The following is a 56287-nucleotide window of genomic DNA, read 5'->3' as shown; positions in this document are numbered from 1 at the left end:
ACTCGAAGCCGACCGGCATCGTGCCGCGGTAACCGGGGCCTAGATCGGCAATCGCCGCGCCACCGCAATCGAGCATCTGGGAGCTGCGGACAAAGTTCGGGTCCGGATAGTAGGCGTAGACGAGATTGCCTTCCTTGAGGGTGTCGATCATCTGATTGGCGACATCGCGTGCCACGGCCGGGCACCCCCAGCTGCGACCAATACGGCCCTGGGTGTTGATTAGCATCGGATTGACGTAATCGGCACCGTGTATGACGATCGCGCGGTCGCGGGCGTTGTCGTTGATGCCGGGCTCGAGGCCATCCATCCGCAGCGAGTACCCGTTGGCGCCGAAATAGGTCTCGGCAGTACTGAACAGCCCCAGCGAACTCTGATGCGAATCGTTGGTGTTGGAGAAGTGCGTCGCCATGTTGTCGCCACTGCCGGCGCCGTGGGCCACATACTCATCGAACAGGAGACGTTGCTGCGCCAGATCAAACACCCACAGACGTTTTTGGCTGGAGGGGCGCGAGTAATCGATCACCGCCAGTCGCTGGCTGTCCGAGCGGACGTGGCCGTTGCGGATGGCACATTGGCGCGCCTGCAGGGCCATGGACAGGACCTCAGGATCGGCATCAGGGGCCACGCGAGTCAGGCCGGCAAATAGACGGCTCAGTTCGCCGGGCTTTTGATGCACGGGCGGGCGGTGGGCAGCGGTGACGGGGCCCGAGGGCCGCTCAATCGGCGCCGGAGTACAACCCGCCACCAAAATCACCAATGGAATCAGATACTTAAGACGCATAGCCCTGCAAAAATACCACCTTTTGCTGCGCCAAATGTTCAAATTGAGCTAAGGTGTCAGGATTCGGTCACGGTTGTGAATGTCGTCAGGGGTCCTTTGTATGCGGAAGTTCTTATTGGTTCTGCTGGTTGCGCTGGCTGCGGCCTTCATCTATCAGATGGGACATCGGGCAGGTCAATCCATCGCCGAGCAGCAGGGTTTGCCCGGCTCCAAGCCGGCAGTGTCCGCCTCGGCGTCCACAACTTCATCGCGGTCGACGGCTTCGGCGACGGCGTCCTCCAGATCGTCCACAAGGTCGTCCCCGGCCGACTCCGCGAGCTCGGGTCTGAGCACGGTCGATGTCGTCTCACTCCCGCGGGAGGCGCGCAAGGTGCTGGACGATATCCGCGCCGGCGGTCCCTTCGACTATCCGCGTGATGGCGTGACGTTTCAGAATCGGGAGCGGGTGTTGCCGATTCAGTCGCGTGGGTATTACCGCGAGTACACGGTTCGGACGCCCGGTGAAAATGACCGTGGTGCGCGTCGGATCGTGACCGGTGGCAAACCGGCGTCGGAGTTCTACTACACTGATGATCACTACCGCAGCTTTAAACGCATCCGCGACGTGCCATGAATTCCAGCGCCGAACTTCAATCCATCCTGTTAGATCCGGCGCAGTCCGGTGCGTATTTCTTTGCCGAGGACGACACGGCCGCGCTGCTCGCGGCGGCGCAGGCAATCGAGTTCCGGGTTGCAGACATCTCGCTGCAGGGGGCAACGGATAAAGTCGAGCTCATGGAGCGGCTCGCGGCCGGCTTGCAGATTCCGTCGTGGTTTGGCGGCAACTGGGATGGCCTGGCCGATGTCCTGCGCGATCTGTCGTGGCTGCCGGCGGCACCCGGTTACCTGATTTGCCTTCGCCATGCGTCGGGCTTGCGGGTGGCGGAGCCGAACGAGTTCGACACCCTGCTCGATGTGCTCAATGAGGCGGCGTTTCTGTGGGCCGATGACGGCAAGCCGTTCTGGGCGATCCTGCCCTTGCCGGCCGACGAGTTGCCGGACACCGACGACGATTGAAATGGGGACGGAGGCAATTAATTTTTCTTAACAATTGAAAGCGTAGGGTTAAGGCCGGCGCCACGCGCCGCGGCCACCCCGCCAATTGTTAAGAAAAATTAATTGCCTCCGTCCCCATTTCCATACAGCGCCTTGCGCGGGGCCCCGGTGATTTCGGCGGCGAGCTTGGCGGCCGCGCTAGGCGGCAGATGCGCCTTCAGCAGCGCCTGCACACGGAGCCCCTCGCGCAATTGGGCGGCTGAACCGTCGTCGTCCGCCGCGCCCTCGACCAGCACCACGAACTCACCGCGCTGCGCATTCGCATCCGCGCGCGTGAGCGCCACCAGCGCCTCCAGCGGCGCGGTACTCACGGTCTCAAACAGCTTGGTCAACTCGCGCGCCACACAAGCCCGACGCGAAGGACCGAACGCCGCGGCCATATCCTCGAGCGATTCGACAATGCGGTGCGTGGACTCGTAGAAAATCAGCGTCCGCGACTCCGAAGCCAGCGACGCCAAGCGCTCCCGCCGCGCCTTCGACTTGGCCGGCAAAAAACCCTCGAACGCGAACCGATCACTGGCCAACCCGGCGACCGACAAGGCCGCAATGGCAGCGCATGCACCCGGCACCGGAATCACCGACAGACCCGCCTCTTTGGCCGCCCGCACCAGCCGATAGCCCGGATCACTCATCAGGGGCGTGCCCGCGTCGGACACCAGAGCCACAATCTCGCCCGCAGCGACCCGCGCCAACAGGGGAGCGGACTGCTGTTCCTCGTTGTGCTGATGCAGAGGAGTCAGAGTCGCCTTGATGCCGTACTGCGCCAACAGCGCCCGCGTGTGCGTGGGATTCTCGGCGGCAACAACGTCGGCGGCCTGCAAGACCTGCCGCGCCCGCACAGTCAGATCGTCGAGATTGCCGATTGGCGTGGCGACGACATATAACCCGGCGGTGAAATTGCTCATCAAACGAACCGATCCATTCAGCGTCTATGCTAACCGTTCACGCGGAATTTGGCACCTTACGTCAGCCCCGCGACCGTTTATGCGTAGCGGCAACCCCATCGCCAGCAAGCTGACGCCATGCCGACCACCACCACGACGCAAATAGGTACCGCCCTCGAAGGCCGTGCCGCCGACTTCCTGCAAGCCAAGGGCCTGACCCTGCTCGGCCGTCAGATCCGCGTGCACCGCGGCGAGATTGACCTGCTGATGGCCGACCAAGACGCCATCGTCTTTGTCGAAGTGCGCTACCGCCGCCACACCAAACTGGGCGACGGCGCCGAAACCGTCGACTGGACCAAACGCGCCCGCCTCAAACGGGCAGCCGCCACCCTACTGGCGCAGCGCCCTGAACTGGCCGCCAAGCCCTGCCGTTTCGATGTGATTTCCGGCCACGGACCCGCCGAGTCCCCGCACTGGACCTGGTACCGCGACGCCTTCAGTCTGCAGTAGCGGCGAAGTGATCCCAGCCCGCCCGCGGCGGCACCGGCACCTCACGCCCCATCGGATCGAGCACGTGCACGCCAGGCTCCCCGCCCAGCGCCCGACCGATCCGTGTCACCGCCACGCCTGTCTCCTCGCCCGCCGCCAGCACTTGCTCACGCGCCGACGCGGCCGCCGTAAAGGCCAGCTCATAGTCATCGCCGCCGGTCAGCGCCAACATCAGGCCGTCGGATACCGACCGCACGTCCATGCCCATGGGGATCCGATCCGCATCCAGCTCGATGCGCACGCCACTGGCCATCGCGATATGCCCCAGATCGGCCAACAGGCCATCGGACACGTCACAGCAGCCGCCGATATCCGGCACTAGCCGTAACGCCGAGCCCAACGCCAACCGCGGAATCGGACGATCCAGACGGAGGCGCAGATCGGCGGGGGCCGCTTCGCCCAGACGTAAAGCCAGCGCCGCGCCACCGAGTTCACCCGACACCCACACGTCGTCGCCCGCCAGTGCATTGGCACGCCGCAACCCGCCATTACCGGCAGCCGCGTCCGAGGGCAGCAGACCCATTGCCGTTACGCCAAACGTGGCAAACGGCGCCCGCGTGGTGTCGCCGCCAATCAGCGTGATGCCACCAAGTTGCGCAGCGGCGAGAAAGCCATCGAGCCAGGACTCCATCCATGCCGGATCAAGCGAAGGCAGCCCCACTGTCAGCGTGCACGCCCACGGCTCCGCACCCATGGCGGCCAGATCGGACAGATTGACCGCCAAGGTCTTGTAACCAATGTCGTAAGGCGCCGTGCAATGCGGGAAGTGCACCCCGGCGTTCAAGGTATCGGCGGTAACGACCAGCCGATGATCCGGCGGCGGCGACAGGATCGCGGCATCGTCACCGATGCCTACATCAATTCCCGCGTTGAACGGCTGCTCGGCGAGTCGTTGCTGCAGACGGCCGATGAAATCGAACTCGCCCATTGCGACTCAGTCCCGATGCCGTGAGATGGCCGCCTGGACCTCGACAGCGCGCAGGCTAGCGGCGGCCTGGTCCAGCACACCGTTCACAAACGTGTGACCGTGCTCGGTACCGAACTTTTTAACGATTTCGATTGCCTCGTTGATGACCACCGCGTACGGCACGTCGAGACGATGCACCAGCTCGTAGGTGGCCTGACGCAGCGCGGCGCGCTCGATCGGATCGACCTCGTCGACTTCGCGATCGAGGAACGGGCGCAACGCCTTATCCAGCGAGGCCTGCTCACGGATCACACCGAACACGATGTCTTCGAAATAGGCCAGATCGGCTTGCTCGCGCGCCTGCTCGTGCGCAAACTGCGCGACGGCCTCACGGGCCGTGCAGCCACTCATTTGCCAAGCGTACAGTGCCTGCAGCGCGCGGCGGCGGGCTCGAGCACGAGCCACGCGATCAATGCCGCCGTTGGCGCGGGGATGTTGCGATTTCTCAGTCATGACGGACATTATCACCGATGCGGGCTGCCAGATTGGCCATTTCGATGGCAACAAGGGCCGCTTCTTCGCCCTTATTGCCGTGCGAACCGCCGGCGCGGGCCTGAGCGTCTTCGAAGGTTTCGACGGCCAGCACGCCATTGGCCACCGGCACGCCGCGATCCAGCGACAGGCGCATCAGCGCGTCCGAGGTGCCATCGGCCACTTGTTCGTAGTGGCGGGTATCGCCACGGACCACGCAGCCCAGCGCCACAATCGCAGCGTAAGTACCGGCCGTGCGCGTCAGCAGCTCGATCGCCTGCGGAATCTCCCACGCACCGGGTACGCGCAACACGTCGACCTGCGCCTCGGCCACGCCGTTGTACAGAAACGCCTTGCGGGCGCCGGCCACGATCGCGTCGGTGATCTTGGAATTCCAGCGGCTCGCGACAATCGCAAATCGCGCGTTCTGTGGGGTTCGGATGTCGCCTTCGATCAGCATGCTGTTGCTCTCAATTGTTTAATTCGGATGCCTGTTAGAAGGCACTTACACGTATTCAAGGATCTGCAGACCGAAGCCGCCGGTGCCGATCTGCTTGCGCGGCGTACCGATGACCCGGATCTGACCGGCACCCAGAGCCGACAGAATCTGCGAACCCACACCGGTGCTGCGCCACTCATGGAAGGGCGAATTGCTCGCGGCCGGTGCATCACCGCGGATGCGGGTCAGCAGCTCATCGGTCGAGTGCTCGTCGGCCAGCAACACCAGAATCCCGGCAGGTGCAGCGGCCAGACGCGGCAGTAATGCAGTTATCGGCGTGCCGAAATCACTGCGGTTCCAATGCAAAACATCGCTCAGCGTGTTCTGCATCTGCACGCGGACCAAGGTCGGCGCATCGTGATGGATCGTGCCGTGGCTCAGCGCGTAATGCAGCTGGTTGCACAGACGGTCTTTGAACACATGCAGTTCGAACTGGCCGTAGGGCGTCTCGATAATGCGGTTCTCGACGCGATCCACGGTGTGCTCGGTGCTCAAGCGGTACTGAATCAGCTGTTCGATCGAACCGATTTTGAGGCCGTGTTTCTCGGCAAATTTTTCGAGTTCGGGACGACGGGCCATCGAACCGTCTTCGTTGAGAATCTCAACCAGGACACCTGCAGGTTCCAGTCCGGCCATCAGAGCCAGGTCGCTAGCGGCCTCGGTATGACCGGCGCGCGTCAGCACGCCACCGGGCTGCGCAGTCAGCGGAAAGATATGGCCGGGCTGGCTCAAGTCTTCGGGCGCTGCATTGGGTCGCACGGCGGTACGGATCGTGTGAGCACGATCGTAGGCACTGATGCCCGTGGTCACGCCTTCGGCCGCTTCGATACTCACCGTAAAGTTCGTATGATGCTGCGAAGTATTGTCCTGCACCATCGGCGGCAGCCCGAGCTGGCGGCAACGCTCGCGCGTCAGCGACAGGCACACCAGTCCGCGCGCATGGGTCACCATAAAATTAATGTCCTGCGGCGTCACCAGTTCGGCGGCCATGATCAGATCGCCTTCGTTTTCGCGGTCTTCATCGTCCACGATCACGACCATGCGGCCGTTGCGGATTTCTTCGAGAATTTCTTCAATTGGCGCAAAGGCCATTATGGTGCTCCGTTAAATTGCAGCAGTCGCTCGACATAGCGGGCGACGGTATCGATTTCGAGATTGACCGGACTGCCCGCAGACAGCGAGCCAAAGGTGGTGTTTGCAACCGTGTGCGGAATCAGCGCCACCGCAAAGCCGTGCGCATCCACCGCATTGACCGTCAGGCTAACTCCGTTGATGGCGACCGAGCCCTTGACCGCGATGTAGCGCAGCAGACTGTCCGGGGCCTCGAACCACCAGACCAGGGCACGGCCTTCGGGCGTGATCGAACGCACGGCACCGAGACCGTCGACGTGACCGGACACGAGATGCCCACCCAGACGTTGGGTCGGCAGCAAGGCACGTTCGAGATTGACGGGCGCGCCTTCGGCCAGGGTGCCCAAGGTGGTCAGGCGCAGGGTTTCAGGCGATACGTCGCAGTCAAAGCTGTCGTGATCGAATGCAATGACGGTCAAGCAGCAACCGTTCACGGCAATGCTTTCGCCGAGTTCGACGCGCTCAAACGGCAGCGTTCCCACGGCAACGGTCAGGCGCAGATCGCCGCCGACGGGTTCCAGACGGCGGACCGAACCGACCCCCTCGATAATTCCGGTGAACATAGTTATGCGATGCTTTCCTGTGGTCGGTACGTGATGCGCAGGTCTTCACCGAGGACGCGGACATCGGTGCGGTGCAATGTGATGCGCTCGGCCATGGTGGTGATATTGACGTTGTCGAACAGTGGCCGTGCACCACTACCGAGCAATACCGGCGACTGGTACAGCACCAGCTCATCGACGAGCTTGGCGTTGAGAAACGCACCGGCCAGCGTGGCCCCGGTTTCGACGAGCACCTCGTTGACTTGCCGGGCGGCCAGCATGTGCAGTACCGACAGCAAGTTGAAGTGATTGCCGTTGACCGGTGCCGAAACGAGCTCGGCCTTGAGATCACGCGGCACTTTGGCATTCGGGGCGTGCACGTATAGTGTCGGCGCATCGCCCTCGCGGATCTTGCCGCGCCCCACCGTAGCCAGGCCCGGATCGAGCACGACACGCAGTGGCTGGACGACATCTACATTGCCCTGCAGACGCGCGGTGAGCTGCGGATCATCCTGCAGCACGGTGCCGGCGCCGGTGACTATGGCGCCTACACGAGCGCGGTAGTGATGCACATCGCGACGCGAGGCATCGGAACTGATCCATTTGGATTCGCCGCTGGCCAATGCGGTATGACCATCCATGGAGCTGGCGAGTTTGAGCGTCACCCACGGGCGGCCACGACTCAGGCGCGAGTAAAAACCGCGGTTGAGTTCGCGCGCTTCGGCTTCGAGCAGACCGACATCCACTTGAATGCCGGCATCGCGCAGCCGTTGCGCACCTTGGCCGTTCACTTGCGGAAACGGATCGAGCGACGCAATCACCACGCGGGCCAGACCGGCTGCAATCAGCGCATCCGCACAAGGCGGTGTGCGACCGAAATGCGCACAGGGCTCCAGCGTGACGTAACCAGTAGCGCCGCGAACATTCTCGCCGGCCGATGCAATCGCCAGCACCTCGGCGTGCGGCTCACCGGCCCGCACGTGATAACCCTCACCGATGATCACGTCGTCGCGAGTGATCACACAGCCCACCATGGGGTTGGGCTTGGTGGTGTACGCACCCCGTTCGGCCAGACGCAGTGCACGCGTCATGGCAACATGATCGAAAGTTGAAAAAACCACTTATTTACCGCCTTTGCGTCGGCTCGGTGTATCGGCATCGTCACTCAGCAGCGACAACTGTGCCTCGGCCGCGGTGCGATGATCGCGTTCCAGTCGATCCAACTCTTCACGAAAGTCGGCCACGTCTTCGAACGAACGATAGACCGATGCAAACCGCACATAGCCGACCTGATCGACCTTGCGCAGTTCGGCCATCACCAGCTCGCCAATTTGGCGCGAAGGCAATTCGCGCTCACCGGTCTGCCTCACGCGGGAAATCACGTGGCGCACGGCGGCCTCGACTTGTTCCTCGGACACCGGGCGCTTTTGCAGCGCCCGATCAAACGACAGGCGCAGCTTGTGCGCACTGAAGGGCTCGCGGCGACTGTCACTCTTGATCACCACCGGCAGTTTCAGCTCAAAGCTTTCGACCGTGGAGAAGCGCTCGCCGCAGGCCTCGCACACCCGTCGCCGACGGATCATGACGCCGTCTTCGGAGACCCGCGAATCGATCACGCGCGTGTCGGTGTGCTGGCAGTACGGGCAATGCATCGCCTAGGCAGTCCGCGTCTTAACCGTAAACCGGGAAGTCTGCGCACTGCTTGGCGACGTTCTCACGCACGCCCTTGATGACCTCTTCGTTCTTGAGATCATCGAGCACATCGCACATCCAATGCGTCAGCGCCACGACATCGGGCTCTTTGTAACCCCGCGTAGTGATTGCCGGCGTACCGACGCGCAGACCCGACGTCACGAACGGCTTTTGCGGATCGTTCGGCACGGCATTTTTATTGACGGTGATATGCGCCTTGCCCAGTGCGGCCTCGGCATCTTTACCGGTGATGCCCTTGTCGACCAGGTCAACCAGCATCAGGTGATTTTCGGTACCGCCCGAAACAATCTTGTAACCGCGCGCGGTCAGCGTTTCGGCCATGGCCTTGGCGTTCTTGACCACTTGCTGCTGATATTGCTTGAACGAAGGATCCAGCGCCTCCTTAAAGGCGACGGCCTTGGCCGCGATCACGTGCATCAGCGGACCGCCTTGCAGCGCCGGGAACACTATGGATTGCAGCTTTTTGGTCAGTTCCTCGGACGGGTCCTTGGCGACGATGATGCCACCGCGCGGCCCGCGCAGGGTCTTGTGCGTGGTCGAAGTCACCACGTGCGCATGCGGCAGCGGCGACGGATAAACACCGGCAGCCACCAGACCGGCGATATGCGCCATGTCCACAAACAGATAAGCACCGACCTTGTCGGCAATGGCACGCATGCGCGCCCAGTCCACGATTTGGCTGTAGGCACTGAAACCGGCCACCACCATCTTGGGCTGATGCTCAACCGCCAGACGTTCTACTTCGTCATAGTCGATGAGACCCTGATCGTTGACACCGTACTGCACGGCATTAAACAGCTTGCCCGACAGGTTCACCGAGGCACCGTGGGTCAAGTGACCGCCGTGCGCCAGCGACATGCCCAGAATGGTGTCGCCCGGTTGCAGCAGCGCAAAGTAGACGGCCTGATTGGCCTGCGAACCCGAATGCGGCTGGACGTTGGCGTAGTCGGCACCGTACAGCTGCTTGACGCGATCAATCGCCAACTGCTCGGCCACGTCCACGTACTCGCAGCCGCCGTAGTAGCGCTTGCCCGGATACCCTTCGGCGTACTTATTGGTCAGTTGCGAACCCTGGGCCTCCATCACGGCGGGGCTGGTGTAGTTCTCCGATGCGATCAGTTCGACGTGATCTTCCTGACGACGGGTCTCTGCCAGGATGGCCGCCGATAGTTCCGGATCGAAAGCAGCAATAGTCACGTCACGCTTGAACATCGGGTCTCCTTAGCAGAAAAGTAGCGATAATCCCCAATTTTAGCACCCCTGAACGACCTTCCCGCCGCTGGCCAACAACGCGGTGTTGCTATAATTGCGACATTCTCAGACCCCTGTTGCGGCCGTTCGCAGCCGTAGGGTCCCGTGCGCAACCGGAGTTCCCATGTCGCAATTCATTTACACCATGCAGGGCGTGTCCAAGACCGTCCCGCCCAAGCGCCAGATCATCAAAGACATCAGCCTCTCGTTCTTCCCGGGCGCCAAGATCGGCCTGCTGGGCCTGAACGGTGCCGGCAAGTCCACGGTGCTCAAGATCATGGCCGGCGTGGATACGGATTACTCGGGCGAAGCGCGCGCCCAGCCCGGCATCAAGGTCGGCTACCTGGCGCAGGAGCCGCAGCTCGATCCGGAACAGACCGTCCGCGAGGCGGTCGAAGAAGGCGTAGGCGAAATCCTGCAGGCCCAGGCCGCACTGGACAAGGTCTACGACGCCTACGCCGAGCCCGATGCCGACTTCGACAAGTTGGCTGCTGAGCAGCAGCGCCTCGAAGCGATTCTCGCCAGCGGTGACGCCCACATGCTGGAACAGCAGCTCGAAGTGGCCGCGGACGCCCTGCGCCTGCCGCCATGGGAGGCCAAGATCGGCAACCTGTCCGGCGGTGAAAAGCGCCGCGTGGCCCTGTGCCGCCTGCTGCTGAGCAAGCCCGACATGCTGCTGCTCGACGAACCGACCAACCACTTGGACGCCGAATCCGTCGAATGGCTCGAACAGTTCCTGGCCCGCTTCCCGGGCACCGTGGTGGCCGTCACCCACGATCGCTACTTCCTGGACAATGCGGCCGAATGGATTCTGGAACTCGACCGCGGTCGCGGTATTCCGTGGAAGGGCAACTACACCGACTGGCTGGTCCAGAAGGAAGATCGCCTGAAGCAGGAAGAAAACCAGGAAAAGGCGCGCCAGAAGGCCATCGCCAAGGAACTGGAATGGGCGCGTCAAAACGCAAAGGGTGGCCGCTCCAAGGGCAAGGCCCGTCTGGCCCGCATCGAAGAGCTGCAATCGGTCGACTATCAGAAGCGCAACGAAACCAATGAAATCTTTATTCCGCCGGGCGAGCGTCTGGGCAATAAGGTCATTGAGTTCAAGAACGTCAGCAAGACCTTTGCGGATCGCCTGCTGATTGATGATCTGTCATTCGTGGTGCCCGCCGGTGCCATCGTCGGCATCATCGGCCCGAACGGGGCCGGTAAGTCGACGCTGTTCAAGATGATCACCGGTCAGGAAAAGCCTGACAGCGGCACCATTGATGTCGGTCCGACCGTCAAGCTGGCCTACGTGGATCAGAGCCGTGACAAGCTCGAAGGCAACCACAACGTCTTCCAGGAGGTTGCGGGCGGACTCGACATCCTCAACATCAACGGCATCGAAATTCAGTCGCGCGCCTACATCGGCCGCTTCAACTTCAAGGGCACCGATCAGCAAAAGCTGGTGGGCTCGCTGTCCGGCGGTGAACGCGGCCGGCTTCACATGGCCAAGACGCTGCTGCAGGGCGGCAACGTGCTGCTGCTCGACGAACCCTCGAACGACCTGGACATCGAAACCCTGCGCGCGCTCGAAGATGCACTGCTCGAATTCCCCGGCAATGCCTTCGTGATTTCGCATGATCGCTGGTTCCTGGACCGTATCGCAACGCACATTCTGGCCTTCGAAGGCGACTCCCACGTTGAGTTCTTCCAAGGTAACTACCGTGAGTACGAGGAAGACAAGAAGCGCCGTCTGGGCGACCAGGCCGGTCCGCATCGTCTGCGCTTCAAGGCGCTCAAGTAAGCATTAGGGGCACGGCAGTGACGTTCAAGGATTTGCTCGAAGCACGCTGGCGCGACGCGGACACGATGGTGTGCGTCGGGCTCGATCCGGAACTCGTCAAATTTCCGGAGTCGCTGCGCGCCTTGCCGGCCCATGACGCACTGCTCGGCTTTTTTAAGCCGATCATTGATGCCACTGCCGAATTCGCCTGCGCGTTCAAGCCGCAGATTGCGCATTTTGCAGCGCTCGGCGCCGAAGCCGCGCTAGTCGAGCTGATTGCCTACATCCGTGAGCGGCATCCGGCAGTCCCGGTGATTCTGGACAGCAAGCGCGGCGACATAGGCTCTACCGCCGGCTACTACGCCGTCGAGGCCTTTGAACGCTTTAACGCCCACGCGGTGACGGTCAATCCGTATCTCGGGTCGGATGGCGTCGAGCCCTTTTTGGCCTATGCCGATCGAGGCGTCATTGTGTTGTGCCGCACCTCGAACCCGTCGGCCGGTGATTTTCAGGATCTGCAGGTCGAAGGCAAGCCACTCTACGCCCATGTCGCCGCCAAGGCTGCACGTGATTGGAACCATGGCGGCCAATGCGCGCTCGTGGTTGGCGCGACCTGGCCGCAGCAGCTGCGCGAAGTGCGCGAGCTGGTCGGTGATGCCGTGCCGCTGCTGGTGCCGGGCGTGGGCGCTCAAGGCGGCAATGCCGCCGATGTGGTCCACAATGCCGCCAGCACCAATGGCTATGGTCTGATCATCAACTCATCGCGCGCGATTTTGTACGCATCGAACGGTGAGGACTTTGCGTCGGCCGCCGGTCAGGCCGCCCGCACTCTGCGCGACGAGATCCGCGCCGCCCGCAACTCGCACGCATAAACGGTCGCGCCAAAACGAAAATGTGGGACGCAGCCGGCCGAAGCCTGAACTGCGCCCCACACCCCTAACAAGCGATTACGGCGTTGCCAGTTCAGTCGATGCATCGACCGTTGCAGTCAGCGTCTGGCCGGCGGGAACGGTGATATCCAGACCGCGCTTAAGCAGACCGATGGGGCCGAACAATACGGTTAGCGCGACGGCGGTGCCGATGCGGCCCTCACCCTCGGAGCCCTGCGACGACCGCAGGGGCACTCGCACACCATTGACCAGCACGTAGCTCAGGTTGATGTTGAGTTCACCGGACCTGCCCATGAAGCCCTTTTTCTTGGCCGATTGAACGACACCCATGGCACGTGCGCCGCCGGGAATGAGCGTGTTGCCGTTTTCGACGACATCGGAGACGACCTCGAACTCGATCTTTTCACCGGTTGTTGCCGTTGCAGAGGAAATACTCTGCAGGAAGCGCAGCTCGACCGGCGTCCATTATTTAATTGTGGTGCCGGCCATGGCCTGACCGGCCAGTAACAACCCACTCAACAACACCGCACGCAGCGGTCCCACCCATTGCTTAACCATATGCAGTTAACTCCTGTATCCGAAAAATGTTCCGGATCAGGGCGAAGCGGGTACGGGCCACGACAGAGAGAACATGACCCGCACCACCCCTACCACCCCAACCCCTAGTCGGGGATTGCTCGCCTTGGATACAGAGTGATTGGGGTCAGTCTCTATGGATGAGATGCGCCAGCTAGTACTTTCACTAACATGCTGCAGATGCTGCCGAAGGAATGCAGGCGCGCGGTGAGCGCTCGCGGCTCAGCCTCTGATCTCGCCGACAAACGCATCCCAACCGAGCGATGCAATCAGGATGGCAAACACCCCGACCAGAATCAACAGGATCACGAACATACCGTAATAGACGTAACCCAATGAAAAACGCAGGAACGTCTTCCAGCCCTTATAAGGGCGAAATAACTGCACGAACGTAAAAATCTGCGCGGCCATCATCGCCGTAAAATCCCACGAGGCGAACGCCGGCAGCAGTTGCCGCAACAGCAGAAAAATACCGTAAATGGCCAGCGCCTGCGCCGTTACAAAACAGGTGATCACCAGCCATTCGGGGAAATTGTATTCGCGTCGGAATTTACGGAACGCCATGCGCATGGACATGGCATAAAAAGGAATCAGCGCAATCAGCGTGATGGCCAGATGCTCATTCATCCATGACAGGGCTTCGCGAAAGTTCTTAACGATTTGCGCGTCGCGGCTGCCCGGTTCGAGCCCGCGGGCGCCCTCGTTGATCGTCAGCAGGCTGGTGGGGATCAGACCGCCGCTTTCCAGCAAGTACTTGGACAGCACGGTCACCACCGCGCCGAGAATCATGATCATCAGCACCGGCTTGAAATGCGGTACGCGACGGCCACGGATATATTCGCGGATGGTATGACCCGGACGCGTCAGCAGTTGGCGCAGTGAATAGATGATGCCGCCATCGACGTGGAAGATGCCGTGCTGCAGCTCATGCCCGAGGAAGTGCCAGTTGATCCGATGCACCGGAGTGCGCTGCCCGCAAACAGGGCAAAAGTTCTGCTCCGGCCCGTCAATGGGCCGCCCGCAGTTGGCGCAGTAGTCGGAATTCTGCATGGAACGGCTCCGCGTTCGTGAAGTCCACATTCTAGCCTCCCGGCATGACCTGCGGGCACACCGGCGCGCGTTTAAATGCAGCGAACGACTAGGACTTGAGCACGGCCCTTAGAACCATCAGCGGCAGGCGTAGCCAGATCATGGCGGAAACCGCGAACCGCTGCAGCACATGTAAGTTGCGGGCCTCCTCGGCTGCGAAATATCGCAACATGCCGCGGTGCTTGTTCCATTCTACAAAGAACGGTCGGCGCCGCGAGGAGACGCCACGCACATGCAGAACCTGCACGTCGTTACAGACCGCAACCAGTGCGCCGAGCTGACGCGCCCGACGACACAGATCAAGATCTTCAACGTGCAGACGATAGCTTTCGTCAAAGCCCTGCAAGGCCTTGAACAGACTCCGCGGCATCAGCATCACGGCGCCGGAGATTGCTTCGACTGCTTGCACCGCGCTGCGGTCACGCGCCACATACGGCGAATACGAACTCAGGCCAAACCGGCTGCGCAACAAAGGCCAGAAGCGCAAGTCGTTACGTCGCGACGCCGGATCCACGTGGCCCTCCGCGTCGACCAGTTCGGCACCCAGGACCATATCGCCATCGAGATGCGAACAAAGTGTTGCCAGCTCATCGGCTGACAGTTCGCAATCGGGATTGAGAATCAGCAGCTGCTCGGTCGAAGGCATAGCCGCCACCGCCTGATTCACGCCACGCCCGAAGCCGATATTGTCCTCGTTCGCAATAAAGCGAACTCGCGGATCCTTTGAGGCCAGACGACTCAGCAGATTGACGGTTTCGTCGTCGGAGGCATTGTCTACAACGCGAATCGCCGTAACCGCCGAAGCGTTGGATAAGGCCCGCAAACAGGCTTCAATGGTGGCGCCGTTGCGATGCGTGACAATGGCGACGCCGAGACTCATGCGGCGCGTTCATCACCGATGGCATCGAACAGATCGCGCTGCAAGTCAGGCGGCGTCAGTTCCTGCAGGCGCTGCGTCAACGCGTGGCGGTTGGAGCGCAAGGGGTCATTCAGTACAAAGTGCGCTTGCCGATCCTGCCATGCAGGCCAGCGCGCAAACAGAGCAGCGGCATCGCCTTCGTGCGCGTGCGACTCGAGAGTGCAGCCGACAAACGAAGACTCGCACAGCACATTACGCCAACCCAAACCGGCAAAGCGCATCGACCAGTCGACCAGGCCCGCGTACCAGGAGCTGAAACTGTCGGCATCCAGGCTACCAACAGCGGCACGCGCCTTGCCACGGACCAGCACGCAATGCGGCACGGCGGCAGGGATCTCCGGGAACAGTCGCGGCATATTCGCAGCTGCCTGCGCGATCGCCTGCGGATCGTCGGGCAAGGCATTCAACTCGCCCATCAGCGGCCACGACAGGATGTCGCCCAGGTTGGACCAGGGCGTGGCAGTCGCCACCGAGGGGTCCGCGGCCAGACACGCTTCGAGACGGGTGAGCCAGCCGCGCGTTGGCACCGCAAACGGCGATAGCACGCAGACATCGGCATCGCCTACGGCGCGAAAAATCTCGGCCATGTTGACGAGTTCGTCGGTGCGCGACTGACGCCGCGTGTAATCGGCCTTTAGCTTCGTCCGCGCAATCCAGGCTTTGATGATTTCAAAGCCGCGCGGGGTGACGGCAGCATTGTCCGGAATCCAGACGCGTGTGCCCGGCAGCGTGCCGGCATCGAGTGCAGCCAGACAGGCATCGAGCGCATTTTCATCGCTGCATGCCGGTATGACGACAACGCTGCCGCTCACTCAGTTCACCCACGCTCGGGCGTTACGGAACATGCGCAACCACGGCGACGCGTCGTGCGTGCGCCACTCAGTCGGAGCCCAGCTCATGTTGACCATGCGCGAAGTCCGTTCCGGGTGCGGCATCATGATTGTAACGCGACCATCGGTCGTGGTCAGCGCTGCAATTGCCTGTTCCGAACCGTTCGGATTGAACGGATACGAGGTCGCGGTTGTGCCATCGCCGTTGACATAGCGAGCGGCTACCACGGCATCAGACAGCGAGCCGGTGCGATCAAATGCGGCGCGGCCTTCGCCATGGGCGATCGCTACCGGAATGCGCGAACCTTGCATGCCGCTAAAGAACAGCGACGGCGATTCGGCCAGCTCAAGCTGCGAGTAGCGGGCCTCGAACTGTTCCGATGCGTTGCGCAGGAACTCGGGCCAGGCTTGCGCGCCGGGAATGATGTCCTTGAGCTGCGACATCATCTGGCAACCGTTGCAGACGCCCAGCGCAAAACGCGAGCTGTCATTGAAGAATGCAGTGAACGCATCGCGCATGGCTGCACGTTCAAGAATCGAGGTGGCCCAACCGCGGCCGGCACCCAGCACGTCACCGTACGAGAAGCCACCGCAAGCCACCACACCCTGGAAATCCGCCAACTGCACGCCACCGTTGATCAGGTCGCTCATGTGCACATCGAAGGCATCAAAGCCGGCCGCGGTAAACGCGCTGGCCATTTCGATCTGACCGTTGACGCCCTGCTCGCGCAGGACCGCAACCTTGGGTCGAACGCCGGTGTTGATCATCGGCGCGGCCACGTCTTCGTCGGGGTTAAAAGTCAGCTTGGGCTTGATGCCATGCGTGGCGAAACGCTTGGTCGCCTCGGCTTCCTGGTCGGCGCAGTCGGGGTTATCGCGCAGACGTTGCATGGCGTGCGTCGTGCTCCACCAGGCGTCCATCAGCTCATCCCACTTCCATTCGGCCAGGATTTCATCGTCAAAGCCGACCCGCAGATTCTGCGTGTGATTGGGACGGGCAATGCGTTGCGCGCAATCGATCAGACCATGTGCCGACACCAGGTCGGCAAACTCGGCGCGGTCCGCACTGCGGATCTGGACCAGCGCGCCCAACTCTTCATTGAACAAAGTGCGGAAGGGATCGCTGCCCCAATGACGCAAGTTGATGTCCAGACCCATGCGCGAGCAGAACGCCATTTCGGCCAATGCCGCGAAGGCACCGCCGTCGGAACGGTCATGGTATGCGCACAGCAACTCGGCATCGCGCGCGTCACGAATCAGTTCAAAGAACGCGCGCAGACGCTGCGGGTCATCAAGATCGGGTACACCGGTATCGCCACGATCAACACCATGGCCCGCAAATGCAGGCGCGTGCGCTTCGAGTCCGTCGGCGGGCATCGCTTCGGGATGGGTCTGCGCCAGAATCGAACCGCCCAGACGTTGCTTGCCGGCACCTAGGCCAATCAGCCACAGTTCGGTTTCGTCCTCGCGGACCATCAACGGAGTCAGTTGCTTGCGTACATCGGCAACCGGCGCAAAGGCGGTGATCACCAGCGACACCGGCGACACCGACTGATGCGTTTCGCCGTTGACTTGCCATTGCGCCTGCATCGACAGCGAGTCCTTGCCGACCGGCACGGACAGATCCAACGACGGGCAGATTTCCATGCCCACAGCCTTGACGGCATCGAACAGCAAGGCATCTTCGCCGGGGTAACCGGCTGCGGCCATCCAGTTAGCGGACAGCTTCACTTGCGATAGCGAATCGATCGGGGCAGCACACAGATTGGTAATGGCCTCACCAACGGTCATGCGCGCCGCCGCTGCGGCATCGAGGAGAGCCAATGGAGCCCGTTCGCCGATGGCCATCGCCTCGCCGGACACGCCTTCGAAATCGGTGAGCGTGATGGCGCAATCGGCCACCGGCAATTGCCACGGACCGACTAACTGATCGCGCGCCGTCAGGCCACCGACACTGCGATCGCCGATGGTGACGAGATATTGCTTGGCCGCAACCGTCGGATGCGACAGCACGCGCAGACCCGCAGCATGCAAGTCCAAGCCTTGCCACACCATCGGCGGGAACGGCGGTTCGTCCGGATACTCGGTCTTGCGATGCATCTTGGGCGGCTTGCCGAACAGCAAATCCATCGGCAAATCAATTGGCCACTCGCGCGAGCGATCGGCAACGGTTCCCGTGGTGGCGCCGTAACCGACGACCAGACGCTCTTCGGCCGTGGCAACACCCACGACTGCATACGGACAACGTTCGCGTTCGCAAATCGCCTCGAACACAGGCACCTGATCGGCCGGCATGCCGAGCACGTAACGCTCCTGCGATTCGTTACACCACAACTGCATCGGCGACAGCGAGGGATCATCGGTCGGCACCTTGGCCAGATCGATCACCCCGCCCAGGTTGGAATCGTGCAGCAGTTCCGGGATGGCATTGCTCAAACCGCCCGCGCCGACATCGTGCGCCGAGGCGATGGGATTGTCGGCACCCAGTGCGACGCAGCGATCCAGTACTTCCTGGCAGCGGCGTTCCATTTCCGGGTTGTCGCGCTGCACCGAGGCAAAATCGAGATCCTCGGACGATTCGCCGGACGCAACCGACGAGGCCGCACCACCACCCAGTCCGATCAGCATCGAAGGACCACCGAGCACGATCACCGCATAGCCGTCTTTCAGGCCCAGTTTTTCGACCTGATTGCGGTCAATCGCACCCAGACCGCCCGCCAGCATGATGGGCTTGTCGTAGGCACGCACCTTGTGATCGTGTTCGGTCTCGAGCTCAAAGCTGCGGAAATAACCCAGCAGATTCGGTCGGCCAAATTCATTGTTGAAGGCCGCGCCGCCGAGCGGTGCTTCCTGCATGATTTCAAATGCCGAGGCCATGCGCGGATTCAGAACACGCGGCATTTCCCACGGTTGCGGCGCACCCGGGATGCGCAAGTGCGACACGCTGAAACCGGTCAGGCCGGCCTTGGGCTTGCCACCGCGGCCCGTCGCGCCTTCGTCACGGATCTCGCCCCCGTTACCGGTGGACGCTCCGGGGAACGGCGCAATCGCGGTCGGGTGATTGTGCGTCTCGACTTTGATGGCGAAGGCGGATTCGACGGCTTCCTCGGAGCGGTACAGTCGCGTACCCGGTTGCGGACGGAAACGGTGGCCCGTATAGCCCTCGACCACGGCAGCATTGTCGCTATAGGCCGAAAGGGTGTTCTCGGGCGTCATCGCGTGCGTGTTCTTGATCATCTTGAACAAGGACAGCGGCTGGTCCATGCCCTCGATAGTCCACGACGCGTTAAAAATCTTGTGGCGGCAGTGCTCGGAGTTGGCCTGCGCGAACATCATCAGCTCGACATCGCTGGGCAGATGCGACAAGCCGGCATAACGCTCACGCAGATATGCGATTTCATCGTCAGCGAGCGCCAGACCCAGACGCTTGTTGGCGCCTTCGAGATCGTTCAGCGCAATGCGTTCGAGCTCGCCGCGCGGCGGCATATCAAACAGGGCGAAGCCGTCGTTGGCGCTGCGCAGCACCGATTGCGTCATCGGATCATGCAACACCTTGGCGAAGGCTTTGGCAGCCGCCGAATCCATGCCCGGCACATCGGCCAGATCGTAACGCCAGCCCCGCTCAACACGGTCGACCGGCAGGCCGGCGCCTTGCAGCAGTTCGGTGGCCTTGGAAGCCCACGGCGACAGCGTGCCGATGCGCGGCGAAACAAACAGCGAGTCGGCCCCATGCGGTTTATCGGCCGTCTGCGTCGAAGCCTGCAAAATGCGCTGCAAGGCCGCTAAATCGAGATGGGAATCGGCACCGGCCCGCAATTGCACCCAGTACACCGGATACGCAGCCAGCAGCCGCGCTGCGGGAGCAATGGCCTGAAGTTTTGATTGCAGTCGTTCGAAGCGGAACGGAGACAGGGCGGAACCGCCCTCAAGCACCAACATTTGACCAGCCATTCGGAGTCGTCAGGGACCCCGTATTATAAGCCAGCCGCGAGGCAAGCCCCGCCTTTAGCCCTTGGATTTAGTCGCTGCCCATGCATCCAGGCGCTGTTTCAGTACGGCCGGTGGCAGATATCCGCCAATCATCTGACCGTCTTGGGCCAGAATCATGGGCGTACCGGTCAGACCCGAACGCTGGCCCACCACGTACTGGGCAGCCACTGTGTTCTTGCAATCCTTAGCCGGCACCTTGCCGCCGGTCTTGGCGTTCGTCAGTGCGGCCTTGCGATCGGCAGCGCACCAGACCGAGATCATGTCCACATAGTCCTTGGAACCCAGGCCCTGACGCGGAAACGCCAAATACTCGACGGCGATGCCTTGCTTGTTGATTTCGGCCATCTCGCTGTGCAGCTTGCGGCAGAATCCGCACTCGATATCGGTAAAGACCGTAATGGTGTACTTGGGATTGGCCGGGCCGAAAACGATGCGATCCGACTGCGGGATGGTCTTGAGCAGGCGCACGCGCTCGGCAGCCAGAGCATCTTCGGACAGATTGGCTTGCGAGCCGGCATCGAACAGACCGCCGCCCTGACCCGCCAGAAACACGTACTTGCCGTCATCGCTGACGTACACGACCTGCCCGCCAATGATCATTTGGCGAAAGCCCGGCATCGGCGCGGCACTGATGTTTTCGACCACAATGCCCGGGTTGAAGCGCTTTACGGCGTCCAGCGCGCGCGCATCGGCGGTACCGGGGGCTACTTGGACATCACGGTTCGGCAAAGTGGTTTTGGCCACGGGCACTTGTGCCTTGGCATTGGAGCCGTCGGCCGGCGTCTGCTGCGCGCAGGCGGCCAGAGTGAAACCGCCAACCACCACGGTGAGCACCATTTTTTGGATTGCACGAATATTCAAGGACGTCACACCGCTTTTTTGCTCAGAGTTACCCATTATGGCACCGCACCAATGGCGCAGTCAGCCACGCGGGTGGTGCTTAGCGTGCAACTGTTTAAGTTGCTCGCGGGCGACCAGCGTATAAATCTGCGTGGTACTGAGCGAACTGTGTCCCAGCAACATCTGCAAGGCCCGCAGATCGGCTCCGTGATTGAGCAGGTGGGTGGCAAAACTGTGCCGCAATCCATGCGGCGACACCTTGTCGGGATCCACCCCGGCGAGCGCCGCATAGCGCTTGATGTCGCGCCAGAACTGCTGCCGATTCAACGCCTCGGCCTTGGCGGTCAGAAACAGCTCGGCCACCGGCTTCTTGCCGGCCAGCTGCGGACGCGCCTCGTTGAGATACCGCTGCAACCAGTGCTGCGCCTCATCGCCCAAGGGGACTAAGCGCTCCTTGCTGCCCTTGCCCATCACCCGCAACACACCTTGGCGCAAATTGACCGCCGTCGAAGGCAATCCCACCAGCTCACTCACCCGCAGTCCGGATGCATACATCAGCTCCAGCATGGCGCGATCGCGCAGCCCTTCGGGCCGACTCTCATCGGGCGCGGTGAGCAATGCGCTGACCTGGTTTTCACTGAGCGCCTTGGGCAAAGGTCGCGGCAATTTTGGGGGCTGCAACAATGCCGTCGGATCATCGGCACGATGGCCTTGCCGCAACAGCCAGCCGTAAAAGGCGCGCAGGGTCGTCAGCAACCGCGCATTGCTACGGGGCGAATACTGGTGCCCGGCCCGGAACGCCAGGTAATTAAACAAGGTGGCCTGATCGAACTGATGCAGGCCCTGCGACGTGACGCCGCCGGCATCCGACTGCCAGCGACTCAAGCCTTCTAAATCCGTGCGATAGGCCTGCAAGGAGGCGCGCGCCAGCCCCTGCTCAGCCCAGATCGCCTCGACGAACCGGGCAATCCACGTCGCATCATCGGCCGCAACCGCCGGCCGTTGCCGGGCCTGCTGGCGTCGATTGGCAATGCCTTGGGATTTGACGCTCATCAGCGCTTAATGAAGCGAGTGTGCGAGATCAGATCGTGAAGGGTTAGGCGATCCTTGCGGAAATACGCCACCCAAAAGCCAAGCGGCAAGGCAATCAGGCCTGCCAGAAACCGGACCCATAATTGCCGGTACGAAGCAAACTCACCGCGCTCATCGACCACGTAGCTGCGGAACGGCTTCATGCCAATGGTCTGCCCACCACGATGCCAGCTGACGGTGGCATACAACCCGGTGATGCCGAACAAGGCGCAGAACAGCACAAACGACTCCAAACCGCCGGGCAGAATCGCCGCATGCTGCTGCGCATAGGCTGCGCCCTGCGTTGCGCTCAAGCGCCAGTAATGCAAGGCCAGAAACAGCACCACGATCACAAACCACAGCGCCATCGCCGGGAATAGGTCATAAACCAGTCCGATGAGACGGCGGCCGATTCGAGCAGGCACAGCGGCAGGGAATTGCGTGCCTTGTTGCGGAAGCGCCTGCTCCCTCATCCGGACTTGCGCCGGAACAGGTAGTACGCAAACAGCAGCATCACCACCGTTGGCACGGCGTAACCCACGCGCAAATCCAGCTTGTAGACCTTGGCAAACTCGACAAAGGTCGATTGCAGCAGGAAGAACGCCAAGCCGAACACAATGCCGATAAACAGTCGCTTGCCCAAACCGCCCGAACGCAAGGTGCCGAAGGCGAATGGAATGGCCGCCAGGCACAAGGCCAGAATATTGATGGGATAGAACCAGCGGCCCCAGTAAAACTCTTCGAAATCGGAGGCTTTGAGCTTGTTGCGCTCACGGTATTCCATACCGGCCTTGAGTTGCTGCGCGCTCAAATAGCGCGGCCGATCAATGTCCGCACCGAGCGAGGTCGCATCGAGCTTGGATACCCAATGCATGCTGGCCAATTTGTCCTCTTTAATGGACCGCTCGGCGAACGTGGTCTTAGTGACTTGGCTTAGATCCCAGCCATCGCCGGTATGCACGCCGGTCTTGGCATGGGTAATGGTCTTGAGCTGCCCGTTGGGTGCGAACTCGAACAGACGCAAATCCTGCAGCTCCACCCAGCTGCGCTTGCCGTCATCTTTTTCCTGGCCGCCTTGCGCGTTGATGATGAACTCGCCCTCGCGCGCCCAAACGCCCGAGTAACGCGCCACGATCATGTCTTTAGAGGTCTTGGAGGCACGCAAGGCATCAGCCGCGCGCTCGCCCCAGGGGCCCAGCGTCTCACCGGAAATCACCATCAGCGCGGTCAGCAGAGCAATTGCTGCCGCCACCGACAGGCCCAGACGCCGACGCGACAGACCCAGGGCCCGCAGCGCCGTCAGCTCCGAAGAGGCGGCCAGATTACCGAGCGCCATCAGCGCACCGATCACCGCCGCGTAGGGGAACAGCTGATACAGGCGTCGTGGGACGGTGTACACCATGTACGTAATGGCCTGCAGCACGCCGTAGTTGCCCTTGCCGACGCGGTTGAATTCATCGGCAAAGCCCAGCGTCAGGTCCAGACCGAGCATGACGGCCCAAACGCCGACGACCATTAGCAGCACGGTACGACCAACGTACAAGTCGTGGATTTTCGGCACTAACCTCATGCAGCCCCCCCTTTACGGAGGATCGGCAGCGCAATCTTGGGGCTGGCCACACGGCCATCGCGCAGATACATATACACGCCTGCAATGAGTAAGGGCAGCGAGATCCACCACATGCCAAGACTGCCGGACAACTTGCCGTCTTCGATCCAGTTGCGCGAGAGCAGCATCAGGTCGAATGCGACCATGTACAGCAAAAACCCGAACATGACCCGCCCGTAGCGCGCCTGGCGCGGCATACTGCGAGCCAAGGGCACCGCCATCAGCGCAAAGGCCAAGGTCAGGAACAGCGGCGTCAGACGGTAGTGCAGCTGCGCCTGGGCCTGCGGATCGGAATCGCCAACCAGGCTCAGAAACGGCCTGAATTCCGGCGCGTTGGCGTCGTACTTGCGCTCGCCCTCGGGCATCAGCACATCGTTCTTTTTATAGCGCAGCAGGCGGTAATCCTTGCTGCCGTCGCGCGGGCCCTCGACCTCAAAGCCATCTTTTAACGAGATGAAGCGACGACCATTGTCATCAATCACCACGCTCGCGTTGGGCGCCGAGGTGATGTCCATGCGCCTTTCGTTTTGGCGATAGACAAAGATGTCGGAGAGGTCCGAGCCCTCGTCATTTGTAGATCCGACGAAGACCACACCGGCCCCGTTGGGCAACTCCGTGAACGAGCCCGGCGTCAGCCCGGCCACCACCAGATTGCGGTTGGCGGCCGAGATCATTTTGGCCGATTCGGCCTTGGCCGCCGGACCCAGCCAGATCGAGGCAATGCCCACGACCAGCAGAATCGGCACTACCACATACATCAGTGGCCGCAAAAAGCGCTTGGGGCCAACGCCGGCAGCGTGAATGACCGGCATTTCCGAATCGCGGTAGAGCCGACCTACGGCCAGCATGATTCCGAGCATGAGCGCCAAGGGCAGGATGATGGGCGTGGCGCCCACTAGCACCAGCCCCAGCTGCGACAACATCATGCCGGCCGGGACCTTGCCCTCGGCAATGTCGCGCAGCACATCGGTAAAAGCGGCGCCGACCGACACCACAAACAGCACAATGGCGGTGGCAAACGTGGCTCCGGCCAGTTCTTTGGTCAGATACGAATCGAGTTTGGCCATAGATCGGAGTGTACCGCCGTTGGGTGAGTAGCCCGCATGGGCTAAAATATACGGTTCATTTTAACGAGATTTACGGGACCCGCGATTAATGAGCTTGCAATACGATCTGACTCGTGAGGCCGTCGCCTCTATCGCCGCTGACTGCATCGTGGTCGGTGTGTTCGCCGATAATACGCTCAGCGCCTCCGCAGCTGCCATTGATTCCGCCTCGGGCGGTCGCCTGACCGCCCTGCTGACCCGCGGCGATGTCAGCGGCAAGACCGGCAAGACGACCCTGCTGCATGACCTGCCGGGCGTTACCGCGCCGCGCGTGCTGGTCATTGGCCTGGGCAAGCCAGAGCTGTTTGCCGTCCCGCAATACCTCAAGGCCGTGGGCGATGCCGCCCGCTTCCTCAAGGCCGGTCCCGCTGCGCACGCCGTGTTCGCCATCGCCGAAGTGCGGGTCAAGGGCCGCGACACTGCCTGGGCCGTCCGCCAAGCCATCATTGCTGCTGATCACGCCAATTACCGTTACGATGCCACGCTCGGCGCCGCTGCCCGTGAAAAGGCCAAGGCCGAGCCGCGTCTGGAGCGCTGGACTGTTCTGGGTGACGATGAGTTGGCCCTGTCGCAAGGCATTGCAGTGAGCAACGGTGTGCGCTTCGCGCGCGAACTGGGCAATTTGCCGCCCAATATCTGCAATCCGTCGTACTTGGCTGAGCAAGCCACTAAGTTTGCGGCCAAGTTCCCGACCACTTCGTGCGAGGTGCTCAACGAGCATCAGATGCAGGAGCTGGGCATGGGTTCGCTGCTGGCCGTGGGCCGCGGTTCGGCCAATCGTCCCAAGCTGATTGTGCTGTCGTATAACGGCGCCGGCGACGCCAAGCCTTATGTGCTGGTCGGCAAGGGCATCACCTTTGATACCGGTGGCATCAACCTCAAGACCCAGGGCGGTATCGAGGAAATGAAGTTCGACATGTGTGGCGCCGCCACCGTGATGGGCACCTTTGTCGCCACTGTCGGCCTGAACCTGCCGGTCAATCTGCACGTGATCGTACCGGCCGTCGAAAACATGCCCGATGCAGATGCCTATCGCCCGTCCGATGTGCTGACCAGCATGTCCGGCAAAACCATCGAAGTCGGCAACACCGATGCCGAAGGCCGTCTGATCCTGTGCGATGCGCTGACCTACGCGCAACGTTTTGAACCGGCTGCCCTGGTAGATGTCGCCACGTTGACCGGTGCCTGCATGGTCGCACTGGGCAAGTACGCGTCGGGCCTGATGTCCAAGCACGATGACCTGGCCGGCGAACTGCTGAACGCCGGTGAAGAAGTATTCGACCGCGCCTGGCGCCTGCCGCTGTGGGACGAATACCAGTCCATGATCGATTCGACCTTTGCCGATGTGTACAACATCGGTGGCCGTTGGGCCGGTGCGATTACGGCCGGTTGCTTCCTGGCTCGCTTCACCGAAGGCCAGCGCTGGGCTCACCTGGACATCGCCGGCTCGGCTTCGGACGAAGGCAAGCGCGGCATGGCCACCGGTCGCCCGGTCGGACTGCTGTCGCAATGGCTGATGGACCGCGCTGCGGCTCCGAGCGCCTGATCTGCCTTCGAAGTGCCTTAATTAACCGACAAAACTGCCCATGAGCCCCACGCCCCGCGCTGACTTCTATGTCATCAGCAAAGACCGCTTTAAGCAGGAGCCCTTGCTGCTGGTCTGCGAACTGGCCCGCAAGGCCAACAGTGCGGGTCTGTGGACTCTGATTCGTGCACGTGATGCGGAGCAAGCCGAGGCACTCGACGATTTGCTGTGGTCGTTTGATCCCGACGCTTATATTCCGCATCAGATCGTCAGTGACGAGCAGGATGACCTGACTCCCGTCCTGATTGCCGCGCCCGAACACGACACCCCGTTGCGTCCGGTCGTGATCAATTTGCGTGACGATGCGGTCGCCGGCTCGTTTGAGCGTGTGCTCGAAGTCGTCCCCGACGATGAATCGGCGCGCGAACCGCTGCGGGCCCGCTGGCGTGATTACAAAGCACGCGGCATGGCACTGCAGAAGTTCGACATGTGACTGTCTTGAATCCTTTAACTCCAATTACTCGGCCGTTATCCCTATGACCACCCTGCAACCCAGCTATGAACCCGGCAGCTTTGAAAGCGACCTGTACGTAAAGTGGGAGTCGCAGGGGCTGTTTCGGCCGCAGGGCAACGGCGAAGCGTACACCGTGCTTTTGCCGCCGCCAAACGTCACCGGCACCCTGCACATGGGTCACGCGTTCCAGCACACCCTAATGGATACCCTGGTGCGCTATCACCGCATGCGCGGTTACCGCACCTTGTGGCAGATGGGTACCGACCACGCCGGTATCGCCACCGAAATGGTCGTCTCGCGCAATCTGGCCATCGCCGGTCAGGGCGAAACGCGCGAGTCGCTGGGCCGCGATGCCTTCATTGCCAAAGTCTGGGAATGGAAGGGCCAGTCGGGCGACACCATTGAACGGCAGATGCGTCGTCTCGGCGCTTCAGGCGACTGGTCGCGCTCTGTGTTCACCATGGATCCGATGGCCTCGGACGCGGTGATCGAAGCCTTCGTCCGTTTGCACGAAAAGGGCCTGATTTATCGTGGCCAACGCCTGGTCAACTGGGATCCGGTGCTCAAGACCGCCATCTCCGATCTCGAGGTCGTCTCCGAAGAGGAAGACGGTTCGCTGTGGTCAATCCGCTACGACGTGGTCGATCCGCAAGCCGGTGAACCCGATCACGTCATCGTGGCCACCACGCGTCCGGAAACGCTGCTCGGCGATACCGCCGTCATGGTCCACCCCGAAGACGAGCGTTACACCGGTCTGATCGGCAAGCGCGTACGCGTGCCGCTGATCGGCCGCGAAGTGCCGGTGATTGCCGATGATTACGTCGACCGCGAGTTCGGTACCGGCGTGGTCAAGGTCACTCCTGCGCACGACTTTAACGACAACGCCGTCGGTCAACGCCACAACCTGCCGGTGATCAACATCCTCACCGACACCGCCCACATCATTGATACGCTCGATGAAATCCCGTCTGCCTACCGTGGCCTGGATCGCTTCGCAGCGCGCAAGCTGATGGTCGAAGACCTGGAGTCGGCGGGTGCTCTGATCGAAACCAAGCCGCACAAACTGCAAGTGCCGCGCGGTGATCGCAGCGGTCAGGTGATCGAACCGTATCTCACCGATCAGTGGTTCGTGAAGATGGATGAGCTGGGGCGCCGCGGTCTCGAAATCGTCGAGAAGGGCGATGTGCGGTTCGTGCCTTCGAACTGGGTTAGCACGTATCGTCATTGGCTCGAAAACATTCAGGACTGGACCATCTCGCGTCAGCTGTGGTGGGGTCATCGCATTCCGGCGTGGTACGACGAGCAAGGCCGTGTGTTTGTTGGCCGCAACGAGGCCGAAGTGCGTGAGACCAACGGTCTGAGCGATTCCGTGGCATTGCGCCAAGAAGCCGACGTGCTGGAAACCTGGTTCTCCTCGGCCATGTTCCCGTTCTCCACGCAAGGCTGGCCTAACGCCGAGCTGATGAGCGCGCGCGGCTTTGACTCCAATCTGCCAACCTCGGTGCTGGTCACCGGCTTTGACATCATTTTCTTCTGGGTCGCCCGCATGATCATGATGACGGACGAACTGGTCGGCCAAGTGCCGTTCAAGGACGTTTACATCACCGGTCTGGTCCGCGACAAAGACGGCAAGAAGATGTCCAAGTCCAAGGGCAACGTGCTGGATCCGCTGGACATCATTGACGGCATCAGCGCCGATGCACTGGTGGCCAAGCGCACCTCGGGGCTGCTCAAGCCGACCGATGCGCCCAAGATCGAAAAGGCCACGCGCAAAGAGTTTCCTCAAGGCATTGCGCCGCACGGTGCCGATGCTCTGCGTCTGACCATGGCGTCGCTGGCCGGCCCCGGTCGTGACGTCAAGTTCGACATGGGACGCGCCGAGGGCTACAAGAACTTCTGCAACAAGCTGTGGAACGCCACGCGCTTTGTGCTGATGAATACCGAAGGCATGACGGTCGATCTGTCCGTGCCCCACGTGCCGGAAACCGACGCCGAACGCTGGATCCTGTCCGAGCTGTCGCGCACCTCGACCGAAGTGGCCGAACACTTCGCGGCCTACCGTTTCGACTTGCTGGCACAAAGCGTCTATGACTTTGCCTGGACCACGTTCTGCGACTGGTTCCTGGAACTGACCAAGCCTGCCCTGGCCGATGCGCAATCGTCCGCCGCCGTTTCGACGCGTAAGACATTGCTGATCGTGCTCGATGCGCTGCTGCGTCTGCTGCATCCGCTAATTCCGTTCGTGACCGAACAGCTGTGGCAAGCCGTAGCGCCGCGTCTGGGGCTGCAAGGCTCGCTGATGACGCAGTCGTATCCGCAAGCAACCGATGTCAGCGCTTACGCCGGTGCGACTGCCGATGTCGAATGGCTGCGCGCCGTAGTCTCGTCCCTGCGCCGCGTGCGTTCGGAGTTGAACGTCTCGCCCGGCAAGCAGGTTAACCTGCTGATCGGTTCGCCGTCGGCATCGGATACCGCACGACTGGCCAAGTTCGATGCGGCCATTCGTTTCCTCAACAAGATCGAATCCATCCGGGTTCTGGCCGCCGGTACTGATGCGCCGCCGGCTGCGGCTGCGGTGGTCGGCGACATGTCCCTGCTGGTCCCGCTCGAAGGCCTGGTCGACCTCGACGCCGAGCGCGCGCGTCTGGACAAAGAGCTCAAGCGCATCTCGGTCGAGATCACCAAGTGTGAGAGCAAGCTGGCATCGGACACGTTTGTGGCCAATGCACCGGCAGCCGTCGTGGAACAGGAGCGTCAGCGTCTGGTCGACTGGCGCGCCCAGTTCGAGGGCCTGTCGGCAACCCGCGCCAAACTGTAAGTCAGTCAGCGCTCGCCGCTAATTTCTTAGGGCGAGCGCTGTAACCACGTCGGCTACGCTTAAGCAGCGAGCCGGCGTATTTTTTGGGTGCCGTACCAGGTGTCCATCGGGCCCAAGGTCACAGGCGGCCGAATCTGTGCCGCCTCGACGCATAAAAACGTGCGCCACTCACCATCGTTCAAATCCGCAAACGTCTTCGCGATCTCAGGGCCCGGATTCCACACCACGGTGTCATGGAATCCGCTTTGCTCCAGCAGTAGCGCGAAATCGGGCGTGCGTAATTGGAGTCGCCGTGGCGTTGCGACGTACACTCGGTCCACATTGACAGGCGCCGTCAGCGGCACCCACGCCGGCTCGACCGGAGTCAGATTCTGCAGCGCGTCTTCGTAGGCTACGGCTTCGAGACCTTCGAGGAGCGTGGTTTCAATGTTCGGTACGCGCAGATACGTGTGCAAGCCTGCAGTAAACGACTGCGACTGCGTGCCCACATTCACAGCCGAGAACGACAGATCCGGACCGTCATCGTGCAGATCTACGCGCAGAAACACGTCGAAATCGCCATCCTCGCCACGCAACCGAGTGCGTAACAGGCAGGAGGATTCGCCCTGTTCCTCGACGCGCCAGTCGCGATCCCGCACCACGCCATGCTTGCGCCCGGGACCGAATAGACCGAATTGCGGAAACAGCACCGGCACGCCACCGTGCGGCGCCACCATCTCATCGGCAGCGCCTGCTTGCGGCATAAACAAATGCGGTTGACCCTCGAACGTCCAGTCGATCAGACGCGCTCCGAACGATGACACCCGGGCCGTCGATCGGCCGCCCTTGGACCGGAGTTCCAGGATCGGCAGCATTAACCGATCAGCTCGACACCCGTCTTGGCGTCGAGCTCCTCGCGCGTGACACCATCGGCCAGCTCCACGAGCTTCAGTCCCTGCTCCGTGACGTCAAAGACGCCCAGATCGGTGATGATGCGGTTGACGACGCCCACACCCGTCAGCGGCAATGTGCACTCCGGCAGGATCTTGTGCGCATCGCCCTTGGCGACATGCTCCATCAGCACCACGACTTTCTTGACGCCGGCCACTAGGTCCATTGCGCCACCCATGCCCTTGACCATCTTGCCCGGGATCATCCAGTTGGCCAGATCGCCCTTGTCGGTGACCTGCATGGCACCAAGGATGGCCAAATCAATGTGGCCGCCGCGGATCATTGCAAACGAATCGTGCGAGCCGAAAAAGCTGGCGCCTTTGGCAGCGGTCACCGTCTGCTTGCCGGCGTTGATCAGATCGGCGTCGATCTCGTCCTCGGTCGGGAAGGGACCGATGCCGAGCAACCCGTTTTCGGATTGCAGCATCACATCAACGCCCTCCGGAATGAAATTGGCAACCAGAGTCGGCAAGCCGATACCCAGATTGACGTATGCACCGTCGGTGAGTTCCTGCGCCGCGCGGCGCGCCATTTGGTCATGAGTCCAGGCCATTTGCAGCTCTCCGATTAGGCTTGACGGGTGGTGCGCTGTTCAATGCGCTTTTCGGGCGACGCATTAAGCACAATGCGATCGACATAGATGCCGGGCAAATGTACCTGATCCGGATCGATGCTACCCGTCTCGACCACTTCCTCGACCTCGACGATGCAGACCTTGCCGGCCATGGCACAGGCGGGATTGAAGTTACGCGCCGTCTTGCGGAACACCAGGTTGCCCGATTTGTCGGCCTTCCAGGCTTTGACCAGTGCGACATCGGCCACGAGTGCCGTTTCCATGACGTACTGCTTGCCGTTGAATTCGCGGGTTTCCTTGCCCTCGGCCACGATCGTGCCGTAGCCCGTTGCCGTAAAGAAGGCCGGAATGCCGGCACCACCGGCGCGTAGACGCTCAGCCAAGGTGCCTTGCGGATTGAACTCGAGCTCCAGCTCGCCCGCCAGATATTGACGCTCGAATTCCTTGTTCTCGCCCACGTAGGAGCTGATCATCTTGGAAATCTGACGCGTCTCCAGCAGCTGGCCCAGACCAAAGCCATCGACACCGGCATTGTTGGAAATGGCGGTGAGACCTTTGACGCCGGTGTCACGCAGAGCGGCGATCAGAGCCTCGGGGATGCCGCAGAGGCCGAACCCCCCAACAGCAAGGGTTTGGTTGTCTGCAACTACGCCCTGAAGGGCGGCAGCTGCGCTCGGGTACAGCTTGGAATCAGACATCCGGGGCTCCGTTACGGCAAATCAGCAGGAAACCCTGATTTTAGCCGATCACCCTTTGCTTAGCGCGTTGGCGAGATCGTACTTTAGGTCAGCTACGTCTTCGATGCCGACACTGATACGCACCAGATTGTCGGTAATGCCCAGCTCCTTGCGACGTGCCGGCGGAATCGAGGCATGCGTCATGATGGCCGGGTGATTGACCAGCGACTCGACGCCACCGAGCGATTCGGCGATGGTGAACAGCTCCATGCGCTCCATGAAGCGCTTGGCACCGCGTTCGCCGCCTTTGACCCGCACGCTGATCATGCCGCCAAAGCCATCCATCTGCTTAGCCGCCAGTGCGTGTTGCGGATGCGAACGCAGACCCGGGTAAATGACGTCCTCGATGCCCGGCTGACGTTGCAGCCATTTGGCCAGTACCAGTCCATTTTCGTTATGGGCGCGCATGCGCAGGGCCAGCGTCTTTAAACCACGCAGTGCCAAAAAGCTGTCAAACGGACCCTGCACGGCACCGATCGAATTTTGCAGAAACGCCATTTGTTCGGCGAGTTCCGGGTTATCGCCCACGACGGCAATGCCACCGACCATGTCGGAGTGACCGTTGAGATATTTGGTAGCCGAATGCATGACGATGTCGGCGCCCAACTCCAGCGGACGCTGATTGATCGGCGAGCAGAAGGTGTTGTCTACCACCACCAGAATGCCTTTTTTACGGGCAATTCGTGCAATTTTGCGGATATCAATCAGCTTCAGCAGCGGATTGGTCGGCGTTTCGATCCAAACCATCTTGGTCTCGGGACGAATCGCGGCCTTAAAGGCCTCTTCATCGCTCAGATCGACCCAGCTCACCTGCAGCTGTGCAGTGCGCTGACGCACTCGTTCCATCAGACGATAAGTTCCGCCGTACAGATCGTCAGTTGCGATGATGTGACTGCCCGCATCCAGCAGTTCGAGAATGGTCGACGTGGTCGCCATGCCGCTACCGAAGGCATAACCGCGCGTGCCGCCTTCGAGTGCAGCGATACAGCGCTCGTACGCAAACCGCGTGGGATTGTGCGTGCGGCTGTACTCAAAGCCCTGATGCTCACCCGGCGAGGATTGCGCATAGGTCGAGGTGGCGTAGATCGGCGGCATGACCGCGCCGGTGGTGGGATCGACGGATTGACCGCCATGGATGGCCAGCGAGGCCAGCGCCAGTTCGCGTTTGGATGTGCTCATCGCACCAGTTTATCAGGGTCCCAAATACTCTCGGGCCATGACGATCGCTTCCTCACGGGTACCATTGGGTGCCGGGTAATAACCGGGGCGCCGGCCGATTTCGTTGAAGCCGGCCTCGTCGTACAGATTGATCGCCGCATGGTTCGAAGGCCGGACCTCAAGAAACATCCGTTCCAGGCCCATTTGCTCGCCCTTTTGCAGCACGTAGGCTAACAGCGCGCGTCCCACACCACGATTCTGAAACTCGGGTGCTACCGCGAGATTCAGCAGGTGCGCCTCGCCCGCGCCCACACTGAGGAAGGCATACCCCATGACCGTGCCCTCGGCATCGTGCATTAGCCAAGCGGGGTAGCGCGCATTCAGGCAATCGCGCAGGATCTGCTGACTCCATGCAAACTGATACGCCCGCGGCTCAATCGCCCACAGCGCATCAAAATCGGCAGCGACGATCTCGCGGAAAAAACGGTTCACCGCCGCTTAGGCCTCACGGCACGCAGCGCAATCCAGGCGGCGCGTTTGGCGGCCGCATCTCCACGCAGGGTCGCGGCGTGAATGCCCAATGTATCGAGCACCGCGCGGGCCTCACTGCGGCGCGTCCGACCGGTTGCTGCCAACAGATCGCGTTCCAGCGGACTGCCGGGCGGCAATGCATGCCGTGTCGAAGGCCGCGCGGGCGCCGCAACCGTTTCCCGAACTGTTGCAGCTGTCGGCTTCGGCGCTTGGGGTTTGGGTGCCGTGACGTTCGGTGCCTCCACCGGTACCGGCGCCGGTTTTTTGGATGGCACCGGCGGCGCAGCAGCGACCGCAGACTCATCGGCCTGCAACATGTACACCGGCAGGCCCATGGCATGCAGGTATTGCACTTGTTCGGGCGAGAACAGCGACTCAGTCATTCGTAGCGGCAATCGACACATCTAACGGTTTGCGCGTGATCTTGCGCCACAGCCACGCGACCGGGCCGAGCAGCGCGTACAACCCAAACACCACCAACAGCACGACAGGCGGATTCAGCGCCACGCCGATCATCGCCATGACCAGAATCAGCAGCGACCAGAACGGAACGCGATCGTCCTTGCGCGAGCCCTTGAACGAGGTGTAGAAGAAGCGCGAGAACATCAGCATGCCGATGATCGCAGTGACCGGCAGCGCCGCAAACCGCATTTGCTCGCCGCTCAATCCGTTATCCACACAAGTCCAGATGAAGGCCGCCATCAGCGCCGCAGCCGCCGGCGAGGCCAGACCCACGAACCAGCGCTTATCCACTTGCGTGGCCTGCGAGTTGAAGCGTGCCAGTCGCAACGCCCCACAGGCGGCGTACAAAAAAGCGGCCATCCAGCCCAATTTGCCCAGCGTGGCCGAATCGTGACGCAGGAACTCGAGCGACCAGTGATACATCACCAGCGCCGGCGCCAGGCCAAAGGACACCAGGTCGGCCAGCGAGTCGTACTGCATGCCGAACTCGGATTGCGTGTTGGTTAGGCGCGCAATTCGGCCGTCCATGCCATCGAACACCGCGGCCATGAAGATGGCAACGCAGGCGTGCTCAAACCGCCCCTGGGTGGCTGCAATGATGGCGAAAAAGCCGGAAAACATGCCGGCCGTGGTGAAGAGATTGGGCAACAAGTAGATGCCCCGCCGCCGCCGCGGCTGTTGTGACGCATTGGGATGCGGATTCATACCGCCTAGTATGGCAAAATTGACGTTTATTTGCGCCGAAAACAGCCAATGCGCCTCTCGCAGTACCACCTCCGCACCGTCAAGGAAATCCCCGCCGAAGCCGTTCTCGCCAGCCACAAGCTGATGCTCCGCACCGGTATGATCCGCAAGCTCGCATCGGGCCTGTACACCTGGTCCCCACTGGGCCTGCGTGTTTTGCGCAAGGTCGAGGCCATCGTGCGTGAGGAGATGAACAATGCCGGCGCCGTCGAGCTGCTGATGCCCAGCATCCAACCGCGCGAACTGTGGGATGAGACCGGCCGCTGGGAAAAATTCGGCGGCCAGCTGCTGAAAATCAAGGACCGCAAAGAGGCCGAGTACTGCTACGGCCCCACCGCCGAGGAAGTGATCACCGACTTTGCCCGCAACGAAATCGCTTCGTACAAGCAGTTGCCGGTCAACTTCTACCAGATCCAGACCAAGTTCCGCGATGAGATTCGCCCGCGTTTCGGCGTCATGCGCGCCCGCGAGTTCCTGATGAAGGATGCCTACTCGTTCCACCTGACCAAGGACGATCTGGCCCGCGAATACCGCAACATGTACGACACCTACGTCCGCATCTTCGAGCGCCTGGGCCTCAAGTTCCGCGCCGTCGAAGCCGATACGGGCGCCATCGGCGGTTTCGCATCGCACGAGTTCCAGGTGCTGGCTGACAGCGGCGAAGATGCCATCGCCTACAGCACGGGCAGTGAATACGCTGCCAATATCGAACTGGCCGAAGCGATCACCACCGCCACCCGCCCCGCCCCGAGCGAGACGGCCGCACGCGTCGATACGCCCAAGCAAACCACCTGCGCTGCCGTCGCCGAACTGATCGGCCTGCCGATTGAACGCACGGCCAAGACCATTTGCGTGATCACGGTCGACAGCGAATCGAACACCGATTCCGGCGACATGGTCATGGCGATTCTGCGCGGCGACCACGAGATCAACGAGATCAAGTTGACCAAGGCCATTGGCGAATACCGCCTGGCGACCGAGCAGGAAATCCGTGACGCCCTGGGCACCGTGCCCGGCTTTATCGGCCCGCTGTTCGATGGCGAAGGCAATATCGGCCCCACCCCGCGCCCGATCCGCATCATTGCCGACCGCGCCGCCGCCGTGCTGTCCGACTTTGTCGTCGGCGCCAACGTGCCCAAGTTCCACATCCGCGGCGTCAACTGGGGCCGCGACCTTCCGGAGCCCGCGCTGGTCGCTGACCTGCGCAACGTGGTCGAAGGCGACCCCTCGCCCGACGGCCAGGGCACGCTGGCCATTGCGCGCGGCATCGAGGTCGGCCACGTATTCCAGCTCGGCGACCGCTACGCCCGCGACATGAACTGCACCGTCCTCGATGAAACCGGCAAGGCCGCCACGCCCATGATGGGCTGCTACGGCATTGGCGTTTCGCGCATTGTCGCTGCTGCTATTGAGCAGAACCACGACGACGCGGGCATCATCTGGCCCGCCGCCATGGCCCCCTGGCAAGTCGCCGTCTGCGTCATCAATCCGAAAGACGAACCGACCGTCACCGCCGCCGCCGCGGCGCTCTACGACGAACTCACCGCCGCCGGCCACGACGTCGTCCTCGACGACCGCGGCCTTCGCCCCGGCAACATGTTTGCCGACATCGAGCTGCTCGGCATCCCCCACCGCGTGGTCGTCTCCGGTCGCGGCCTCGAATCCGGTACCTATGAGTACCGCGGCCGTCGCGACACCGAATCCACTGCGCTCGACCACCGCGCCCTGCTCGCTCGCTTGGCAGGCTGAGCACCCAATTGGTGACGTCCGGGTGGTGCGCTCGCATCACATTTCTTACCTATCCGAAATTGAACATTTTTGTCGGTGATAGCTCACTCATTATTGGACGTCATTTGTGATGAAATGCTCGAATTTAATGGACCAAAAATGTTCAACCGTTTTGCAAACTCCAATTTCTGCACTTTGCAGGTCGGTTGAACAAAATTGTCTGCGATAGACATCACGATATAGGCCGTTACGAGTGCCGTGCGGCTCATTTTTTGACGGTCAAAAATGTTCAATTTCGGATAGCGCCGCAACAGGGCAACAGCGCCGGGCTGTAAGGCTGCAAGGCCGCGTCACCCCGTGAGGGAAAGGGGCCTGGCCTGCCAGGTTGCATGACCCCGTGAGGGAAAGGCCCCTGGCCTGCCGGGTGGCGGACGCAAACGGTAATATTCTGACAACCAGTCGCGGCCTTTTCGGACGCGCAATCGAGGCCCGAACTGACTGTCAGCAGCCGAAAAACGGGCCATCCTGCAGGCATGAAAGGACAATTGACCGAGGCCGAGTACGATGCGCTGGAGCGGGTCGTGCGGCCGGAATCCGATGATGAACTGCACGCCAGGGCCGTACGGATGGATGCGGAAGAAACGTCGAGGGTGCGTTATCCGACGGGTTGGTGTCATGACTTCAACGTCAGGCCGTCGGGCGGGTGGGCGTATGCGCCGACCAATCCGCGAGATGCGGACGCGCGGAGCCGCATGACCGACTTGAAGCGCTTGCGAAGGCGCGCCAATCTCAACCTTGAGGAACTGGCCGAGCGGCTTCAGGTGGACGACGCCTATCTGCGCCGGATTGAGCGGGGCGAACGGCGGCCGTCGCTCGGCGTGATTGAGCGCTACGCCAACGCGTGCGGATTTCACGTGGAGATTCTGTTTCACCGCAAGGACGACTTTTACGTCAAGCGGCATTGGGTCAAGCCGCGCTGGAAGATTTACCGCGAACGAAAACTCGGGCGCGAGATCTGGGCGCGATAGAACCCGGAAGCTAGAAGCTGCTCCTAAAGCGTTGAGCGCGTCGGGACCGCGAGGTTGCCGAAGATCATGCCCGCGACGATGGCCATCAGGACGTAGCTGATCTGCAACAGCCCGCCGGGGGCGCCGGGGTCGACGTTTTGCTGCAGGACGTTGAGCAGCGCCTTGACCGAGGCGGAGCCGGGCACGAGCATCACGACGCCGGGGACGCGCAGGAGCGAGCCGGGGCGGCGGAACCAGCGGCCGTAGAGGTTGCCGATGCCGGTGAGCACGAAAGCCGACAGGAACAGGCCGGCGTGCGCGCCGAGCCATTCGCCGCCGAAGCGCACGATGAGATAGCCGAGGCAGCAGGCGAAGATCACCAGCAGGTAGTCGCGCGAGCGGACCTTGAAGATCACCGCGAACGAGACCGCGGTGATGAGCATGCCGAGCATTTCCATCGACAGCGGCTGCGGGCGCGAGGGCGCGACTTGCGGCGTGAGGCCCAGGGCCGTGAACAGGTACAGCGCGATCATCACGCCGACCGAGAGCTGCAGCATGATCGAGACCGCGCCGGCAAAGCGCTGCACGCCCGCCGCGAGGTGCGTGGCGCAGAGCTCGGAGATCGAGTTGGTCAGGTGCATGCCCGGCATCAGCGCAATCAGCGACGCTACGATGACCGTGTTCTGGTTGAGCGGCCCGACGAAGGTCGCGAACGACAGCACCGACAGCGAGCAGATCACCGCCGTCAATGCGTTGACCGCATCGTGCAGGCGCGGCCGCGAGCCGGCGTACCACCCGATCAAGCCGGCGATCAGCCCGTTCAAGGTGGCGACCGACACGTCGTACCACGGCAGACGCAACAGCAAGGCGATGCCGCCGGCCAGGGTCGTCAGCGACGCGATCTTGGCGATGGTGCGGCCCATCGAGGGCGGACGGTCCAACGCCGCCATGGCCTCTTCGCCCTGCGGCAGCGTCATCGAACCGTCCATGACCCCTTCCGCGATCCGGTCCACTTCCGTCATCAGGCCCAGGTTGGTTTCGACGAAGGGCAAGCGGATCACCCGCGTGATGTCACCGACACCGAAGGGCCGCGCCGGGTCGGCGAAGTGCAGGATCAGCCCGGTCGGCTGCACGAAAGGCTCGCACAGCACGCCGAACCGCTCGGCCACATTGCGGATCGCCATTTCCAGGCGCTGCGAGGTGGCGCCGGAAAAATGCAGCTGCTTGGCGAGCGCGGTGATGAACCGGACGCGCTCTTCGAACGAAAAACGCTGCGGCAGATCGCGGGCGGGCGCGGGCGAATCGGGAATGGCGAAAGCGGGAAAAGGCATCTGCCTAATTTACTGGATAGAGAATCATCACGGGCGATGCGGTATTCTAAGGCGATGATGACGCGGCCCCGACCAGATAGCCAATGAGCGCGCCACAGCTGGACGTGCTTAACGACAAACAGGACTCCATTCGCCTTGGCGGCCGATGGACGCTGGACCATGCCGACGAGATTATCGCACTGCTCGAGTTCGCATCGCCCACGCTCAAGTACCTGGACGCGCGCAAGGTCGAGGAAATCGACAGCTTTGGCGTGATGGCGCTGCGCCGCTTCGTCAACAAACGCAAGCTCGAACTCGACGACGTGCTCTGGCACCGCGAACATTCCGCGCTGGCCGAAGTGATCGACGAAGTCGCCGACGAACGGCCAAAGCTCAAGCGCGAGATCGGCCTGATTGCCGCACTGAGCCGGCTGGGCAAAGCCACGGTGCGCGTGCGCGACGAATTCCTGGCCGGCCTGGCCTTCTTTGGCGAAGTGCTGGTCAAGTTCTTCCGCACCCTGCTCCAGCCCGGCCGCCTGCGCCTGACCAGTACCGTCAGCCACATGGAGTCGGTTGGGCTCGACGCGATCCCGCTGGTCGCCCTGCTGTGCTTCATGGTCGGCGCGGTGGTCGCCTTCCTGGGCGCGAACGTGCTGAAAGACTTCGGCGCCGAAATTTACGTCGTCGAGCTGGTCAACATTGCCTTTCTGCGCGAGTTCGGCGTGCTGCTGGCGGCCATTTTGCTGGCCGGCCGCACCGCCAGTGCCTTCACCGCCAGCATTGGTTCCATGGTCAACCGCGAAGAAGTCGATGCCATCCGCACGCTCGGCCTGGATCCGATGGAAGTGCTGGTGCTGCCGCGCATCCTGGCCATCCTCATTACCCTGCCGCTGCTGACCTTCATTGCCGACATCGCCGGCCTGCTCGGCGGCCTGGTGGTGGGCGCCTACGGGCTGGACATTCCACCGCAGCAATACCTCTCGCGCATGCAGGACACCATGGAAGTGCGCCACTTCTGGGTCGGCATGAGCAAGGCGCCGCTGTTCGCGCTGGTGATCGGCACCATTGGCTGCCTCGAGGGCCTGACCGTCAAGGGCACCTCCACCTCGCTCGGCGAGCACACCACCTCGGCCGTGGTGCAATCCATTTCGACCGTCATCATCATTGATGCCCTGATGGCCATGTTCTACATGAATCTCGATGTCTGATCCGAACGACGATGTGGTGATCCGCGTGCGCGGGCTGGTCAACCAGTTCGGCGAACACCGCGTGCACGACGGCCTGGACCTCGACATCCGCCGCGGCGAGATCGTCGGCATCGTTGGCGGCTCCGGCACCGGCAAGTCCGTGCTGATGCGGTCCATTCTTGGCCTTCGCACGTTTGACGAAGGCCAGATTGAAGTGCTGGGCGTGGACGTGCGCGACGCGCCGTTTCGCGAACGCCAGCTGATGAAAAAGAGCACCGGCGTGCTGTTCCAAGACGGCGCCCTGTTCAGCTCGCTGACCGTGGGAGAGAACGTTGAGGTGCCGATCAAGGAGCACTATCCCAAGCTGGCGCACAACATCGTGTACGAGCTGGCCCTGCTCAAGGTCAAGCTGGCCGGCCTGCCGGCCGATGCCATCAGCAAGTTGCCGTCGGAACTGTCGGGCGGCATGCGCAAGCGCGCCGGCATTGCCCGCGCCCTGGCGCTGGATCCGCCGATCGTGTTTCTCGACGAGCCCACCGCCGGTCTCGACCCGATCGGTGCGGCGGACTTTGACAACCTCGTCAAGACCCTGCAAAGTGCGCTCGGCCTGACGGTGTTCCTGATCACCCACGATCTCGATACCCTGTACACCATCTGCGACCGCGTCGCGGTGCTGGCCGACAAGAAAGTGCTGGTCAACGCCCCGATTCACGAGGTCGAACAGTTTGATCACCCCTGGATCCAGGAATATTTTCACGGTCCGCGCGCGCGGGCCGCGCAACAGCAGCAGGCGCGCATCGGCGACGCCTCCGCAAAGGCAGTGTGAGTTATGGAAACCAAAGCCAATTACGTCCTGATCGGCGCCTTCACCTTGCTGGTGTCGCTGTTCGTGCTGATGTTCGCCCTGTGGGCCGCCAAGTACTCGTCCGACCGCGAATGGCAGGACTACTCGGTGCTCTTCAGTGAACCCGTGACGGGCCTGGCCGAAGGCAGCTCCGTTGCCTACAACGGCATCAGCGTTGGCACTGTCAAACTGCTGCGACTGGACCCGCAAGACCCGCGCCGCGTCACCGCCTTGCTGCGCCTGTACGCCGATGCGCCGGTCAAGGTCGATACCTTTGCCAAGATTGCCACGCCCTCACTGACCGGTGCGCCGATTATCCAGCTGACCGGCGGTTCGCCGCAGGCCAAACTGCTGCGCGAGGTGGACACCTCCGAGGCGCCACTGATCAAGACCGAGCCCTCGGCCCTGCAAAACATTCAGGACACCGCCAACAAGCTGGTGCAGCGCGTGGATACCCTGGTCAGCGAGGAGAACATCGCATCCATCGCCGCCAGCTTGCGCGCCATCGAAGACGTGACCGGCACGGTGGCCGCCGAACGCGCGCAGATTGCCCTGCTGATGCGCGGCCTCAAGCAGAACAGCGACCAACTCGCCGCGGCGCTCAACAGCACCAACAGCGCCATCAATGGCGTCAACCGCAATTTGGTGGATCAACTGCCCGCCCTGACGGCCCGCTTGGACGGCAGTCTGGTGCGCCTACAGGAAGCCACCGGCAACGCCAACTCGCTGCTGGCCGAAAATCGCGGCCCGATCCGCGAATTCACGCAAGACGGCCTGGCGCAGATCGGCCCGACCATGAAGGAACTGCGTGCCACCGCGCGCGAACTGCGGATCCTGGTCGATAACCTCAACGAAAGTCCGATCGGATTCATTCGCGGCCGCAATGGCGTGCGCGAATTCGATCCCGCCACCGGGGTGTCCACGCCGGTGCCACCGGAGAAAGTGCAATGAGTTCCAAGCTTTGGGTCAGCGGCGTGCTGAGCGCCGCCGTGTTGTTGGGTGGCTGCTCGTTTGGTGGCACCAAGAAACCGGCCGGCATCACGCAGTACTCGCCGCGCGTACCGATCGTCTCGAGCGTGTCCGGGCCGCGCAAGTCGGGCCAGCTGATCGTGGACACCTCGTACACCACCCCGGTGCTGGACAACCTGCGCATTGCGGTGCGCCCGCGCGGCAACGAGCTCGAGGTGTACAAGGGCTCGCGCTGGGCCAACACCCCGGCCGAGATGCTGACCACCGCGGTCATCCAGAGCCTGGAGCAATCGCAGGCCTTTAGCGCAGTCGGCCGCAGCGGCGCGGGGCTCAACCCCGACTACCGTCTGAGCCTGGAAATCCGCAATTTCGAAGCGATCTATGATGCGGCCGGCATGCCGGTCGCCACCGTGATCGTGGTCGGCAAGCTGGTGCGCGCGGGCGACGAAAAGCAAGTGCAGTCGCGCGAATTCACCGCGGCGGTTCCTGCGGCCTCGGCGGACGTTCCGGCGGTGGTGAATGGGTTTGCTCAGGCGTTGAGCCGGGTGGGCGCGGAGATTGCGGGGTGGGCGGGGCGTTAGGCGCCAGCTTCTAGACTCTAGCTTCTAGACTCTAGCTTCTGGACTCTGGCAAAAATGCACCTCGTCCGACCGATCTCCGGCTGCGGGGAGGGTGTAAGTGCGCCGGCCGTATTCTGGTGGGCCACTCGTCAAACGAGCGTTTAACTGGATAAACTAGGCAATTAGGAGCGCCTAATTTCGTCTTATAGGCGGCACCCACACTTTCCAGGGCCAGACAATGACCGAGACCATGACCGACACCGTTGAACGCGACCAAATGCCCTACGACGTGGTGGTGGTGGGCGCCGGGCCGGCCGGGCTGTCGTTTGCGATCCGCCTTAAGCAGCTGAATCCCGAGATCAGCGTCTGCGTGATCGAGAAGGCATCGACCGTTGGCGCGCAGATCCTGTCCGGCGCGGTCATTGAGACCGGACCGCTGGATGCACTGCTGCCGGACTGGCGCAGCAATCCGCCGCCGGTATGCGTGGACGCGCTCGAGGACGAATTCTGGCTGCTGAGCAAGACCGGCGGCCGCAAGCTACCGGTGCCGCCCGGCATGCACAACAAAGGTAACGTGATCGTCTCGCTGGGCGCCCTGTGCGCCTGGCTGGCCCCGCAGGCCGAGGCCCTGGGCGTGGAGATCTTCCCCGGCTTTGCCGCCGCCGAGACCCTGTATGACGACACGGGCCGCGTGATCGGCGTGCGCATCGGCGACATGGGCATCGCCAAAGATGGCAGCCACAAGGGCTCGTACACGCCCGGCATTGATATCGTCGCTAAGTGCACGGTACTGGCCGAAGGCGCTCGCGGCTCGCTGACCAAACAACTGGTCAAACGTTTCGGTCTCGATGCCGAGTCCGATCCGCAGGCCTATTCGATCGGTATCAAGGAACTGTGGCAAGTTCCCGAAGACCGTGTCACTCCCGGCAAGATCGTGCATACGCTCGGTTGGCCGGCCGACTCGCAGACGTACGGCGGCTCCTTCCTGTATCACCTGGACAAGGGCCGCATTGCCCTGGGCTACGTCTCGGGCCTGGATTACCAGGACCCGGAGTACAAGCCGTGGGAGGCATTCCAGCAATGGAAGGCGCATCCGATGATTGCCCCACTGCTCGAAGGCGGCTCGATTCTTTCGGCCGGTGCGCGTGCCATTGTCACCGGTGGTTTCCAGTCGCTGCCGCGCGTGGAAATGCCCGGCGCCCTGCTGATCGGCGACACCGCCGGCCTGCTCAACGTGCCCAAGATCAAGGGCACCCACCAGGCCATCCGCAGCGGCATGCTCGCGGCGGAGCACCTGGTCGCGTCCGATGAGTTGTCCTCTGCCGGTTTCGATGCCGCCCTGCGCGCATCGCCGGTCGTCTCCGAGTTGCGCTCAGTGCGCAACATCAAGCCCGGCTTCAAGAAGGGTCTGTGGTTCGGCATGGCCAACGCCGCGTGGGAAACTCTGATCGGCGGCCGCTCGCCGTGGACGCTCAAGGTCACTCCGGACTGGTCCTCGCTGAAACGCGTCGACGAGGCCGGCGCCATCGTCCCGCGCGATTACGTCACACGCACGCTCGCTCCGCGCGATCGCCTGCAGGGTGTGTTCTACGCCTCTACCGCCCACGACGAAGACCAACCCATCCACCTGCACGTGGCCGACACCAACGTCTGCGTCACGCGATGCGCCGAGGAATACAACAACCCCTGCACGCGCTTCTGCCCCGCCGGCGTCTACGAAATGGTCGAAGACACCTCCGCCGCGTCCGGCAAACGCCTGCAGATCAACGCCGCCAACTGCGTGCACTGCAAGACCTGCGACATCAAGGACCCCTACCAGATCATCAACTGGGTTACCCCCGAGGGCGGCTCCGGCCCGAATTACCAGAATCTCTGATCGCTATTGATTTGGAAGTTGGCGAGTTCCGATGCCCCGCGCATCAACCGGAGCGGACGACACTTGACCGACTTCCGAGTTCTTCCGATCAAGCCAAGCGCCAATGTATCCATCACCTTTAATCCCGATGACTTCTATGAGGTGCCAAAGATTCTATCTACCTGCCTAGACAGCATGGAGACGACCGGACCGATTTTTACTATGTTGCAGCCGGAAGCTTGGACCTGCCAAAGCTGACTGTTAAATCGATCACCATCAGCAACACGGGCGACGAGGTTGGACTGGAGCTGGGGAGCTCAAGCTACCGCGATATATTCTTCACACACAACTCCCCGGACCTTGTGCTCTCCACACAGCAAGCGACTATGCGATATCAAGAGCCCACGCTACGAGGTCGCTGAAAAGGGCATGATCGAATGGTCTTTTGCGGGTCTGATTGAGTCGACGGACTGGTTTCACCATTCCAAGATTCCGTTCCACGATTTCGCAGAAGCTGAGTTCTTAGATGAGCTGCCGGACAGTGTGATAAGCGAAATTGGCAACCACTATCGGTTTGAGCCCATTGGCGTCGTCTTGTCGGCCTTGGTGCTGTATCAGCCCGAGTTCTTCGTAACCGTTCGATGTACATTTGCGAACGCATCGTTCGCATCACACGACCCGGCGAGCTCAACCGCCTATTTCAAGTGGGTGCCCGTCAAAGACCTTGATCGTATCTTTCGAGATGAATCCTCATGCAAGTATCTCTGCAGACCGGGTCTAGACTTGTTGCGAGCGGCACGACCGGAATTATTTGGCATCTAGATTTGGTACACGTCGACAAACGACTTTAGTGGGCGATACGCAGACCGTTGAGTCGACCACGGAAGTTCCGTGTTGAAGCTACTGAGTAGCAGTGAGAAACGCAATCAGCGCGACTGTGGCGCTGTTCGCCCTGCTCATCTCACTCACGGGAAATGAGATGGATAGATCGCCACATCATGGTCGCCCGGCAAAGCACGATCAACGCGTGGGCCGCGAAGGTCCAGAATTTGCCCGCTCGAAAGACTACACTGATCCGAGTAATAACTGTCTGGGAGACAGAAGCTTTGGACGCATCAATCATCGCATCCGCCATTGAAGCTGGCGGCATGATTCTCGCTGCAGCCATCACGGCTGGCGCGCTGTACTTCGTTGGAGACAAGTTTGTTAATCAGGAGCGCTTGAAAGAAGATCTTAGGACCGCAGTAATGGACATTGACTTCCTTCTATGCGTGGAAAGCATCCATTGCGAGAATCACAACAGCAAGCTCGGTAAATCCAACAAGATCACAGTCAGAAAGTCCGCCTCGGATCAAGGGAAGACCTGGAGTGGAAAGTTCACACCAGGCAGAGTCGATCACGACAAGACGAAACCCCGGAGTTTTCTCTCATGACTGTTCATGCGCACGCTCGTGTACAAGAATTCCTGCCTTCGTTGATATAAAAGAAAAGGCGCCGCTAGGCGCCTTTTCTAATTCTTCCAGTTTAAACAACTACATTGCCTGTTCGAGATCGGGTAGGATCTGGAACAAGTCCCCAACCAGACCGATGTCCGCAATCTCAAAGATCGGCGCATCGCCGTCCTTGTTGATCGCAACGATCGTGCCTGCATCCTTGATACCGGTCAAATGCTGGATGGCACCGCTGATGCCTACCGCAATGTACAGATCGGGCGCAATGATCTTGCCGGTTTGACCGACCTGCATTTCATTGGGTACGTATCCCGCATCGACTGCTGCGCGCGATGCACCGACTGCCGCGCCGATCTTATCGGCAAAGTCATAGATGATCTTGAAGTTCTCGGCCGAGCCAACACCGCGGCCACCGGACACGACGCGCTTAGCGGACTGCAGGTCGGGACGATCCGACGATCCGGCGGCAAGACCCACGAAACGGGTATGGCTCGGCAATGCGGCGTCGACCGTTGCGGCTTCGACGGCTGCCGAGCCATCCTTTGCTGCTTCTGGCCATGAAGCGGCACGAACCGTACCCACGACCGGATGATCCGAAGGCGCCTCGACCGTAATGACGGCGTTGCCGGCGTAGATAGGACGCTTGAAGGTGTGCGAGCCTTCGACGGCCATGATGTCGGACACTTGCGATGTCGACAGCAGCGCCGCGATGCAGGGCATCAGATCCTTACCGAACGTGGTGGACGGACCAAAGACATGCGTATAACCGCCGGCGACCGCTGCAACCTGCGGTGCTTGCACCTGTGCAATGGCCTGCGCGTTGGCTGCATTGGCAATGGTAATGACCTTGCTCACACCGGCGATGCTTGCCGCTTCGGCGGCAACAGCGGCCGGATCTGCAGCCAGTACGACGATTTCAATCGCTGCGGGCGAAAGGGCCTGAGCCGCAGACACACACTTGGCGGTGGATGCATTGAGCTTGCCGTCGGCATGCTCGGCAACGATGAGTACTTTAGACATTAGAGCAAACCCTTTTGCTTGAGTGCGGCCACCAGTTCAGCGGCGCTGGATACCATGACACCTCGCGAACGTTTGGCCGGCGCTTCGTAGGACTTGATGGTCAGCGCGTCATGCGCATCCACGCCGAGGTCCGCAAAGGCAATCGTGTCGAGCGGCTTGGACTTGGCCTTCATGATGTCCGGCAACTTGATAAAGCGCGGCTCATTGAGACGCAAATCGGTGGTGACCACGGCGGGCAAATCGACTTCGATCGTTTCCAGGCCGGCGTCCACTTCGCGCGTCACAGTGGCTTTACCGTCAGCGACTTCGAGCTTGGAAGCAAAGGTCGCCTGCGGGCGACCCCAGATCGTGGCGAGCATCTGGCCGGTCTGGCTGGCATCGTCATCGATTGCTTGCTTGCCAAGGATCACCAGGTCGGGCTGTTCTTTCTCGATCAGCCTGAGAAAAGTTCTCGCCGCGGTCAGCGGCTGGATCGGCTGATCGGTCACCACGTGGATAGCGCGATTGGCGCCCATTGCCAGACCGTTACGCAGATGGGCTTGCGCATCGGCGGGAGCGATCGTCGCCACGATGACCTCGGTAGCGATACCTTGATCGCGCAGGCGCAGGGCCTCTTCGAGAGCAATTTCATCAAAGGGATTGGCGGACAGCTTGACGCCATCCGTCACCACGCCCGAGCTGTCAGGCTTGACCTGGACACGGACGTTTGCGTCAATGACGCGCTTGTAACCTACGAGTACCTTCATACGGCAAAATTCACGGTATTTGCACCCAATTTGGGCTGTCGCCGACTATTTTATCCGAACTTCGCCATATGGACCGATGCCGCCCGGCCAATTTAGTAGGGCGCAACGCAACATCGGCGTTTGTGTCTGACGCAATACCAATCCACGCTGACTATAATGATGGCGCAACGGCGCTGAGTGAAGCGAGTTTGATCGCCTAAAATGAGGAATGCGATCCGGCCTGAAGCCGGCATTCGGCGTTCAAGCAACTTTCAGATTCCTGGGGTAGCTAATCTCATACCACGGGCGTTGGAGGGCGAGCTGGAACTCCAGGGGAAATCTGGACTCCATCTCCCGCATTGCGCCATCAAAGGGGCTTCAGTAGGATTGTTCACCACAATCACTTAAAGTATATTGGACTTCCTAAATCAGGAGCATTACCAGTGACCCGCAAGTTCCCACGTATTCTTCAATTGACGGCGATGGCATTTGCCGTGGTTTCCGCAGGTGCTGGTTGCCAACAGCAGGCCGCCCAAACTGATGAAGCCCAACCTAAGGCGCAAGCGCAAGCCAAAGGCCAAGCTATTAATGGAATGACTGCAATAGCCCCCTCTGCAGACGCTATCGCGGCTGCCAAATTGAACTACTCTCCGTATGAGCCGCTCGGAACTGACGGCGTCTTGGTCGTTCCATCCATTGACCCCAAATTTCGCGTTGGCTTGCAAGTCGATGTTCCCGGCAACTATGAGATTTCCCTGGCTCAGGACAAATGTACATCGGGTGTAAAGGTCGATTTGTCGAAGGAGCCGGAGAAGCTGCTGGAGACCAGTGTTCTGACACTGGCTGCGCCGAAAATTACTTTCAAACATGATAGTGGTGCTACGACTCAGCTCCAGATTGAAATGCAGGCAGGAGCACAGAACAATTGGTTCTGTAATGTAATGGTGCGCAGAGTCGGATAATCGATGATTGTCGGCAACGGACTAGTCGCCTCCCATTTCAGGCGACTTGGCCTGATTCGCAAGGACACCGTCATATTTGCCTCGGGCGTCTCCAATTCTCGAGAGACAAGGACCGAGGCATTTCAAAGAGAACGTTCACTGCTTCAAACGCATCTGAACGGTACTCAATCGCGCCTTGTCTACTTCAGTAGCTTCGGAGTCGCTACTGAAGAGTACTCTCCATATCTGGAACATAAGCGGCAGATGGAGGACCTAGTTGCGTCTAAATCTGCCGCCAATTTGATTTTTCGACTTCCGCAAGTAGTTGGCAAGAGCGAGAATCCAAATACACTCGCAAATGCGATGATCCACAACATTGGAAACGATCTCGAATTTGAAGTTTGGGCATATGCTGAGAGAAACTTCATTGATATTGAGCACGTCGCGTCCATTGCTCACGAAGCGATAGCACAGTACGCTTCGGGAATTATCCCCATAATGAGTGAGCGATCCTTATCGATGCCGGAGATAGTTCGAATCTTCGAAGAGATCTTGGATAAGCCTGCTAAATTCCGGCTAATTGAGACTGGCGCCCCAATGCCCGCTGATACTTCGAAGATTCGCGACCTGGCAAAAAAACTGGGAATCGAGCTAGGCGGCGATTATGCTCGGCGCGTGCTTAAACGCTACTATGGCTGAGACCTAGCCGTCAGAACCTGCTCCAGTGAAATAGGTTCCTTTCTCTTCGAGCCGCTTAATAAACCGAGTCCAGGCCCTATCCGTCTGAATGGTCTCTACTTGCTCATCAATCAGGCTTGCAGCTTCGACCGCATCAGACTTAAGTCGTACTAGTTTCTCTGAGAATTCGCCGGCATCATCTGGATTCGAGACAAGGTGCCTTGCATTCACGATGTCTGGAATCCCACCAACAGCAGGAGCCACAATTGGCAGTCTGAGGGCGGCAACATCAAGGAGAATGGTTGGTGTCCCCTCCCATGAGGTGGTCATTAGGAAGGCAAAGTGCTGTTCAGTTACCACATCCTCCAGCCGCTCAAATGTACCGTGCAATTCTACATTCGGCATTTTGCCAAGTTCGGATATGAGAACAGCCATAGACTCCCCCATCACCGGCGCACCGTAGACATCGAAATGCAATTCCGGACGTAGCCGAGCAATCTCCAGAAGCACGTCTAGACGTTTCTGGCGATCCAGTCTACCAGCCCAAAGGACACGGTTCGCATCGGCCTTCTGAATTCGCGATTCGCTAACTTCACCGTCATACGGGAATGGAAGCACACTGAATACATCCTGCGGAACGCCTAAGTCGTTGGACCATATACGGGGATACGCTGTGTTGTCACAGAATATGCGATCGAAGTAGCGATAGGTGTCCCTCAGGAAGTCTCTCGCATAGCCCACGGGCTTCATATTGACATTGTAATCGTCGCAAAAGAGAGAGCCGAACAAGTGTGCAGACTGCCCTAGAGCCAAGCCATGCGAACGAACTGCCATCCATCCAACCTTGGAATTGACGATGTGAATAGTCCGCGGTTGAAGCTGAATAAGAAGCCTAGTTAGCACCACCACTTGGTGGGGAAGTTCCAGATTTGCCGACAGAAGCCCCAACTCCAAATAATCCACGGAAGTCGGAACCCGATACTTCCACTGCGATTCGCTTGGCTCCGTTGCAATCATAAGAACCTTGGCATCAGCATCATGCTCAAGAATGGCGTTCACATGAAACAGAATGCCGCGATCGGCGCCACCGGGTTTCAACCACGGAATGACGAGCACGTGAGTATAGGCATTGCTGCTCAGTTGCTCCAAAGCTTGCGAGTAGACGATGCCCGGAGCTGGATTTTGCGGAACCGAATAAAACTGAAACTTATCTACCGCATCGTCGTGCGGCAGCAAATCCGGTTCAATCATTGATGCGGCGACCAGCTCCTCCACAACCCAATCCGGCATTTTTGGAGGATTCCAACTCGCCGCAGCCGCATCAAGTCTAGAATCGGCTGGCGAAGGCATCTCTTCCGAAGCAACTCTACGTGCCGCCCATCTCAGTGATCTGGCCAGAAAACGACGCCCCTTTCCAACGACGGAAATGTAATTCTTCTGGCCCATCATTGCTCCGTCCTCTTCAGATCAAGTAGTGAGGATTTGAATAGCGAGTTTGGGGGCACAATGGCCTTAGCGATTCGGCTATTTTCATTCATTGAACCGGAAAATTTACGCCGATACATGTAAACCGTCCCCCATGCCAGACGATGCTCAATACCGGCAGCTATTGTCTCGCAGTTCCAACACCAGTCCTCGAATCCAAAACCAGTCTTAACAGTATTGATCTCCACCTGTGGGATCGACTCGAATAGTGTCTTTCTAGCAAAGACTGCACTAATCCAAGGATTCACCACTAATAATGAGGGCTTATCGAAATATTCGCCTCCCTGATCCACTTGCCAGCTGAACGCATTGTACATTCCAAAACTGACAACAATCTCCGGATGCAGCGCAACGTTCTCGCCGTGCTTCTGGGACTCCAAGAAATGTCGCAGCACGTAGTCTCTTGAAATCAGATCATCTCCATCAACGATGCAAATGAACTCGCCACGTGCGACGTCAATACCGGAGTGGCGCGAAAGTGCCAGATCCCCATTCGAAACATGAAGCAAAACCTCGCCCCCGCCCATTTTTGGATGATTGAGGACGCTCGATACAGTGAGCGAGTCAGCGCGGTCGAGCACTAGAATCACTTCAACCCGAACACCTGCGGCAATAGCCCGCAGGCTTGACTGACAAATCGACGTCAAAGCCGTATGGGCCAGAACCCCTTCGTTGTGAAATGTCACGACCACGGATACGTCTACGTGGCTCTCGCTTTCGTATTTGTCCACGACCTAACCCCCAAAGTAGCCCACAGTTTCCAATACCTCTTCAGCTACCGCTCGCGTGTGGCCAAGAGCCAGACGATTGTAGCAATTCTTAGCACGCTCCAGCGTCAAATGAGGCGCGCTGAGCGATTTATTGATCATAGAAATAATCTCATCTGCTGATGTAGGGTCGCGCACTAGAAATGCGGAGTCTTCATCCAGAAGCGTCGAAATACCCCCAACAGCCGTCGAAACTATTGGAAGTCCGGAAGCTCCCACTTGCTTAAGTACAAATGGCAGGCCGTCCCATAATGACGTGTTCAAGAATACGTCGTACCTTTGCATTTCAATCCGGGAAAACTCCACCTCGTAGCCCTTAAAGAAAAGGTTACTAGGGGTGGACGTTTCTAGATCCTCAAGGGAATCTATACCGTACATGTCGAACTCGATGCCTGGCATCCTTCTAGCTATCTCGACCAAGATCTCGGGCTGTTTCTGCCGCGAGTTTCGCCCAACCCATAGTACTCTATCCCTTCGGATCACATCTCTCGAAAAACCCTTCAAAATCGGGTCAACGTAAAGAGGCAGGTACTGGAACTTCGATAGCGGGATACCCAGCTGCTCGGACCAAGTCTCTGGAAACTGCATGTTGTCAACAAATATTGCAGCTAGCTTGTCATGCGTGTCCCTCAAGTACCACCGGGCATACCCGAACCTCTCTCCGTCGGGGCTAACTTCATCGCAGAATAGACTCGCATAGATCGCTGATTCCTTGGCGACGGCCGCACCGTGACTCGCAATCGAAGACCAGGCCGCGTCACTGTTTATGATGTGCATTACCTTTGGCTTAATTTCGCAGACCAGACGAGCTATGAGTTGCGAGACGTCACTTGCAGAAAGCTCTGCCAGTACGTCGGAAATATCCATGACCTCGACCCCGGCGGGCACTCGGGTAAGCCAAACATTTCTGTCCTTCTCTGTCAGGACTAGCAAAACCCTCATTCTCTTGCAGAGCATACTGATGAGTTGTAGAGATGCCTCGTCTGATCCACCTATCGATATCCACGGACAAAAAATCATGGCTTCCGGCTTCCTGACATTGGTTAGCCGATCCGAAAGATGCACAAATGCGTCACCAATCTTGGATTTTGCCGGGATTACATACTCCTTCAATGCGCCGACTTCGAAATTCTTACTTGAGAGCCTCGGCTCAAGACTGGCGACATCCGGCATCAGCTCTGGAAGCCAAGTTGGGACCTTTTGCACACCATTCCGCTTACCACGAGAGGTAAGAACCATTAGACGCTGCCGACGAGAGCTGTCAAGCTGGCGCTGCGTCCACGCCAAGGCCCTCGTGACAAGCTTTCCAACTAATGATTGCAGTGCACGTTTCATTCGGAGAATCTGATCTCGAACAGCGAGTTTGGCGGAAGAATTGACATCGAATCATTTGAGGACGAGTTTCTGGACGCTGCTGCACTCTTACGGCGGTAGAAGTATGCTGTCTGATTTGCGACTGCATTCCTGTAGCCCCGAGCCTTCAATTCGCAATTCCAGCTCCAATCCTCATACCCGAAGCCGTTTGCATGGGTGAGTGAATATGGAACCGCCTGAAACACTTCTTTGAACCCTAATGCAGGCGATGCCCAGGGATTCGTACCGAAGATCAGGGCCCGGCTAACCTCTCCATTTCGCTCATCATACTGAGTATGGAAGGAAAGCTCCTCGCCGAACGTCACAATCAACTCCGGTCTAATAAGGTAACCGGGCCCAAGACGATCAGCTTCATGCAGGTGCTTGGCGAAGTAATTGAGTGAAACCAGATCGTCTCCGTCAACAATTGCGAGATACTTGCCGCTGCACTGCCCTACAGCGGAGTTCCGGGATCCTGCCGGGTCACCGAAATTAACAACATTCAAGATCGTATGTTCATGTGTGGCACTGAAGTCCCGCGCAACGCGTATCGTTTCGCTATCTGCACAATCCAGAGAAATGATGATCTCGTGCCTGCAGTGTGATGCACGTGCCGAGTTAATCACCGAGTTAAGACTGGCGGCTGCAGTCAATGCCTCCCGATGAAGCGTCAGAACAATGGAAAGACCTGGATCCACTTCACTCATCTCGCATTGTTTCCGGATATTCAAGCGCCATTAGCCGAAGCTTCTCCAGGACACGTACTGTGCGATGACTCTTGAATCTGCGCACAATTTCGTCCCGGTGATCGAGATCGGCCCTTAACTCTTTAACCTCCTTTTCGCGGCCTCTGACGCTCATAGTCAGCTGCCCAACCGAAGTCGCCAACATAGCGTTTTGCAGTCGTGCACTCTCTATCTCGCTTATCGCAGCTTGTAGCTTACTGTTTGACGCCTGAACCAGATCGACTTGCTTCTTCAATCCGGAACTCAGCTCATCATTTCGCTTCCTAGCGATTCGCAACTCTTCCTCCAGCTGCGTTTTTTCCAACCCCATGGCGTTCAATGACATATCTCGTTCGCGTAATTGCTCCGCCATTGAACTGGTAGTGAGAGTGGCCCTTTCCAACTCAGCCTTGAATCCCTGCAGCCGGGAGTCCAGCAATTCAATAGCCTCCTGCCTTTCTTCGAGATTGGCCTTCAGCAAGCTAATGCTCTCATTAGCATTGCCGAGTTCTGACCTGTAGTTTTCGAGCTGAGACTCCAGCCACTCTACCGCTGCAGTTCTCTCCCCAAGGCCTTCGGTTAGCGATTCAGCTCGAGCTCGCACTGCTTCCAGATCCGCACACAGGGCACGCTTCTCAGCCAAGATTTCGTCTCTGGCGACGATGTCTTGTTCGCGCTGCTTGGTAAGTTGTGCGAGTTTGAAGTCGAGAGCGGCAAGCTCTTTCTCGCCGTTATCGGCTCGAATTTGGAGAGAGAGGATGACACCTTTCTTCGCCTCAATATCGGTCTGTAACGAGGAAATGACCGCCTTTGAACTATCCAGCTCCTTCTGGTGGTTCTTTAGCTGCTGCGCGTGCCACTCCAGGCTCGAATTCCGCTCGGAAATGATGGCCTTTGAGTTCTCCAGCTCCTTCTGGTGGTTCTTTAGCTGCTGCGCGTGCCACTCCAGGCTCGAATTCCGCTCGGAAATGATGGCCTTTGATTTCTCCAGTTCCTTCTGGTGGTTCTTTAGCTGCTGCGCGTGCCACTCCAGGCTCGAATTCCGCTCGGAAATGATGGCCTTTGAGTTCTCCAGTTCCTTCTGGTGGTTCTTTAGCTGCTGCGCGTGCCACTCCAGGCTCGAATTCCGCTCAGCAAGTGAAGATCGCAAACTCTCGATAGCGCGCTTGTCAGACGCGCTCTCCGTCCGAAATGCGTCCAACTGGGATTCAAGCCACTCCGCTGCCGACTTGCGATCAGAGAGGTACTTTTTAAGCTCGCTATTCTCAAGCCCTAGGTTGTCAATCAGTGATTGAAGGTTCCGAAACTTTTCCTCGACAAGGCTTGCCTGGAGAAATGATCGATCCTCCGGATCTCTCTTTACGCTCCGCCCGGTCGGCCGAGGAAGCGCGGAAACCTCATGCCCTTTTAATTTCGACGTACTCAAAGCCAGGCTCTCATAGGCATCAAGATGGCGCCTGTGCAATTCCGCTAACGTGCGCTTTTTCTCCAGTCGCCATGAGTAATAGCTAGGATCAAACAGCAGGCTTGATGGTACGAGGTAACTCAAAACATAGGCATTTAATGCCAGCTTCAGATCCTTGGCTGAGCTTGGAGCCAGACGACTACCCGTGGAAAAAACGCTGACAGATGAATCTCCCAGTCCGTAGAACGGCTTACCCCACAGCAGGCACTCGACTAAAACGCTTGAGTTAATCGAATAGATCGTCTTGCATTTCGCGATAAATTCCAGAGACGATCTCGAATGATCGATAGCGCCAAGTGTTCCACGGTATGCGAAAGGGGCCGATGGATGTTGCCGAACCAGTACCTGACGGGACTTTGCATCCTGATTTGCTCTATGTATCAGGCCAATTGTTGACCAGCCCCTCGAGAATGCGACCAGATTTGAATCGTCGTCTACCTGCAATGCAATTCCGACCTCGAATGAAGCCGACTTACTTAGAACAGGATCTTTTTCGAGAATCAACTGCCGTATTTTTGCGACTCCGACTAGGCTTGCCCCTTGCAATGCAGATTCGAGATCGGCCTTGCTGCCCCATTTGCTTGGCTCTGTATTGCCATTTACCCCATCAAAATCAAAGTAAATCGTGTTCGCGTACTGCGGGGAACGCAGAGGTCCCAGCTCGTTGTGAATTACGGGCACATCCAGAATCTTCCCTAGTTCAGTCAAACTAGGGCAATTGCACCACGTTAAGTATGCCTTCGGCTTTGACCGTTTCCCGAGAATTTGCCTAGTTGCATCCAGTAGCTGATCCCGAACGTCAGTGAGTGATTCGGTGATAAGCCGTCGGAAAAACTCTATCCCGTTGTCTAAAAGCTCAGGCTCGATTCGATCACTTGGGCTTAACGATATTTTCCGATACGCCCTGAAACGCTCCTTTGAGGGAACGGTAAAGACAATTCCGGAAACCTCCAACTGCTCGTTGAAAGGAATGCCCTTCTCATCGAAATATCTCTGGTCGCCAATAAAGGCCACCTCGTCTGGCGACCAGGCCGCCATCTGAGCGAGCATAACCCACTGGTGCAACGGTCCCGAGCCACGATCAACAAAGGGCAGCAGGAAAGAAATATACATTTCTAAACCGCATTCACCAGCAGCTTCAGGTCATTCGGCGTATGCACCAAACGGCCGCCATACATGCCCCACGTTAGTGGATTTGACTCAATATCCAAGACTCCGATATTGAAGCAACGATCGTAGAAATAGGGCGAATCGGCTGACGGTTTTGCTCCGCAATGAAAAGAGTAGCGCCCCATTGCAAAAGGAAGACTGGTTGAAACGTCAAGACTGTATACGCGGTCTCCGGCAGCCATTGCTGGCAGGTAGGCCTCGTAGAAATCGGTGTTATATGCAAGCAGATCAACGCCATGCATATCCCGAATAAGAATGCCAATCGTGGCGCCAGCAGGAACTTCGGAATTCACCTTAAACTGCAGTCGCAGCTTAATGTTGTTCGCACGCTCAATTGAGGTAACTCGATTTCCGGAAGAATCCAGGACTGCAAACCCTGTAAAACGGATTTCTCCTCCGCCAGACCTGTTAAGCACAGTGGACTCAAACACGTCTTCAGGGAGAACCGGAAAACTCTCTTCAAAATGAAGACGGAGTTCTCCGTGC

General features: G+C 60.0%; 57 protein-coding genes (3 of these 57 running past the window's edge). 21 read left to right on the top strand and 36 right to left on the bottom strand.

Annotated elements, in window-relative coordinates; genetic code table 11:
- Positions 1 to 32, top strand: partial view of an MIP/aquaporin family protein gene (locus tag V3390_RS03645; protein WP_331689015.1) — the 3' portion only. 688 nt of this gene lie to the left of the window's left edge; 32 of the gene's 720 nt are visible here — the last part of the coding sequence; its start codon lies beyond the left edge, outside the window; its stop codon occupies positions 30 to 32.
- On the opposite strand, the gene V3390_RS03640 is transcribed toward V3390_RS03645, so the two are convergent.
- Positions 1 to 781, bottom strand: the 5' portion of a protein-coding gene (locus tag V3390_RS03640; RefSeq protein WP_331703390.1) for a murein L,D-transpeptidase catalytic domain family protein. Its footprint begins 23 nt before the window's first position; only the first 781 of its 804 coding nucleotides appear in the window; the start codon lies at positions 779 to 781; its stop codon lies off the left edge, out of view. The genes V3390_RS03645 and V3390_RS03640 overlap by 55 nt on opposite strands.
- Before the next feature lie 100 nt (positions 782 to 881).
- Here V3390_RS03640 and V3390_RS03635 point away from each other — a divergent pair, with 100 nt between their 5' ends.
- Together V3390_RS03635 and V3390_RS03630 are read left to right on the top strand one after the other, a co-directional pair.
- The gene (locus V3390_RS03635; RefSeq protein ID WP_331703389.1) at positions 882 to 1394 is read left to right on the top strand and encodes a guanyl-specific ribonuclease; all 513 of its coding nucleotides are present in this window, start codon (positions 882 to 884) and stop codon (positions 1392 to 1394) included.
- The gene (locus V3390_RS03630; RefSeq protein ID WP_331689012.1) at positions 1391 to 1837 is read left to right on the top strand and encodes a barstar family protein; all 447 of its coding nucleotides are present in this window, start codon (positions 1391 to 1393) and stop codon (positions 1835 to 1837) included. Before V3390_RS03635 ends, V3390_RS03630 begins: the two co-directional genes overlap by 4 nt.
- A 98-nt stretch (positions 1838 to 1935) precedes the next feature.
- Here the strand turns inward: V3390_RS03630 and rsmI are convergent, their stop codons facing one another.
- Complete coding sequence (gene rsmI, locus V3390_RS03625) at positions 1936 to 2781, bottom strand: 16S rRNA (cytidine(1402)-2'-O)-methyltransferase (protein WP_331703388.1); 846 nt, start codon at positions 2779 to 2781, stop codon at positions 1936 to 1938.
- Positions 2782 to 2898: 117 nt separating this feature from the next.
- Between rsmI and V3390_RS03620 the strand changes: the two genes are divergently transcribed.
- Positions 2899 to 3270, top strand: coding sequence for a YraN family protein (locus tag V3390_RS03620; protein WP_331689010.1), 372 nt, complete (start codon positions 2899 to 2901; stop codon positions 3268 to 3270).
- Here the strand turns inward: V3390_RS03620 and thiL are convergent.
- The 8 genes from thiL to glyA are packed head-to-tail and all read right to left on the bottom strand — an operon-like array spanning position 3257 to position 9844.
- Positions 3257 to 4237, bottom strand: coding sequence for a thiamine-phosphate kinase (thiL, locus tag V3390_RS03615; protein WP_331689009.1), 981 nt, complete (start codon positions 4235 to 4237; stop codon positions 3257 to 3259). The two genes, V3390_RS03620 and thiL, sit on opposite strands and share 14 nt — an antisense overlap.
- A 6-nt stretch (positions 4238 to 4243) precedes the next feature.
- Positions 4244 to 4729 carry a transcription antitermination factor NusB gene (gene nusB / locus V3390_RS03610; protein ID WP_331703387.1) on the bottom strand — a complete coding sequence of 162 codons (486 nt, stop codon included), beginning with the start codon at positions 4727 to 4729 and terminating at the stop codon, positions 4244 to 4246.
- Positions 4722 to 5207, bottom strand: a complete 486-nt coding sequence (gene ribH, locus V3390_RS03605) for a 6,7-dimethyl-8-ribityllumazine synthase (RefSeq protein ID WP_331703386.1) — start codon at positions 5205 to 5207, stop codon at positions 4722 to 4724. The genes nusB and ribH overlap by 8 nt, the downstream gene beginning before the upstream one ends.
- A 45-nt stretch (positions 5208 to 5252) precedes the next feature.
- Positions 5253 to 6338 carry a 3,4-dihydroxy-2-butanone-4-phosphate synthase gene (ribB, locus tag V3390_RS03600; RefSeq protein WP_331703385.1) on the bottom strand — a complete coding sequence of 362 codons (1086 nt, stop codon included), beginning with the start codon at positions 6336 to 6338 and terminating at the stop codon, positions 5253 to 5255.
- Positions 6338 to 6940, bottom strand: a complete 603-nt coding sequence (locus V3390_RS03595) for a riboflavin synthase (protein ID WP_331703384.1) — start codon at positions 6938 to 6940, stop codon at positions 6338 to 6340. Before V3390_RS03595 ends, ribB begins: the two co-directional genes overlap by 1 nt.
- A 2-nt stretch (positions 6941 to 6942) precedes the next feature.
- Entirely contained in the window at positions 6943 to 8010 is a 1068-nt protein-coding gene (gene ribD, locus V3390_RS03590; protein ID WP_331703383.1) for a bifunctional diaminohydroxyphosphoribosylaminopyrimidine deaminase/5-amino-6-(5-phosphoribosylamino)uracil reductase RibD, read from the bottom strand.
- A 30-nt stretch (positions 8011 to 8040) separates the two neighbouring features.
- Complete coding sequence (gene nrdR / locus V3390_RS03585) at positions 8041 to 8571, bottom strand: transcriptional regulator NrdR (protein WP_406805116.1); 531 nt, start codon at positions 8569 to 8571, stop codon at positions 8041 to 8043.
- 19 nt (positions 8572 to 8590) lie between these two features.
- The gene (gene glyA / locus V3390_RS03580; RefSeq protein WP_331689004.1) at positions 8591 to 9844 is read right to left on the bottom strand and encodes a serine hydroxymethyltransferase; all 1254 of its coding nucleotides are present in this window, start codon (positions 9842 to 9844) and stop codon (positions 8591 to 8593) included.
- Between the two features lie 163 nt (positions 9845 to 10007).
- On the opposite strand from glyA, the gene ettA reads away from it, so the two are divergent.
- Positions 10008 to 11669 (top strand): energy-dependent translational throttle protein EttA, encoded by a 1662-nt coding sequence (gene ettA / locus V3390_RS03575; RefSeq protein ID WP_331703382.1) that lies wholly within the window; start codon positions 10008 to 10010, stop codon positions 11667 to 11669.
- Between the two features lie 17 nt (positions 11670 to 11686).
- On the top strand, positions 11687 to 12520 hold the full coding sequence (gene pyrF / locus V3390_RS03570; protein ID WP_331703381.1) for an orotidine-5'-phosphate decarboxylase: 834 nt from the start codon (positions 11687 to 11689) through the stop codon (positions 12518 to 12520).
- 75 nt (positions 12521 to 12595) lie between these two features.
- Here the strand turns inward: pyrF and V3390_RS03565 are convergent, their stop codons facing one another.
- On the bottom strand, positions 12596 to 12868 hold the full coding sequence (locus tag V3390_RS03565) for a hypothetical protein (RefSeq protein WP_331703380.1): 273 nt from the start codon (positions 12866 to 12868) through the stop codon (positions 12596 to 12598).
- On the opposite strand from V3390_RS03565, the gene V3390_RS03560 reads away from it, so the two are divergent.
- Positions 12867 to 13034, top strand: a complete 168-nt coding sequence (locus V3390_RS03560) for a hypothetical protein (RefSeq protein WP_331703379.1) — start codon at positions 12867 to 12869, stop codon at positions 13032 to 13034. The genes V3390_RS03565 and V3390_RS03560 overlap by 2 nt on opposite strands.
- A gap of 302 nt (positions 13035 to 13336) precedes the next feature.
- Here the strand turns inward: V3390_RS03560 and V3390_RS03555 are convergent, their stop codons facing one another.
- The 9 genes from V3390_RS03555 to lptF all read right to left on the bottom strand — a co-directional run bounded on the left by V3390_RS03555 (position 13337) and on the right by lptF (position 24529).
- On the bottom strand, positions 13337 to 14164 hold the full coding sequence (locus tag V3390_RS03555; RefSeq protein ID WP_331703378.1) for a DUF3667 domain-containing protein: 828 nt from the start codon (positions 14162 to 14164) through the stop codon (positions 13337 to 13339).
- An 88-nt stretch (positions 14165 to 14252) separates the two neighbouring features.
- On the bottom strand, positions 14253 to 15083 hold the full coding sequence (locus V3390_RS03550; RefSeq protein WP_331703377.1) for a glycosyltransferase family 2 protein: 831 nt from the start codon (positions 15081 to 15083) through the stop codon (positions 14253 to 14255).
- Positions 15080 to 15934 carry a glycosyltransferase family 2 protein gene (locus tag V3390_RS03545; protein WP_331688998.1) on the bottom strand — a complete coding sequence of 285 codons (855 nt, stop codon included), beginning with the start codon at positions 15932 to 15934 and terminating at the stop codon, positions 15080 to 15082. Before V3390_RS03545 ends, V3390_RS03550 begins: the two co-directional genes overlap by 4 nt.
- Positions 15935 to 19891 (bottom strand): phosphoribosylformylglycinamidine synthase, encoded by a 3957-nt coding sequence (gene purL, locus V3390_RS03540; RefSeq protein WP_331703376.1) that lies wholly within the window; start codon positions 19889 to 19891, stop codon positions 15935 to 15937.
- A gap of 66 nt (positions 19892 to 19957) precedes the next feature.
- Positions 19958 to 20788, bottom strand: a complete 831-nt coding sequence (locus V3390_RS03535; RefSeq protein WP_331703636.1) for a DsbC family protein — start codon at positions 20786 to 20788, stop codon at positions 19958 to 19960.
- 75 nt (positions 20789 to 20863) lie between these two features.
- Complete coding sequence (xerD, locus tag V3390_RS03530; RefSeq protein ID WP_331703375.1) at positions 20864 to 21835, bottom strand: site-specific tyrosine recombinase XerD; 972 nt, start codon at positions 21833 to 21835, stop codon at positions 20864 to 20866.
- On the bottom strand, positions 21835 to 22278 hold the full coding sequence (locus V3390_RS03525) for an RDD family protein (protein WP_331703374.1): 444 nt from the start codon (positions 22276 to 22278) through the stop codon (positions 21835 to 21837). Before V3390_RS03525 ends, xerD begins: the two co-directional genes overlap by 1 nt.
- 44 nt (positions 22279 to 22322) lie before the next feature.
- On the bottom strand, positions 22323 to 23423 hold the full coding sequence (gene lptG, locus V3390_RS03520; protein WP_331703373.1) for an LPS export ABC transporter permease LptG: 1101 nt from the start codon (positions 23421 to 23423) through the stop codon (positions 22323 to 22325).
- Positions 23420 to 24529, bottom strand: a complete 1110-nt coding sequence (lptF, locus tag V3390_RS03515; protein WP_331703372.1) for an LPS export ABC transporter permease LptF — start codon at positions 24527 to 24529, stop codon at positions 23420 to 23422. The genes lptG and lptF overlap by 4 nt, the downstream gene beginning before the upstream one ends.
- 88 nt (positions 24530 to 24617) lie before the next feature.
- On the opposite strand from lptF, the gene V3390_RS03510 reads away from it, so the two are divergent.
- Genes V3390_RS03510 through V3390_RS03500 form a run of 3 tightly spaced genes read left to right on the top strand, consistent with a single transcriptional unit; the run spans position 24618 to position 29425 of the window.
- Positions 24618 to 26114: a leucyl aminopeptidase gene (locus tag V3390_RS03510; RefSeq protein WP_331703371.1), complete on the top strand. Its 1497-nt coding sequence runs from the start codon at positions 24618 to 24620 to the stop codon at positions 26112 to 26114.
- Between the two features lie 40 nt (positions 26115 to 26154).
- Positions 26155 to 26586 (top strand): DNA polymerase III subunit chi, encoded by a 432-nt coding sequence (locus tag V3390_RS03505; protein ID WP_331703370.1) that lies wholly within the window; start codon positions 26155 to 26157, stop codon positions 26584 to 26586.
- A gap of 43 nt (positions 26587 to 26629) precedes the next feature.
- The gene (locus V3390_RS03500) at positions 26630 to 29425 is read left to right on the top strand and encodes a valine--tRNA ligase (protein ID WP_331703369.1); all 2796 of its coding nucleotides are present in this window, start codon (positions 26630 to 26632) and stop codon (positions 29423 to 29425) included.
- A 59-nt stretch (positions 29426 to 29484) separates the two neighbouring features.
- Here the strand turns inward: V3390_RS03500 and V3390_RS03495 are convergent, their stop codons facing one another.
- Genes V3390_RS03495 through pssA form a run of 7 tightly spaced genes read right to left on the bottom strand, consistent with a single transcriptional unit; the run spans position 29485 to position 34522 of the window.
- Positions 29485 to 30279: an aldose epimerase family protein gene (locus V3390_RS03495; RefSeq protein ID WP_331703368.1), complete on the bottom strand. Its 795-nt coding sequence runs from the start codon at positions 30277 to 30279 to the stop codon at positions 29485 to 29487.
- Positions 30279 to 30908, bottom strand: coding sequence for a CoA transferase subunit B (locus tag V3390_RS03490; RefSeq protein ID WP_331688988.1), 630 nt, complete (start codon positions 30906 to 30908; stop codon positions 30279 to 30281). The genes V3390_RS03495 and V3390_RS03490 overlap by 1 nt, the downstream gene beginning before the upstream one ends.
- 14 nt (positions 30909 to 30922) lie before the next feature.
- Positions 30923 to 31627, bottom strand: a complete 705-nt coding sequence (locus V3390_RS03485) for a CoA transferase subunit A (RefSeq protein ID WP_331703367.1) — start codon at positions 31625 to 31627, stop codon at positions 30923 to 30925.
- Positions 31628 to 31675: 48 nt separating this feature from the next.
- Positions 31676 to 32845: a trans-sulfuration enzyme family protein gene (locus V3390_RS03480; RefSeq protein WP_331703366.1), complete on the bottom strand. Its 1170-nt coding sequence runs from the start codon at positions 32843 to 32845 to the stop codon at positions 31676 to 31678.
- Between the two features lie 12 nt (positions 32846 to 32857).
- Complete coding sequence (gene rimI, locus V3390_RS03475) at positions 32858 to 33316, bottom strand: ribosomal protein S18-alanine N-acetyltransferase (protein ID WP_331703365.1); 459 nt, start codon at positions 33314 to 33316, stop codon at positions 32858 to 32860.
- A complete protein-coding gene (locus V3390_RS03470; protein ID WP_331703364.1) occupies positions 33313 to 33738 on the bottom strand; it encodes a hypothetical protein in 426 nt (141 codons plus the stop codon). The genes rimI and V3390_RS03470 overlap by 4 nt, the downstream gene beginning before the upstream one ends.
- Positions 33731 to 34522, bottom strand: coding sequence for a CDP-diacylglycerol--serine O-phosphatidyltransferase (gene pssA, locus V3390_RS03465; RefSeq protein ID WP_331703363.1), 792 nt, complete (start codon positions 34520 to 34522; stop codon positions 33731 to 33733). The genes V3390_RS03470 and pssA overlap by 8 nt, the downstream gene beginning before the upstream one ends.
- Before the next feature lie 48 nt (positions 34523 to 34570).
- Between pssA and V3390_RS03460 the strand changes: the two genes are divergently transcribed.
- Both V3390_RS03460 and V3390_RS03455 read left to right on the top strand, forming a co-directional pair.
- Complete coding sequence (locus V3390_RS03460) at positions 34571 to 36310, top strand: proline--tRNA ligase (RefSeq protein WP_331703362.1); 1740 nt, start codon at positions 34571 to 34573, stop codon at positions 36308 to 36310.
- 512 nt (positions 36311 to 36822) lie between these two features.
- Positions 36823 to 37317 carry a helix-turn-helix domain-containing protein gene (locus tag V3390_RS03455; RefSeq protein ID WP_331703361.1) on the top strand — a complete coding sequence of 165 codons (495 nt, stop codon included), beginning with the start codon at positions 36823 to 36825 and terminating at the stop codon, positions 37315 to 37317.
- A 23-nt stretch (positions 37318 to 37340) separates the two neighbouring features.
- Here the strand turns inward: V3390_RS03455 and V3390_RS03450 are convergent, their stop codons facing one another.
- The gene (locus V3390_RS03450; RefSeq protein WP_331703360.1) at positions 37341 to 38627 is read right to left on the bottom strand and encodes a threonine/serine exporter family protein; all 1287 of its coding nucleotides are present in this window, start codon (positions 38625 to 38627) and stop codon (positions 37341 to 37343) included.
- Between the two features lie 83 nt (positions 38628 to 38710).
- Here V3390_RS03450 and V3390_RS03445 point away from each other — a divergent pair, with 83 nt between their 5' ends.
- The 7 genes from V3390_RS03445 to V3390_RS03415 all read left to right on the top strand — a co-directional run bounded on the left by V3390_RS03445 (position 38711) and on the right by V3390_RS03415 (position 45454).
- Positions 38711 to 39814 carry an MlaE family ABC transporter permease gene (locus tag V3390_RS03445; RefSeq protein ID WP_331703359.1) on the top strand — a complete coding sequence of 368 codons (1104 nt, stop codon included), beginning with the start codon at positions 38711 to 38713 and terminating at the stop codon, positions 39812 to 39814.
- Positions 39807 to 40619, top strand: coding sequence for an ABC transporter ATP-binding protein (locus V3390_RS03440; protein WP_331703358.1), 813 nt, complete (start codon positions 39807 to 39809; stop codon positions 40617 to 40619). Before V3390_RS03445 ends, V3390_RS03440 begins: the two co-directional genes overlap by 8 nt.
- Positions 40620 to 40622: 3 nt before the next feature.
- A complete protein-coding gene (locus V3390_RS03435; RefSeq protein WP_331703357.1) occupies positions 40623 to 41588 on the top strand; it encodes an MlaD family protein in 966 nt (321 codons plus the stop codon).
- Positions 41585 to 42187: an ABC-type transport auxiliary lipoprotein family protein gene (locus V3390_RS03430; RefSeq protein WP_331703356.1), complete on the top strand. Its 603-nt coding sequence runs from the start codon at positions 41585 to 41587 to the stop codon at positions 42185 to 42187. The genes V3390_RS03435 and V3390_RS03430 overlap by 4 nt, the downstream gene beginning before the upstream one ends.
- 229 nt (positions 42188 to 42416) lie before the next feature.
- Positions 42417 to 44042 carry an electron transfer flavoprotein-ubiquinone oxidoreductase gene (locus V3390_RS03425; RefSeq protein WP_331703355.1) on the top strand — a complete coding sequence of 542 codons (1626 nt, stop codon included), beginning with the start codon at positions 42417 to 42419 and terminating at the stop codon, positions 44040 to 44042.
- A 408-nt stretch (positions 44043 to 44450) separates the two neighbouring features.
- Positions 44451 to 44843, top strand: coding sequence for a hypothetical protein (locus tag V3390_RS03420; RefSeq protein WP_331703354.1), 393 nt, complete (start codon positions 44451 to 44453; stop codon positions 44841 to 44843).
- Positions 44844 to 45019: 176 nt separating this feature from the next.
- Positions 45020 to 45454 carry a hypothetical protein gene (locus V3390_RS03415; RefSeq protein ID WP_331703353.1) on the top strand — a complete coding sequence of 145 codons (435 nt, stop codon included), beginning with the start codon at positions 45020 to 45022 and terminating at the stop codon, positions 45452 to 45454.
- Between the two features lie 99 nt (positions 45455 to 45553).
- On the opposite strand, the gene V3390_RS03410 is transcribed toward V3390_RS03415, so the two are convergent.
- Entirely contained in the window at positions 45554 to 46492 is a 939-nt protein-coding gene (locus V3390_RS03410; protein ID WP_331703352.1) for an electron transfer flavoprotein subunit alpha/FixB family protein, read from the bottom strand.
- Positions 46492 to 47238, bottom strand: a complete 747-nt coding sequence (locus tag V3390_RS03405) for an electron transfer flavoprotein subunit beta/FixA family protein (protein ID WP_331703351.1) — start codon at positions 47236 to 47238, stop codon at positions 46492 to 46494. Before V3390_RS03405 ends, V3390_RS03410 begins: the two co-directional genes overlap by 1 nt.
- Before the next feature lie 422 nt (positions 47239 to 47660).
- On the opposite strand from V3390_RS03405, the gene V3390_RS03400 reads away from it, so the two are divergent.
- Both V3390_RS03400 and V3390_RS03395 read left to right on the top strand, forming a co-directional pair.
- A complete protein-coding gene (locus V3390_RS03400; protein WP_331703350.1) occupies positions 47661 to 48179 on the top strand; it encodes a hypothetical protein in 519 nt (172 codons plus the stop codon).
- A gap of 3 nt (positions 48180 to 48182) precedes the next feature.
- Positions 48183 to 48857, top strand: a complete 675-nt coding sequence (locus V3390_RS03395; RefSeq protein WP_331703349.1) for an NAD-dependent epimerase/dehydratase family protein — start codon at positions 48183 to 48185, stop codon at positions 48855 to 48857.
- 3 nt (positions 48858 to 48860) lie between these two features.
- On the opposite strand, the gene V3390_RS03390 is transcribed toward V3390_RS03395, so the two are convergent.
- The 6 genes in view from V3390_RS03390 to V3390_RS03365 are tightly spaced (at most 3 nt apart) and all read right to left on the bottom strand, a layout consistent with a single transcriptional unit that may run on beyond the window.
- A complete protein-coding gene (locus V3390_RS03390; RefSeq protein ID WP_331703348.1) occupies positions 48861 to 50285 on the bottom strand; it encodes a glycosyltransferase family 4 protein in 1425 nt (474 codons plus the stop codon).
- Positions 50282 to 51052 carry a glycosyltransferase family A protein gene (locus V3390_RS03385; protein WP_331703347.1) on the bottom strand — a complete coding sequence of 257 codons (771 nt, stop codon included), beginning with the start codon at positions 51050 to 51052 and terminating at the stop codon, positions 50282 to 50284. Before V3390_RS03385 ends, V3390_RS03390 begins: the two co-directional genes overlap by 4 nt.
- Positions 51053 to 51055: 3 nt before the next feature.
- Positions 51056 to 52423 carry a glycosyltransferase family 4 protein gene (locus V3390_RS03380; RefSeq protein ID WP_331703346.1) on the bottom strand — a complete coding sequence of 456 codons (1368 nt, stop codon included), beginning with the start codon at positions 52421 to 52423 and terminating at the stop codon, positions 51056 to 51058.
- Positions 52420 to 53148, bottom strand: a complete 729-nt coding sequence (locus tag V3390_RS03375) for a glycosyltransferase family 2 protein (RefSeq protein WP_331703345.1) — start codon at positions 53146 to 53148, stop codon at positions 52420 to 52422. Before V3390_RS03375 ends, V3390_RS03380 begins: the two co-directional genes overlap by 4 nt.
- On the bottom strand, positions 53141 to 55744 hold the full coding sequence (locus tag V3390_RS03370) for a GT99 family glycosyltransferase N-terminal domain-containing protein (protein WP_331703344.1): 2604 nt from the start codon (positions 55742 to 55744) through the stop codon (positions 53141 to 53143). Before V3390_RS03370 ends, V3390_RS03375 begins: the two co-directional genes overlap by 8 nt.
- Before the next feature lie 2 nt (positions 55745 to 55746).
- A protein-coding gene (locus V3390_RS03365; RefSeq protein WP_331703343.1) for an ABC transporter ATP-binding protein crosses the window boundary here: on the bottom strand, positions 55747 to 56287 show its 3' portion. 815 nt of this gene lie beyond the right edge of the window; 541 of the gene's 1356 nt are visible here — the last part of the coding sequence; the start codon falls outside the window, past its right edge; the stop codon is at positions 55747 to 55749.

The sequence above is a fragment of the Aquilutibacter rugosus genome (genome assembly GCF_036541335.1).
In the GTDB taxonomy this organism is placed as follows: Bacteria; Pseudomonadota; Gammaproteobacteria; order Xanthomonadales; family Xanthomonadaceae; genus Aquilutibacter; species Aquilutibacter rugosus.
This window is presented reverse-complemented; position numbering and strand designations above follow the sequence as displayed.

Coding starts and splice junctions, on each gene's coding strand:
- V3390_RS03635 (WP_331703389.1), top strand. CDS start 882: ATGCGGAAGTTCTTATTGGTTCTGCTGGTTGCGCTGGCTGCGGCCTTC.
- V3390_RS03630 (WP_331689012.1), top strand. CDS start 1,391: ATGAATTCCAGCGCCGAACTTCAATCCATCCTGTTAGATCCGGCGCAG.
- rsmI (WP_331703388.1), bottom strand. CDS start 2,781: ATGAGCAATTTCACCGCCGGGTTATATGTCGTCGCCACGCCAATCGGC.
- V3390_RS03620 (WP_331689010.1), top strand. CDS start 2,899: ATGCCGACCACCACCACGACGCAAATAGGTACCGCCCTCGAAGGCCGT.
- thiL (WP_331689009.1), bottom strand. CDS start 4,237: ATGGGCGAGTTCGATTTCATCGGCCGTCTGCAGCAACGACTCGCCGAG.
- nusB (WP_331703387.1), bottom strand. CDS start 4,729: ATGACTGAGAAATCGCAACATCCCCGCGCCAACGGCGGCATTGATCGC.
- ribH (WP_331703386.1), bottom strand. CDS start 5,207: ATGCTGATCGAAGGCGACATCCGAACCCCACAGAACGCGCGATTTGCG.
- ribB (WP_331703385.1), bottom strand. CDS start 6,338: ATGGCCTTTGCGCCAATTGAAGAAATTCTCGAAGAAATCCGCAACGGC.
- V3390_RS03595 (WP_331703384.1), bottom strand. CDS start 6,940: ATGTTCACCGGAATTATCGAGGGGGTCGGTTCGGTCCGCCGTCTGGAA.
- ribD (WP_331703383.1), bottom strand. CDS start 8,010: ATGACGCGTGCACTGCGTCTGGCCGAACGGGGTGCGTACACCACCAAG.
- nrdR (WP_406805116.1), bottom strand. CDS start 8,571: ATGCATTGCCCGTACTGCCAGCACACCGACACGCGCGTGATCGATTCG.
- glyA (WP_331689004.1), bottom strand. CDS start 9,844: ATGTTCAAGCGTGACGTGACTATTGCTGCTTTCGATCCGGAACTATCG.
- ettA (WP_331703382.1), top strand. CDS start 10,008: ATGTCGCAATTCATTTACACCATGCAGGGCGTGTCCAAGACCGTCCCG.
- V3390_RS03560 (WP_331703379.1), top strand. CDS start 12,867: ATGGCACGTGCGCCGCCGGGAATGAGCGTGTTGCCGTTTTCGACGACA.
- V3390_RS03565 (WP_331703380.1), bottom strand. CDS start 12,868: ATGGGTGTCGTTCAATCGGCCAAGAAAAAGGGCTTCATGGGCAGGTCC.
- V3390_RS03555 (WP_331703378.1), bottom strand. CDS start 14,164: ATGCAGAATTCCGACTACTGCGCCAACTGCGGGCGGCCCATTGACGGG.
- V3390_RS03550 (WP_331703377.1), bottom strand. CDS start 15,083: ATGAGTCTCGGCGTCGCCATTGTCACGCATCGCAACGGCGCCACCATT.
- purL (WP_331703376.1), bottom strand. CDS start 19,891: ATGTTGGTGCTTGAGGGCGGTTCCGCCCTGTCTCCGTTCCGCTTCGAA.
- xerD (WP_331703375.1), bottom strand. CDS start 21,835: ATGAGCGTCAAATCCCAAGGCATTGCCAATCGACGCCAGCAGGCCCGG.
- lptG (WP_331703373.1), bottom strand. CDS start 23,423: ATGAGGTTAGTGCCGAAAATCCACGACTTGTACGTTGGTCGTACCGTG.
- lptF (WP_331703372.1), bottom strand. CDS start 24,529: ATGGCCAAACTCGATTCGTATCTGACCAAAGAACTGGCCGGAGCCACG.
- V3390_RS03510 (WP_331703371.1), top strand. CDS start 24,618: ATGAGCTTGCAATACGATCTGACTCGTGAGGCCGTCGCCTCTATCGCC.
- V3390_RS03505 (WP_331703370.1), top strand. CDS start 26,155: ATGAGCCCCACGCCCCGCGCTGACTTCTATGTCATCAGCAAAGACCGC.
- V3390_RS03500 (WP_331703369.1), top strand. CDS start 26,630: ATGACCACCCTGCAACCCAGCTATGAACCCGGCAGCTTTGAAAGCGAC.
- V3390_RS03495 (WP_331703368.1), bottom strand. CDS start 30,279: ATGCTGCCGATCCTGGAACTCCGGTCCAAGGGCGGCCGATCGACGGCC.
- V3390_RS03490 (WP_331688988.1), bottom strand. CDS start 30,908: ATGGCCTGGACTCATGACCAAATGGCGCGCCGCGCGGCGCAGGAACTC.
- V3390_RS03485 (WP_331703367.1), bottom strand. CDS start 31,627: ATGTCTGATTCCAAGCTGTACCCGAGCGCAGCTGCCGCCCTTCAGGGC.
- V3390_RS03480 (WP_331703366.1), bottom strand. CDS start 32,845: ATGAGCACATCCAAACGCGAACTGGCGCTGGCCTCGCTGGCCATCCAT.
- V3390_RS03470 (WP_331703364.1), bottom strand. CDS start 33,738: ATGACTGAGTCGCTGTTCTCGCCCGAACAAGTGCAATACCTGCATGCC.
- pssA (WP_331703363.1), bottom strand. CDS start 34,522: ATGAATCCGCATCCCAATGCGTCACAACAGCCGCGGCGGCGGCGGGGC.
- V3390_RS03460 (WP_331703362.1), top strand. CDS start 34,571: ATGCGCCTCTCGCAGTACCACCTCCGCACCGTCAAGGAAATCCCCGCC.
- V3390_RS03455 (WP_331703361.1), top strand. CDS start 36,823: ATGAAAGGACAATTGACCGAGGCCGAGTACGATGCGCTGGAGCGGGTC.
- V3390_RS03450 (WP_331703360.1), bottom strand. CDS start 38,627: ATGCCTTTTCCCGCTTTCGCCATTCCCGATTCGCCCGCGCCCGCCCGC.
- V3390_RS03445 (WP_331703359.1), top strand. CDS start 38,711: ATGAGCGCGCCACAGCTGGACGTGCTTAACGACAAACAGGACTCCATT.
- V3390_RS03440 (WP_331703358.1), top strand. CDS start 39,807: ATGTCTGATCCGAACGACGATGTGGTGATCCGCGTGCGCGGGCTGGTC.
- V3390_RS03435 (WP_331703357.1), top strand. CDS start 40,623: ATGGAAACCAAAGCCAATTACGTCCTGATCGGCGCCTTCACCTTGCTG.
- V3390_RS03430 (WP_331703356.1), top strand. CDS start 41,585: ATGAGTTCCAAGCTTTGGGTCAGCGGCGTGCTGAGCGCCGCCGTGTTG.
- V3390_RS03425 (WP_331703355.1), top strand. CDS start 42,417: ATGACCGACACCGTTGAACGCGACCAAATGCCCTACGACGTGGTGGTG.
- V3390_RS03420 (WP_331703354.1), top strand. CDS start 44,451: ATGATCGAATGGTCTTTTGCGGGTCTGATTGAGTCGACGGACTGGTTT.
- V3390_RS03415 (WP_331703353.1), top strand. CDS start 45,020: ATGGTCGCCCGGCAAAGCACGATCAACGCGTGGGCCGCGAAGGTCCAG.
- V3390_RS03410 (WP_331703352.1), bottom strand. CDS start 46,492: ATGTCTAAAGTACTCATCGTTGCCGAGCATGCCGACGGCAAGCTCAAT.
- V3390_RS03405 (WP_331703351.1), bottom strand. CDS start 47,238: ATGAAGGTACTCGTAGGTTACAAGCGCGTCATTGACGCAAACGTCCGT.
- V3390_RS03395 (WP_331703349.1), top strand. CDS start 48,183: ATGATTGTCGGCAACGGACTAGTCGCCTCCCATTTCAGGCGACTTGGC.
- V3390_RS03390 (WP_331703348.1), bottom strand. CDS start 50,285: ATGATGGGCCAGAAGAATTACATTTCCGTCGTTGGAAAGGGGCGTCGT.
- V3390_RS03380 (WP_331703346.1), bottom strand. CDS start 52,423: ATGAAACGTGCACTGCAATCATTAGTTGGAAAGCTTGTCACGAGGGCC.
- V3390_RS03375 (WP_331703345.1), bottom strand. CDS start 53,148: ATGAGTGAAGTGGATCCAGGTCTTTCCATTGTTCTGACGCTTCATCGG.
- V3390_RS03370 (WP_331703344.1), bottom strand. CDS start 55,744: ATGTATATTTCTTTCCTGCTGCCCTTTGTTGATCGTGGCTCGGGACCG.